Genomic DNA, 57671 nt, shown 5'->3' with positions numbered 1-57671 from the left:
ATTTATATATATTTTAGATAAAATCAATCTAATTCAGTTCTAATTTATACATTCTATTGTCTGTTCTTCACTGAATTCATATGTTCATCTTATCTTTAAATCTGACTTCAGGTCAATGGCGCCTTCAAACCGCTTATTACGTGAATTCCCTTCTGCCTTTCTTCCGTTTTCTGCTGCCGGGGCTCTTAGTTTCCATAAAAAAACTGCACCCAATCATTTGATTTGCAGTCAACGATTCGGGTACAGTACTTTGAGTAATATCGATTTCTTAAAAAATGTCTGTTTTTTATTACTTTACCTTAAAAAGTTCTTTTTCTTTTATCATATCGAGGAAAAATGACAGCAATTTATAATCTTCTGTCAGCTCAGGATGAAAGGAGGTTACCAAGATATTTCCTTGTTTTGCTGCTACAATCTGTCCCTCGTATTCTGCCAGAATTTCTACCTCATCAGAAGCATGTTCAACAAGAGGAGCCCTGATAAAAACAGCAGGAACGCTTTCTTTAATACCTTTCAGACTCAGCATAGTTTCAAAGCTTTCCTTCTGTCTTCCGAATGCATTCCTTTTTACTGTAATATCAATCAGGCTTAAATGTCCCTCTTCACTGTCCGATAAATTTTTGGCAAGCAGCACCATGCCGGCACATGTGCCAAAAATCGGTTTTTCGGAATCCGCAAACTTTCTGATTGGTTCCATAAATCCATATCTGTCCATTAATTTACGAACTGTCGTACTTTCCCCGCCAGGCAAAATTAAACCATCGATTTCATTGAGCTGTTCGGCATGCTTGATTTCAATAGGAGATGCCCCCAGCTTCTTAATTTGTTTCATATGCTCTGTTACAGCACCTTGAAGACTTAAAACTCCGATTTTCAGCATGTTTACCAGCCTCTTTCCTGCATGCGTTCTGAGGCATCAATTTTAGCAATATCGATTCCTTTCATCGCAGATCCCAGCTCCTTGGACAAACGTCCGATTAAATCATAATCTGTGTAATATGTTGTGGCCTGAACAATGGCAGATGCAAATTTTTCAGGATTATCTGATTTGAAAATACCTGAACCTACGAATACTCCGTCTGCTCCTAATTCCATCATGAGCGCAGCGTCTGCCGGTGTCGCGATGCCTCCAGCAGCAAAATTAACAACAGGCAATTTTCCTTCTCTTTTAATCTCTTTTAAGATTTCATAAGGAGCGCCAAGATTCTTTGCTTCAGTCATTAATTCATCATCACTCATAACAGAGACTTTGCGGATTTGAGACTGGACTTTGCGCATGTGGCGAACAGCTTCAACAACATTGCCAGTTCCAGGCTCCCCTTTTGTACGAAGCATTGATGCACCTTCTCCAATTCTCCGTGCCGCTTCTCCTAAATCTCTGCAGCCGCATACGAATGGGACTGTAAATTCACTTTTTAAAAGATGAAATTCTTCATCAGCAGGAGTCAGCACTTCACTTTCGTCTAAATAATCTACACCCATGGCTTCAAGCACTCTTGCTTCAACAATATGCCCAATCCTGGCCTTTGCCATTACTGGTATTGTTACGGCATTCATTACCTCTTCTACAATTCTGGGATCAGCCATTCTGGCTACTCCGCCAGCTGCTCTGATATCAGACGGCACCCTTTCCAACGCCATGACAGCAACAGCACCGGATGCCTCTGCTATCCTTGCTTGTTCTGCATTGATGACATCCATAATAACGCCGCCTTTTTGCATTTGAGCCATACCTCTTTTGACTGTTTCAGTTCCTAATAATTTACTCATTTCCTTACCCCTCCATTTGCAATTTTTTGATTTATTCAATAATATAAATTAAGTGACTGGTTTAAAAGTGCCAGTTTTTAAAAATATAATGAGGTCAGTTGAAAGGATGAACTAAAATTGGATATGCTTGCTTGCCATCTGGATCGTTCAGCTGCTATTCCCTTATATGAGCAGCTATATATACATATAAAAAAAGAAATACAGGAAGCAAAACTTGAGACCGGAGCAAAACTTCCCTCCAAAAGAAAGCTTGCGGAGTTTTTGGATATTAGCATGAATACAGTAGAGACAGCTTATGCCCAGTTATGCGCAGAAGGCTACATCGATGTCCTGCCGCGAAAAGGCTATTATGTACTTGAACAAGAAGATTTGGAATACTCTCCTTCAGAAAAGGTTAACGCAGGCTCCATCGAAACCGACCAGGAAGAATTTCTCTTCCAGTTCCATCCAGGTCATATAGATTCTGAAAGCTTCCCTTTTGAAAAATGGAGAAAGCATGTAAAAAATGCGATTAACAAGGAACAGTCCTCCCTTTTGTTACTTGGCAGCAATCAGGGAGAATTGGAACTGCGTCAGGAGATCGCTCATTATCTTTATCACTCACGCGGCGTTCATTGTCAGCCAGACCAGATCATCATCGGCGCTGGAATTGAAATACTTCTTCAGCAGCTGGTGTTACTGTTTAGTGAAGCTATTGCTTATGGAGTGGAAGATCCCGGCTACCATCTAATGCTGCGAATCTTGAAAAGTTATCGGAATATCGTCCACCCGCTTGAAGTTGACGAAGAAGGGGTGGATGTGGAAGAGATTCAGGGAAAAAGTATCGATGTCGTTTATGTAACTCCTTCACACCATTTTCCTTATGGGACAGTTCTTTCAGTCAATCGCAGACAAAAATTGCTGAATTGGGCTTATTCAGCAGAAAATAGATATATCATTGAAGATGATTATGACAGTGAATTTCGTTACAGCGGAAAAACCATTCCTTCCTTACAAAGCATGGATCACGGGGGAAAAGTTATTTATTTAGGTTCATTCTCAAAGTCACTGATGCCATCTATTCGGATTAGCTATATGATTCTTCCTCAGCCTTTAATGCAGTCTTATCAGGAGAAACTTTCTTTCTATCATTCTACGGTTTCTCGCATCGATCAAGTCGCTTTAACGAATTTTATGAGACAGGGAGACTTTGAAAAACACTTAAACAGAATGAAAAAAGTGTACAGAAGAAAAATGGACCTAGTAATGGATGTATTGAAACCTTATAAAGATAAAATTGGGGTGATTGGAGGACAGTCCGGCCTTCATATCGTCCTCAATCTGCTGAATGGCATGAAGGAAGAAGAACTGGTGAATAAGGCTGCCGCTTCCCGTATAAAGGTTTATCCGATTTCTGTCTATACCATTGAGAAAAACAGAAATCATTCACCTCAAATCGTATTAGGAGTAGCCGGAATTCCTGAAAAGGAACTAAAAGAGGGGCTTTTATTGTTATTGAAAGCATGGGAGATAGAAACCGTCAGCAATAGAGCTGCAGACAAATAGCCGGGAAATCTGCAGCCAGTATTCTTTATCCATTATTTGATTAAATATTCATTCATAATCGAATCAGGCACCATGCTTCCGCCTGTGGACCAAATAATATGGGCAGCATTATTAAGTTTTGTGCTTAGCTGATTTTCTTCCAGATACTTCTGCCCCTCCTCGCTGTTCAGTAAAACAGCCGGTCCAAAGGCAGCAGCTGCACTGGATGGCTCAACTTTATGATTCTCGTAATAAAAAAGCGCCTGCAGCAATTTGAAAAGTCTTTCGTCTTTTATTGTATAACAGCCGCTCAGGTGTCTTTCCATATATTCTGATACAAGCTTTGAAGGCCTGCCAACCGCCAAACCGTCAGCCATTGTTTTATTATCTAAACCGATATCCTGAACGGAAATTTTTTCTTTCAAGCCTGTCATTAAGCCAAGCAGCATACACGGTGAATGGGTCGGTTCAGCAAAAAAGCAATGTACATTCTTGCCAAACAACAGCTTAAGTCCAAAGGTGATACCGCCCGGTCCACCGCCTACCCCGCATGGCAAATAAACAAACAAAGGATGTTCTTCATCCACTATTATACCTTTCTGCTGCAGCTGCTCTTTCAGATAGCCAGCAGCTGCAGCATAGCCGTAAAATAAATCAAATGATTGCTCATCGTCTATAAAATGACACATGGGATCTAAAAGAGCCTGGCTTCTCCCGGATTCAACTGCTATACCGTAATCCTGTTCATATTCCTTAACATTGGCACCAATAGACCGGAGTTTTTCTTTCTTCCACTCCATAGCTTCTTTTGACATATGGACCGTCACATCAAAACCTAATTCTTTCCCGATCATTCCAATACTAAGGCCAAGATTTCCGGTTGATCCGACAGCTATTGAATACTGAGAGAAAAATGATTTCGATTCATCACTTGCGAAAATAGAATAATCGTCATTTTCAGAGATGAGGCCATTTTTTAAAGCTAGAGACTCTGCATGTTTCAGAACCTCATAGATTCCGCCCCTCGCCTTTATAGATCCGGAAATGGCAAGCAAGTGGTCACATTTCAAAAAAAGAGAGCCCATTTCTTCCATTCGTTCGCCTTGAAGAAATTTTTTATATTTAGGGATATCCATTAATGGAGAATCAATCCGGCCGTCCCTTTCTTTTGTTTCCGGATACACTTTTTTCAAATAAGGGACAAATCTCCGCCATCTTGCTTCTGCTTCTTTGACTTTTTCGGAAGTTTCCCTTAAGTTCGGTTCATAACTGGGATTGCGCCAAAAAGTTTCTTCCATCCGAACCAGTTCCGCAAAAGGCATTGAATCCTTCACCAAATCACTAATTTGTTCAGAGATTTCCTGCTTCATCACAACAGCTCCCTTATTCGCATAATTGCCCTTCTACCCAGCCTCTCACACTGTTAATAAACCATATTTTCTCTATATATGGTAAGTCAGATTTCAATATTTTTCGTTCCTCAATTGATTTGGTTATTAGAAGTTCTTTTCTAAATGTCCCGGCAAGCAGGCCGGATTCAACAGGGGGCGTATAAAGTTTACCATTCAGCTTAACTACTAAATTTCCATTTGTGAATTCCGTAAGCTCTTCATGCTGGTTCCAAAGCAAGACTTCATCATATCCTGGATGAGCCTTTCTAAGTTGTTCATATACTTTCCGATTGGTTGTTTTATGGTAGAGAAAAGGATTTTCCTGATCAATAGCTTCTTCTGCTAACTTAATCGTATACTTTCGGCCGTCCAATAGTAACGGGCTATCAGAGATAGTGAGAGATCCGCAGCGTGCTAAAGTAAGCCGGACTTTCGCTATGCCTTTTCCATAATGATCTGCATATTCTTTTAGAGCTGTTTTTATTTCTTGGCCATCATATGGAAAATCAAAGTAATCAGCCGATTCTTGCAGCCTGATTAAATGATGTTCAAACCATTCGTATTTGCCATTTTCCAGTTTAAAGGATTCAAGCAGCTGAAAATCCGGATGCGATTCTCCGAGCAGTTTCGCTTTTAAGAAGGCCTCATCATATTCACCTTTCAGCTCGGAATCCCATGTCACACCCCCGCCAGTACCGTATTCCATTTCTCCTGCAGCCGTATCTATTGTGACTGTCCTGATTGGAACATTAAATATTGCTTCATTATCTGGTGTTATAAAACCAATCGCTCCGCAGTAAACGCCCCTTGGCGACCTTTCGGTACGGGATATAATTTCAGATGTGCTGATCTTGGGAGCGCCCGTAATGGAGCCGCATGGGAACAGAGCCTTGAAAATATCAATCAGACTTGTGCCGTTGCCAACTTTTGCCTGAATGGTCGAGGTCATTTGCCATACAGTTGGATATTTTTCAATCTCGAATAATTGATCTACTGCAATCGATCCATTTTGGGCTGCTAAATTCAAATCATTTCGAAGCAAGTCGACAATCATCACGTTTTCAGCCTGATTTTTTGCAGATTGCTGCAGCCATTTGTTAAAGTTTTCGTCTTCTTTAACGGTTTTTCCTCTTTTTACGGTTCCTTTCATAGGTTTTGTAATAAGTTTGTCCCCTTTTAAACGAAAGAAAAGCTCCGGTGAAGCAGACAGAATCTTCATTTTTCCTATGTCAAGATAAGCTGAATAACCAGCTTGCTGGGATCGCTTTAATTGTTTATAAAAAGCAAAAGCATCACCTGAAAATTCTGATCTGAGTCTGAACGTATAATTTACTTGATATGTATTTCCTAATTTAATTTCATCTTTGATCATTTCAAAAGCTTGTTTGTATTCATTTGCTTTCGTATCCGGCAGCCAATCCCCTATTCGGTAAGGTCTGTCCTCTGCTGAACAAATGGTTGCAGAACGAGAATGGAAAACGGCAAACCATAATAGCGGTCCGGTATATCCTTCCTTAACTTTTAATGATGAATTAAAAGCCGGAGACGCCTCATATGCTATAAAACCCGCTGCATAAAATCCTTTGTTTATTTCTTCCTGAACTTCTCGGAAGGCAGGCAAAACATCCTTTATTTCAAAAGCTTGAATAATTTTCAGCGGATTTGTAAATACATTCTGTTTCATCTTCCCTTCTGAATCAAGGAAATCGAATACTAAGGTGATATGTGAATGGATAGCAGTTCTCTCCTTTTGTTAACATAATTTTATTATCATTAACTTACTGGCTTCTTCCCGATTTTTCTTTTTCCTTATCTTAATCTTTTTTAACAGGACAGTCATGCGTTTTTTATTTTGCATTTTGGGAAAAGTATTTACATCTGTGGTACCTGTCTTAAGCAAAACATGCAGTCAATCATGAATGGAGGTCACACCGATGTCAATGAAGATGCTGCTGGAACAATTAAAAAGAGACGAACTTGTTCTATGGGCCGGATCAGGATTTTCCTTATATTCAGGAATGCCGGAAGTCCATGCAATAAAAAAAGCACTTCTGCAAGAATGCAGTCCGGAAGTACAAAATGAGATGAAGACAATTACACAGCTGCCTGATTTTTGTGATAAATTTATTCAAATGAACTCTCGGGATGTTCTTTTGCATATCCTCTCCAGCATGATTAATAAGCCTCCCTGTTCACTGAAATATCATCAACTATTAACTAAAATTCCTCAAATCCGAACCATTATCAGTACAAATTATGATTTATTATTTGAAAAAGCCTATGGGGATCAAATACTTTCGCTTATCGGACATGACTTTATTGATCAAGAAACCAAACGGGTTAAATTATTTAAAATACATGGCGATATCCGCTTCCCTGAGAGCATAATAATCACCAAATCAGACTACCAAACCTTTCTTTCTAAGGTGTACGAACCCGTCTGGAAAGAGTTAGAGAAAATTGTTATGAAAAAATCCATTTTATTTGTTGGCTATAGTTTTTCTGATCTTAATATTCAATTTTTATTGAAGAAGATGAATAGCAAACTCGGAAAAGTTCTGAAGCAATCCTACCTCGTCAGTCCGCAATTACCGGCTCAAAGAATTAAAGTCCTGCAGCAAAAAAACATTCATTTTTTGCAGATGAAGGCTGAAGACCTGATTCAACAACTATATCGAGAATGCGGAGTAAAATAAGGATAAGTTTTTCTTCCCTCTTCTTTTCTCTAGAAGGGAAATTGTTCATATTTCAGACACAGAAATTAATGTTTCATTATTGCAGTGAGAAATTCAGCGCTTTATACTTGTAGTGTTAGATTTTGTTTTAAATCGTTAGAATTTGTTTGATTTCATTAGAAATTAAGACAGGCCGGTGATAAAGTGTTAGCAAGCGAAAGACAAAAGCAAATCAAGAAACTCATTTTGGAAAGAAAGACTTTAAGGATTTCTGAGTTAAGTGAAATATTTAAGGTGTCGGAAATGACAATACACAGGAATATAAAACCTTTGGTGGAATCCGGTTTTATAGAAAAATCATTTGGGGGAATCAGTCTTTCTAATCAAGAAATGAAAGGTTCCATAAATGAATGTGTTGTCTGTCACAGAAGCATCAATCAACGATTATATTGCAGACTGATCTTAAGCAACAATAGAGTAGAAACAGCTTGCTGTACCCATTGCGGTTTAATACGCAGTCAAATGCTGGGCGATGAGGTCCTCGAAATATTATGCTGTGATTTTTTCACAAACACAGCCATGAGCGCTATGAACGCTTGGTTTGTCATGGATACAGCCGTTGACCTTAACTGCTGTCAGCCGCAGCTTCTTCCTTTCAATCAAAAGGAACATGCGGAAGGGTTTGTCAGAGGTTTTGGGGGAAGTACGGTAACCTATACTGAAGCATTAGAAAAAATAACAGGACAAACCAGAATAAAGAAAGGCTGCTGTCAACATGAATAGAAAAAAACTGCTAGCTATTTTCATAATATCTCTCTTTTTTTTCATTCTGACAGTTCCTCAAGAAACATTTGCACACGCAATACTTGAAAAGGCAGCGCCTGCTTCTGATTCACAATTGGAAGCTTCACCTGAGGAGGTTGTTCTTTATTTTAATGAAAGACTGGAAAAAGAACTATACTCGATTAAGGTCTTAAACGAAGATGGAGACATCGTAAGCCAGAACAAAACAATCATGAGCAAAGACCAAAAATACATAAAGCAAACTCTTCCATCTCTTCCAGAAGGAAATTATGCCGTAACCTACAGTATCCTGTCTGCCGATGGTCATCCAGTTAAAGGTTCCTATGTTTTTTCTATTGGAGAAGGAGCTGCGGGAAATCATGAGAGCTTACTTCATTTATCCCAGAAAGATACCCATTCCGCATTCTTTAATATAGTCAATAATGCTGTAAGAATTCTGTATTTTATGTGTCTTCTTTTGACATCTGGATGGATGATATGGGGAAGTGTAAACAAGGCAGTCCAGGGAGAATTGGAAATTGACTTTCGACGGAAATCCCGCTATATGCAAATTTGCTTATTGATCATAACTGCTTGTATGGGGATATTACAATTCACAGAATTGCTAAACAGCTGGAATCCCCATGATATCTGGTCCGTTTTAACCGACACTGCAATCGGCATATCTTGGCTTCTTTCCATGCTTTTATTATGTCTTGGCTTTTTGATTTTATTTCGCTTTAAATGGATAGACTGCTTATGGGCCTTCCTTGTTCTTGCCGTGACAAGCATCAACGGTCATGCAATGGCAGTTGAGCCGGCCATCTTTACTATTTTATTGGATATCATTCATTTACTCGCAGCAGCTATTTGGGCAGGCGGACTGTTTTATATCGTCTTATACTGGAAAAAGCAAAGAGAACATGCCAAGCGGTTCCTCCCTATTTTTTCACAAGCTGCACTAATCAGTATTCTTATATTAACGGTTACTGGTATTGTTTATACATTAATTTTACTGCCGCGGATTAGCTATATATTCCATACACAATGGGGAATTATGCTCTTCATCAAAACTCTCGTTGTTCTATTTGTCATAATCACTGGCAGCATTTTACGATTTACCATACAAAAGAAGAAGGAAAGTTCTTTAAGCAGATTGTTAAAAATTGATTTCAGTCTGATGATTATCATTTTAGCGATTGTCGGGGTTTTCACACACTTAAATCCCCTCCCGCAAAATGAACCGCTGCACTGGAATACGAAAGACAATTCAATCGAATTCACTGCTTCCATTTTACCAAAAGAGCCGGGTGACAATCATTTCATGGTCACAGCTCATTCACAAAAAGAGGATGTTGAGATTAAAAGGATTGAACTGTTCCTCATTAATAATGACCAGCCAGATCTTGCTCCAATTCAAGTACCTTTCTCTGAAGTGAAGCAATCCGCTCAGGTCAAATATATGATGGACGGCAAATACCTTCCTTTTCCCGGAAGTTGGACAGCTGAGGTTCGAATATTAGATTCAGAAGATAATGAACAAGTTTACCAAACAGATTTTACAGTTTACTAAAGGCTCTTTATATAGAAGCAGGGAAAACTGCGTTTTAGGAAAAAAGCCTATTAATAAATTACAAAGCAGATGGGAGATTCCAATCATGAAAAAATTACTAACAGCCGCTGTCACAATGTTCGGAGCAATAACTCTTTTCGCTGGCGCAGCCAGCGCTCACGTAACTGTGCAGCCGCAAGAAACCGAACAAGGAAAATATGAAGTATTCACAGTCAGGGTTCCATCCGAAAATGAAAAATTGCCAACAACTAAGGTTGAAGTGAAATTTCCTTATGAAGTCAACATAACACGTTTTGAGCCTAAGGCCGGCTGGACGTACGAAGTTAAAAAAGATGAGACTGATAAGATTACAAGCGTTACATGGACAGCAGAAGACGAAGGCTTATCCCCTACTGAATTCGGCCAGTTTAACATGCAGGGAAAGGTTGACGATGAGGCAAAGGAAATTGTTTGGAAAGCATATCAAACGTATAAGGATGGCAGTGTGGTTGAATGGGTAGGAGCACCGGATGCTGAAACACCTGCTTCTGTCACAACTGTAAATCCGGCTTCTGGAAACTCCCATCATGGACATGAAAACACCTCAGCTGATACTGCTTCAGATCAAGTGAATGTGAAAGAAGAAAAAAATGCTTCCAATCCTATTTCCCTTTATCTTTCCATCGCAGCTCTGCTTGCAGGATTAGTATCCTTAGTAATCTCACTCAGAAGAAAAAGAAGCTAAGCCGCTGCAGAACTAAGAAGGTATACAAAAGCCGAATTTCTAATAGAAATTCGGCTTTTGCTGCACTATTATGATTTCATGTCAGTGATTTCCGACACAATTTCATAGGAACGCAATCTTGATTTATGATCGTAAATTGCAGAATTAATGATCACTTCATCTGCATCTGTTTGATCAATAAACGTCTGCAGCTGTTCTTTCACTTCTTCTGGATTGCCGATGATAGAAGATTTTAATTGCTTCATCACAAGAGATTTTTCATATTCTGTCCAAATTCCTTCCATACTGTTAACAGGCGGCGCCAGCATTCCAGGTGTATTGCGTATAAGATTCAAAAATTGCTGCTGATGAGAGGTCGCAATTTTTCGGGCTTCTTCTGTCGTATCCGCCGCAAAAATATTAATTCCCACCATTACATGAGGCTTATCCAATATTTCAGAGGGCTTGAAATAATTGCGGTACCTGGCAAGAGCAGCATCTGTGTTTTCCGGAGAAAAATGACTGGCAAAAGAAAATGGCAATCCTAATTCCGCAGACAGCGCGGCGCTGAATCCGCTGGAACCCAGCAGCCAAATCGGTATCTCCTGTCCTTCTCCAGGAATGGCCCTTACACTGTTATGCTTCGAATCCGGATTAAAATAATTTCTCAGCAGCTGCAGCTGTTCCGGGAAATCCTGCCCATTATTCCTTGGGTCTCTCCGCAGAGCCATTGCAGTGAACTGGTCACTTCCCGGCGCCCGTCCCAGGCCAAGATCAATTCTTCCGGGATACATGGCATCAAGGGACCCAAACTGCTCCGCAATTACTAATGGAGCGTGGTTGGGAAGCATAATTCCTCCGGAACCTACCCTGATTTTTTCAGTTCCTGCTGCCACATATCCTATTACTACAGACGTTGCAGAACTGGCAATTCCCGGCATACTGTGATGTTCTGCCACCCAAAAACGGTGTTAGCCCCAGTTTTCAACATGCTGGGCTAAATCGAGCGTGTTCTTAAACGCTTGGGAAGCGTCCCCTCCATCAATTATATATGCCAAATCAAGAACGGAGAATTTTATATCTGAAAGCTTTTTATTTGAATTTACTCCCATAATACCACTTCTTTCTATTTCAATTTAATTGGATTATCCAAGTCTTAATTCTCATGTAAATGATAGTGAAAAAGTAAAAAAAATGCACTTAATCTGCTCGGATTATAAAATCTCTTCGGCAATCAGCCGAAACGACTGTAAACGATCTTCAGGCCGGTGAGCAATTGTGTTCAGCATGATTTCCTCTGTACGAAATTCTTCCTGAATTTTCATTAATCCCTCTTTAACCTGTTTAGGCGATCCTATAAGCATTTTATTTTCATTTCGGTCCGCATTTTTTTCAGACAGATAATTCTTTGCTTCAGTAATGGACGGAATCGTCTCCCCTGCTCCTTCTGAAGTCTGTAACTGCCAAGCTTTGATACTTGAGGAGATTTCAAGCGCTTCTCTTTCAGTTGGCGCACAAAGTACGGTAACCGTTACTAGTGATTTTGATTTTTGCCTATATCCTGATTGATGTCCTTGATAAAAGGTCTCCATGCAGTCCTTTCCATTCTTCTCACTCATAAAATGGCCAAAGGCATAAGACAGTCCTAACTTTGCCGCAAGCCGGGCACTTTTATCACTTGTACCAAGCAGCCAAACTTCTGGAGAAATGTCTGGAATTGGCGATGCTTTCACATTTTTGAATATGTGATTTTCCGGAAAGTCTCCATGCAGAAAGCCCAAAAGCTCTTTAATCAACTCTGGCAATTTATAAACTTGCTGAAGGTAATGGTCAGAAAGTGCTTGCGTAGCTTCGGCTGATCCTCCTGGCGCCCTCCCAATCCCAATGTCTACCCTGCCTGGAAACAGTGTGGCAAGAGTGTTATAGGCTTCAGCCACATGGTAAGGTTTATAATGCGGCAGCAATACAGCGCCGGAACCTATTCTGATCTTTTTCGTCACAGCGCCAATATATCCTAATAATACATCAGGAACTGAGCTCGCCAGACCATTCAGACTGTGATGCTCCGTTATCCAGAAGCGTTGGTAACCAAGTTTCTCGGCCTCTTTTGCAAGCTGGACGGTACTCATAAGAGCATCCCTTGCTGACTGACCGCTTGAAATGGGCGCTTGGTCTAAAATACTAAGTTTCAATTTAATCCCCCATTTCGTTTTGCTATTATAAACAGTATTGTTTTTTAAGGATTGATCTATACAACACTTCCATATTACCTAAATAGGTTCGTCATTGTCTCTTATTTAGCTTAACTGTATCTATTCTATGATTTTGCTGTGTTAGCGGATGAAGGAAATTTTATATATTCTAGCGAGGTTATTTATAAAATACAAAAGCAGCCTTATCAAGGCTGCTTTTGGTTGTTGTTTTGAAGTTGCATAAATAAGTATTCTGAAATCGTTTCAGAATGAAGCCTTGCCGTGATATATGGCGGTTTCGCCCACTGATTTGCTGCCAATGGCTGCCCCAGCCATAATACTTTCCTATCTAAAATCAGAAAAGGAAAAGAAATATTGGACAGATAAAACTGATCTCCTGCCCAGCCGTCAGGCTTTTTACCAGAAACAAGCGTAACAGTCACTCCTGCCTTACGAGTTTCTAGTGCTGTCATCCATGTCTTTGGCAATGTAGCCAATTCAGGCATTCCGATGATGATTTCTTTCTCTGCTTTGCTTATATCCGCAAATACGTACTCTTCCTTCCTGGCATGAAACCAGCGAAGGCGCGGATGCTGATGGGTAATCCAGCTCCCAATATCTTTCGTTTCTGCATAATGTTTAGAACTTTCCTGAAAATCGAAAAGCTGTCTAAGCGTTTTACTTTTGTAAATATGTTTTTTTATAAACGTCCCGTCTGCGACATGAATGAATTTCCCTTTCGTCCTTGTGACTGCCACATTGATTAATCTTTCACTGTCTTTCCCCGTTAATAGCATACCGGCCCTGATTTGCGGGAAACTGTCAACAGAATCGAAGATCATTATTTCCCTTTCGCTTCCCTGGAATCGATGCACTGTTGCAGCCATAATACTTCCTGCCTCTTTTTCCTCCGGGCTTAAATCATTGAGGAGGGCATCCATCAAGTTTGCCTGTGCACGATATGGAGTCACGTAACCAATTGACCGGGCTCCTCCTGTATATGCTTCATGTATAAGCTGAAAAGATAACAGCAAGTGCCAAAGGTTTTGGCGGGAAAGTGTACTGTTTTCTGTCATGCAATATTGCCCTGCATTACGAGTATCTACTAAAATGGAAGCCCATTCAGGAAATGGATGCTGGGCAATAATATTTTTTCGGCTCTCCTTAACTGACGGATGGTCCCCCACCAGATCCTGATAGATAAAATGATTTGTGAAAGCTGAAATTTCTGGATGCATCCTTCTTTGCTCTTTCAAGATCATTAAGTGAGGATGCTTTTCTTCTCTTTCAGGATTGCGGGCCACACCGGCAGAATGAAAAATATCTTCTTTTAACCATTGCTTAACAAGAGAGTCTCGGGAAGAGGCTATAGGCGGCAGCTGTTTAAAATCGCCGCATACGATGATTCTTTTGCCCATAATGGCCGCAAATGCTACTTGCGGAATATACGCCATGCTCGCTTCATCCAGAATGACAAGGTCAAAATCTCTTCCATAAACAGCAGCATCACTTGCTGCTTTTGCCAAAGTAGTCCCGACCAGCTTAGCCTCTTTCAAAAACTGGAGTTCTCTTCCTCTTATCTTTTCGTTCAATTTTGCAATTTTTTTCTCAATCTCAATCAATTTTTCCATATCTCTATTGCTAAAAGAGTCTTCGAGATCGCCTTTCAAAGCCCATTTTTCGTTAGCCAGCAATTCTTTCTCTCTTATTAATCCTGTATCTTCTTTGGATAATAAACTGTCTACCAAAATTTCCGAATGATTTTTTAAAGTGTTGCCTGTCTGGGTTCCGTAACGCAGAAACTCTCCTTCTTTAAACATTTGTTTTCGTTTAATGAATGCGGTCAGTTCTCCCATCAATACATCGACAGCCTGGTTACTGTGTGAAAGAATCAGCACCGTTTTGCCTTTTAAATAATGATTAGCAGCTGTTCTCGCTAAAGTATGGGTTTTTCCCGTGCCTGGAGGCCCCCACACAAACGTTACAGGATTATTCTTTGAACGCAAATAAAGCTCCTGCAATGAGGTTTCGTCTTTCTTTTCTTGATAATTCGAGGGCATTGATGGATCCATCAACCTTTTAATTCTTATTCTCTTCTGTTTGCTTCTAGCCGCTTCATCTAAACGGCTGCTTAATTGTTCGAGCAATTCCCATGGATCATAAAATAAAAAGACATCAGATATTTCATCACCAATATAAGAATCAGCAGCAATAATGATACTTTTTTTCTCAGATGAAAGAATTCTTCCTTCAAATTTCTTTCTGCCATATTCTAAACGAACCGAAGAACCAATAGGAATCATAACAGATCCCGCTGTCGTGAAATAATATTGATACTGTTCCCCTGATGAGACGAGAATCCCATCGGTGAGCAAATATTTAGTACTTCCATATTTTTTCAAATGCCCGATCTCTATATGGAGGGCTTTTATCCAATCTTTAATAAATGAAACAGTCGTATTCATCAAATCTTCCTTTTGCTTTCTTCATCGGGTAGATGGGATTACACAAAAAGAAGGCTCAATCATCTCGATTGAGCCCAATCTTTTTGAAGCCTATACTATACCACCAAATCGTTTTTTTGACTAATGGAAACAGGTGACAGTTTAATTGTCCATTAAGGATTCAAACTCATCGACTAAGCTGCTGAAAATAGTCATGGCATTTTTAATCGGCTCTGGCTTCGTTAAGTCCACTCCAGTTTTCTTCAGTAATTCCAGCGGATATTCTGAACTTCCGCTTTTTAGGAAGGTCAAATAATTTTCCAGTGCCTGTTGGTCACCCGTAAGGATTTGATCTGCTATTACAATGGCTGAAGCATAGCCTGTCGCATATTTATAAACATAAAACGGTCGATAAAAATGAGGGATTCTGGCCCAGCCATATTTTACTTCTTCTCCGAAAAGAATTTCGTCCCCATTATATGTTCTAAAAATCGTTTCATATATTTGATTAAACACTTCTGCGTTCAGCGGCTGATCACTTTCGGCCCGTTCATGCACCTTTTTTTCAAATTCTGAAAACATGACTTGGGTAAAAAAAGTGCCTTTAAAGCCGTCAATAAAATGGTTTAATAAATGCTTTTTCTTTTCTTCGTTTTCTGTAACCTTAAGTAAATGCCGAATCAATAAGATTTCATTTACTGTTGAAGCAACCTCTGCCACAAAGATGGAATAACCGGCGCTGATTTGAGGCTGATATTTGGAACTGAAGTAAGAATGCATGCCATGTCCCGATTCATGTGCCAGGGTAAATACACTGTCTGAATCATCCCGATGATTAAGCAATATGAATGGATGTACCCCATAGAGCCCTATATTGTAGGCACCAGAACGTTTACCGGGCGTTTCTCTTACATCAAGGTATCTGTTTTTCTTAAAATCAGCCAATACAGAAATGTATTCTTCCCCAAGAGGATGAAGGGCCTCCAGCATGAGAGCATAGCCCTCTTCAAAAGAGATTTCTTCTTTAGCCCCTTCCACTAAAGGAACACTTAAATCGTACGGATGCAATTCCTCCAGCCTCATCACTTTTTTTCGAATAGACATATATTTATGCAAAGGAGCTATGTTCTCTTTTGTTGACATAATTAAATTATTGTAAACTTCTAAAGGCACTTGATCAGAGAACAATGATTTTTCAAGCGCTGAAGGGTAACGGCGCAGTTTAGATAAATTAACATTATTACGAATGGCAGCTGATAAAGTGGAGGCAATGGTATTTTTCTGCTGCATATACGGCATATAATAGGCTTCATATGCTTCTTTTCTTTTTTTCCTGTCGCTGTCTTCCATCAATTTTGCATACAAGCCTCTCGTCAGCTCTACTTTTTCTCCATCTTCCCCTGTAATTTCCCCAAACTTAATATCCGCATTATTAATCATTCCAAAGGTCTTCTGAGGAGAAGAGAACGCTTCGCCAATTTGAGCCAGAACAGCTTCCTGTTCTTTTGACAATACATGTTTTTTGAATCGGTAGGAATCAAAAAGATCCTCTTCAAAATATTTCAGGCCTTCAACTTCTTCAATATAATTTTTCAGTGTTTTCTCTTCAAGGCTCAGCAGAAAAGGCATAAAAAATGACGTAGCATTGCTGATTTTTCTTCCTAATTGGCCTGCTCGGTCCTGCAATGCCTGTGATTCGGCCACCCGTGTATCTAAATCTGACTGAAGCATCGTATACACATAAAGCTTATTATATATGTATCCAGTCTCTTCACTAAGTGTCAGGTAAGCATATAGGCTTTCAGCTGAATGAATTCGATCCTCGTATTTCTTTAATCTTCCAGTCATTTCTTCAATTTTCTTAAAATCTTGTTCCCATTCCTCGATACTGTTGTATATATCTTTTAGATTCCACTTTTCTTCTTCTTTCACTTCGTCCCTGCTTTTATATGTCTGCATGTGGAAAACTCCTCCTTTTTTAACCATTTACTTGTATTATAAGCTACTTTTAAATAAAGCTGCACATGATGTGTATTTTACTTCTCCATTTACATTATTCGCTTTTATGTAAAAGATATAATCTCAACAATAATTAAATGTCCAAAATCTTATGGTATAATTTTGAAATTAGATAAGGAGTGATGATAGTGTTTTCGTTCAAGGTAGATGAAGAAATAACAATCGATTTATTGCAACAGTACAACAGGGAAGAATTATACGAACTAATTGATACAAATCGTGAACATCTTAGAAAATGGCTATTATGGGTGGATAAAAGAAAATCAGCAAAAGATTTTGAACCCATTATCCCTATATGGATAAGAAATTATGCAGATAACAATGGTTTTGATGCAGGAATTAGATTGAATGGAAAATTAGTTGGAATGGTGGGACTGCATTATATTGATTGGAAACATCGTTCAACGAGCATTGGGTATTTTCTTTCTGAAGAGGCTCAGGGGCAAGGTATTATTACAAGATCTTTATCTGCCTTATTAAGCTACCTTTTTGGAACATGGAACATCAATAGAGTGGAAATTCGATGCGCAATAAATAATCATAAGAGTATAGCTATTCCCGAAAGATTGGGTTTTGTAAAAGAAGGAATCCAACGTGAAGGACAATGGTTATATGATCATTACGAAGACTTGGTTACGTATAGCTTACTAGTAAAGGATTGGAATAACAGCTAAAAAAGCTCGTCAGTTAACGAGCTTTTTTAATGTAATTATATTTACGATCCTGTATCTGAGATATGTGCTCTTTTATAATACTTTATTAAACCCTAACTTTTTCAGATACTTTAGTAACCCAATTAAAAGGATCTTCTTGTTTTCCCGTTTGGATCGCTGTCAATGTATCATAAAGTTTCCTGGACAAGGGTCCTGTTTCACCGTTTTGGATAACCATCTTTTCATCATTCCAAAGAAACTCACCAATCGGAGAAATTACAGCAGCCGTGCCAGTCCCGAAAGCTTCTTCCAATTTACCGGATTTATAAGCATTATACACTTCTTCCATCGAAATCTTTCGTTCTGTTACCTGATAACCCCAATGGTTAAGAAGCTCAATAATCGATGTTCTGGTAATCCCAGACAGGATACTGCCATTTAGTTCAGGTGTGATTACTTCACCATCAATTTTAAAGAAGACGTTCATGCTTCCCACTTCTTCAACATACTTCTTTTCAACACCATCAAGCCATAATACTTGCGAATAGCCCATTTTCTCTGAAACTTCCTGTGCCTTTAAGCTTGAAGCATAATTCCCGCCTGTTTTTGCTTCCCCTGTACCTCCGTGAACTGCCCTTGTAAATTGAGTTTCAACAGCAATTTTAACAGGATGAATTCCCTCTTTATAGTATGAACCGACAGGTGACATAATAATGATAAACTGATAATGGCCTGCAGGGGCTACCCCTAGATAGGGCTCAGTTGCAATAATAAAAGGGCGAATATATAAAGAAGTCCCTTCCAGCTTTGGCACCCATTCTTTGTCCACTTGAATCAGCTTCTTTAAAGCTGTAAGAGCAAAATCAACATCCACATGAGGAATGCAAAGCCTGTCATTCGACTTATTTAAACGTTCAAAGTTTTTTTCAGGCCTGAACAGAATAATTTCATCATCCTCGGTTAAATAAGCTTTTAATCCTTCGAAAACCGATTGTCCATAATGAAAAATCATGGCCGATGGCTCAAGCTTGAGCGGCTGATAAGGAACGATTCTTGGATCATGCCATCCTTGCCCCTGGGTGTAATCCATGATAAACATATGATCGGTAAACGTTTTACCAAATTCCAGCTTATCTTCTTTTGGTTTTTCTTTCAATGTTGTACTTAGCGTGATTTCCATTTCTTGTTCCTTCATTTTCAAAGACCCCTTGTTGATAAAATTTAATAAAACTAAATAATTTCTACTGCCTTACGTCATTTTACTCCCAAAACGGAGGCAAGTTCAAGTGTTAATTACTAAATTTTCTGATTTTTTATCTTATTCTGGATTATGGTTCGTTCTTCTTCTCTCTTTATAAATCTCACTGACGATTATAGATGGCTGTCCATGTCAATGGTCGCAATATTTCCAATTTCTTAACTTTATGTACAGTTAAAGAAAAATAAACGCTTATCTTTTTTCAATGAAACAAAAAATTTATACATCCAACATCATAATTAAGATCTTTTAGGAAACATTAAAAGAAAATAATAAATTTTAGAGTTTAAACCAAAGGACGAAAAAGGAAATAATAGGATTAGACTGACCTATTCATTTGAGACAGTAATAAAACACCTTCTTAGGCTGCCATATCACCAAACTCTATTGGTGTGTGGTAGCCTAATTTTTCTTGGATACGCTCTTCGTTATAATAACTCATAAATTGATCCACACGTTCCTTTACTTCTTCTAGCGACAAAGAATGGAATTTAACAAACTGAAATTCTTCTGATTTAAGGTTGGAGTGGAAAGACTCAATCACTGCGTTGTCCCAACAGTTTCCCCTGCGTGACATACTACCAACTAAATTCTTTTCTTTAATCCGATTCTGATAAGCATAAGAAGAATAGACACTTCCTTGATCTGAATGGATGATGACTCCTTTAGGGTTTCCTCGCTTTTCTAGTGCTTCATTCAAGGTATCAATCACCAAAGGAATTTGTTGATGAGTATAAAGTTTATAGGCAACAATTTGATTATTAAACAAGTCCATGATCGTTGATAAATATAAAGTGTCTGGCCCATATTGAATGTAGGTAATATCTGTTACCCACTTATGGTTAGGTTTGCTTGCGTGAAACTCTCGCTGTAATAAGTTTGGCGCGACAACGACAGATTCTCCTTGAGATTTCCACCTTCTCTTTTGTTTTACTTTACATTGAAGGTGATATTTCTGCATGATTCGTTGAACAGTATTACGGTTCAATTTGATATGATAGTCACGTTTTAAAAGCTCCTTGATTTTTCGATGACCATATCGGTATTTAGTTTTTTCGCAAAGGTAAATAATCGCTTCTTCTTCCTTAGACAACTCAACTGGTTGCGCATTTGCCCAGCGATAATAGGTGGATCTAGGAACATTTAAAGCTGATAAAATAGCTGATACTGTATATTTCTTTCGTAAATTCTGAACTAATTGGAGAACGATTTCTTTTTCAACTCCTTTTCGATCTCCAAATACTTTTTTAAGATTTCATTTTCCTGTTTTAAATGATTCAATTGACGTTCTTTTTTCTCTTCAGGACTCGAACTGTCTGGTCCATGACCATAGGAATATTGTTTTCCTATTGGTTGATTAAATCGATGAACCTGATTATCTCGATACCATTTCATCCACGTTTTGATTTGAGATACATTTTTAATCTCATACTTCTCCATGATTTCACGGTTCGAAAACTGACCACTCATTTTATCTTTCACAACTGCCCACTTAACTTCATTTGAATATACATTTTTGCCCATGCAAAAACACCTCCGAATTAGTACTTTGTTTAAGTGTACCATTTCGAAGGTGTTTTATAGTGTCTCATTAATTTAGGTTAGTCTAGATAAAGCCCCTTGGCTTTAAAGCTTTTTCTAAAAAAAATTATTTTGTTATAGCAAAATTCGACAACTAATGGCATAATACTTAATGTTGTTGTCGATTGATAGCAGTGACAGGCTGATTAGCCTTACTGTACAGGGGGTATTGGTAATAACGACGATTCGAAACAAATAGGGGGAAGTAACATGGCTTTTAACAATCCACAACAAATGGCAACTATTGCCGTAAATAATGGTGTCAAGAAGGCGACGATGCCATTAATAAGCGTTCTGTTCCTAGGATTTCTCGGAGGCGCTTTTATCGCATTAGGATATCTTTTTAATATTCGTGTAGTGGCAGGTCTGCCGCATGAATGGGGCAGCTTGAACAATTTAATTGGCGGACTGGTATTTCCATTAGGACTTATCCTTGTTATTGTAGCTGGAGCTGAATTGCTCACTGGAAACATGATGGCCGTTACAATGGGTGTTTTTGCAAAAAAAGTTAGATTTATGCAGTTACTTAAAAACTGGGTACTTATCACTGTTACGAATTTTATTGGAGCCGTCTTTGTCGCCTATTTCTTTGGACATGTATTAGGCTTAACTGAAACAGATGTGTTCTTAGATAAAACGGTCGCTGCCGCTCAATCTAAAGTACAGGCAGATTTCTTGGCCACCTTTATTTCTGCAGTTGGTTGTAACTGGTTAGTAGCATTAGGTGTTTGGATTTCTTACAGTGCAGAAGATGCAGCCGGAAAAATTATCAGCCTTTTCTTGCCGATTGCTGCGTTTGTAACAATCGGTTTCCAGCACGTTGTTGCTAATATGTTCATTATTCCTGCTGCTATTTTCGCAGGCGGAGCTACATGGGCTGAGTATTTCACGAATTTTGTACCGGTATTCTTAGGTAATACTGTTGGAGGAGCTGTTCTGGTAGCAGGATTATACTTCGGAGCTTACATTCAGCCGGACAAAGCATTGAAAGTGAACAGTGTAAAAAAGAAAAACTAATCTGAACTTAACAGCTGAGAGTGTATCCCTTTTCCGGGATACACTCTCTTTATTTTCGAAATAACTTTACTGCCCTTCTCAGCACTTTTTTTATCATCAATCCCATACTGAATGTAATCTTTTTTTTCTCATTTATTTCTTTTGGTTCAGAAACCGGTACCTTTATATGGATTTCTTCTTTGTTAATAGCTTCTTCTCCGGTTAAGATTAAACCATATTCCGAATTATAATCTTTATTTAAAACCATCTTATACGGAAGATTATATTGATTAGCTGCCTTTATATATTTGCCTAAATATTGATACGGAATATTTCCATTTAGCAGCATTTTACACCTTGGATACTCTTTTTTCGCTGCCAGTATTTCCTGCAGCAGCAGCCCTTTAAATATCTCACTTTGATGCACGGCCGCGATAACCCTTTCCCTTAATGTACCTAAATAAAGTCTTCTCTCTTTTGGATTAATTTCTTTTTTTCCGTAAATACCCTGTTCAAGATAATCTTCTACTTTATTTGCCATATGTTCGCCTTACCTCCCTAGAATTTACTTTATGCCCAGAAGAAGCAGGCTGTGTTTTTATTGATTGAAGTTATGGCATATTCTCCAATTTTAATGGAAAGAATGAAGAAGATTCGATTCTAACCAATGTTTATGATGATACGCTTCCCATATATGTTATAATTTACCTGTAAATAACTGTACTGATTTCGAGGGTAGGAGGATGAAATATGTACGATGAATTGTTAAGTACGATTATCAAAGTTATTTTTGTTGCCGGCAGCCTCGGAATGTTTGCTATTCTTGGTTTTATTAAAGGAAGACACTTTTAAGAGGTTGGACGCAGAAACAAGCAGGGGACAGATCATTCCCCCTGCTTGATCGGCAAAATATGTATGCGCTACCTATTTTTCAACTTATATATGAAATGAATAAAATCACCAATCATTCGTGTTATCAAGTAATTGATCGATATCTATTGGGTACAGATAAGGAATCGATTCTTCGGCTATTTCTTCCGTGGATTGCAAAAGCTGATCAATATCTATTTGACTCATTTCAAGAACCTCCCCTAGTTTTTAATACTTTATTACCCCTATTTTCGTAGTGTTAAACCTTTCGGTAATAAAGTTTTTTATTTTGGGGGTTTGTGAGTCCATTTAATATTCCCGAAAAGATTGTCATCAATATGAAATGTAAATCCTATTCCATCGTACGAAGCTGCTTTACCAGCTTATAAAAAGTCCCGCTGCTTATCATGACTTCAGGCATATTGCGAAATATCGAGTTCTTTCCTATATGATAATTTTCTTTTTCCGGAGAATACAGAATAATTTTCTTTTGTAACGAAAGTGCGTATCCTATTTCATGAAGGCTGCCTTTTCCGGCAGTTAAATAGATTAAAATAAACGCTGCTTTCTCAATGGCCTTTTCTGATTGTTCTTCTGAATCAGATACACTGTTATCTATATAAAAAACTTCATTCAGGCAGTTAAAGCCCTTAGACTTTAATTTTCTAATCAATGATTTAGCTTGCTTTTTATTTTTTTCATCGGAAGCTAAATAATAATCCATCTAAGCCCCTCCTTCTAAGACTTGTTACCTAATCCTTTCCTTAAATATACATATTCGTTATAAAGAACGCAATATCCTTTTAAAAATATTTTTCAAATGAATTAAACAATTTATTAATTGAAAATCTCCTTATTTCTGACAGTAAATATTGGATTTTTCTATAGTTTAAATTGTTAATAAGAAAGTTCATCTTAACGAAAAAATCATTTTAACTTTTTCATTATTACGAGGCTCATATAAAGTGGAAGCTGTTAAATTATACGATATATTTGAAAAGAAAGGAATTTCTATTACTTTTGACTCACCTTCATTATCTCCCTCTTTACCTTAACTATGTAAAACTAAAACGAATTGCAGGCCAAGATGGTCATTACAATGAACTTCCCTAATTCCCCCCAGTCTTCCTTCAAAAAAAAACACACTGGTAAGACGTTTACAGTCTTTTCCAGAGTGTTTTATTAAAACATATTCTTATGGATTCTTCACTTCCAGTCTTCTTGCGACCAAAGACAAACTATAGTTAATAATGAAATATATAATCGCTACTAACAACAGAATAGGGATTAAATATTTTTCACTTTGTCCATAAATAATCTGTCCATGGTGTGTCAGTTCTGGAAGAGAAATAACAACTGCCAGTGATGTATCTTTTAACAAAGAAATGAATTGGCTGACAATCGGGGGAACCATTCTTCTGATTCCTTGGGGAATAATAATATACCGAAGAGCTTGGATATAGGATAAGCCCGAAGACCTCGCTGCCTCCATCTGTCCTTTATCAATTGACTTCAAACCGCTTCGTATAATTTCAGACAGCATAGCCGATTCAAAAATTGTTAAGGCAATTATTGCAGCTGGTATCGGTTCAAGTTTGATTTGGACCTCCGGCAACGCGAAATATGTAAAGAAAATGATTAACAGGAGCGGCAGATTCCTGATCGTCTCTACTAAGACTGCTAAAATCTGTGAGAGCACAGGAACTTTTGCATACCTTATAGTCCCTACAATCCCTCCGATAATGAAACTGAGGATAATAGCGAAAAAAGCAACTTTCAGCGTTACCCAGAGGCCATCCAACAGAAATAGAAGATGATCCGGCTGGTAAGCATTAATAAAATCCATGTCCATACCCCCTTAATTACTCTTAGCCAGGCGTTTTTCTAAATACCCTACGCCAAGACTTAAAGGAATGGTAATTATTAAATAAAATGCCGCCACAAAAATGTACACATCAAAAACAACAAATGTTCTGGAAGAAATCAAGTCGCCTTGATACATCAGATCTAATCCAGCAACTACAGATAAGATCGCTGAGTTTTTCACTAAATTAATAAATTGATTTCCCAGCGGCGGAATAACTATTTTAACAGCCTGCGGCAGAATGATCATCCTCATCGCCTGCCCATAAGAAAGTCCAGATGAACGCGCGGCTTCCATCTGACCTTTTGGTACAGATAAAATCCCTGCTCTTACAGCTTCTGCGATAAAAGAAGAGGTATAAACAGTAAGCGCCAGTGTTCCAGCTGTCAGTCCATTCAGCTTTAGTCCAATAAAGAAAAAGAAAGTAATGATCAATAAAGGAATATTCCGAATGAATTCAACATAGGCAGTGCCTAACCAATTCAATGGTTTGAAGGGGGCTATTCTCATGACGGCAATCAACACCCCTATTAATAAACTGCCGGCAAGTGCAATCAAACTGGCTGTCAATGTGTTTTTGAATCCTTCAAGATACATATCAAGATTATTTGTCACTATGGTGAAATCAAGCACGACATCCACTCCTCTGAATAATTAGGATGAGCTCAATGCCCATCCTAATCCAGTAAAACTGTTTATTAACGCTGTTTGATCCACTTATCTTTAATTTCATCATACTTTCCTGAATCTTTTAATGCCTTTAAGGCTTTGTTTAATTCATCGACAAAATCTTGGTTCCCTTTCTTCACTGCAATTCCGTAAGGTTCTTCTGTAAAAGTTCCACCGACAAGCTCATAATCTGGGTTTTCATCTGCCATTCCATAAAGAATGGCATCGTCTGTTGTTAATGCTTCTCCCTGTCCGGTCTTCAATGCATTGAACGCTTCAGAATAGTTCTCAAACTCAAGCACCTGTGCTTCCGGTGCCTTTTCCCTAATGTTTATAGCCGAAGTAGAACCTTTTACTGCCAACACCTTAACGCCTTTTAGATCTTCAATGCTTTTTACTTTGCTTCCTTTTTTCACTAATAGAGATTGTCCGGCGTCAAAATATACATCCGTGAAATCTACTTCCTTTTTCCGTTCATCTGTAATCGTCATTGTGGCAACGATTGCATCGATATCTCCGTTATTCAGCAGAGGCATTCTTGTTTTCGATGTCACTTCTTTGAATTCTGCCTTGTTTTCATCACCAAGAATTTCTTTTGCTAGTGCTTTAGCGATATCAATGTCAAAACCCTCAACTTCTCCTGTACTTGGATTTTTCAGGCCGAAAAGTCGAGTGTCATTTTTAACTCCAAAAACAATTTTGTCATTTTTCTTAATTTCTTCAAGCTTTCCTCCGTTTTCGCCGCTTTCTTCATTACTAGCTTCGTCACTGCCTCCGCCGCAAGCAGCCAGGACAAACACGGCGATGATGGATAATAACAACAATTGAAACCATTTTCTTTTTTTCATACATTTTCCCCCTATGTGATTAATGATTTAAAATACGGCTGAGAAATAAGCGTGCACGTTCTTCACGCGGATTAGCATAAAACTCAGCCGGTGCTGCCTCCTCTAAAATTCTTCCTTCATCCATGAAAACAATACGGTCTGCTACTTCTCTTGCAAATCCCATCTCATGAGTAACAACGACCATGGTCATTCCCTCTTCCGCTAATGTTTTCATGACATCCAGCACCTCGCCAATCATTTCAGGATCGAGGGCCGAAGTAGGCTCATCAAACAGCATGACTTCAGGGTTCATCGCCAATCCCCTCGCAATGGCCACCCGCTGCTGCTGCCCGCCAGATAACTGAGAGGGATAGGAGTTCGCTTTATCAGCAATACCTACTTTTTTTAAATATTTTTCAGCGATGCCTTTTGCTTCCTCCTTGCTTTGTCCCAAAACTTTCATGGGAGCAAGCATAATATTTTCAAGCACTGTTTTGTGAGGGTACAAATGGAAGTGCTGAAAAACCATCCCAATATTTCTGCGCAATTTATTAATATTCGTTTTCTTGTCGGCCACCGAGAGACCATTAACCTTTAATGTGCCGGCAGTGATAGTCTCCAGCCCATTAATACATCTCAGCATTGTGCTCTTCCCGGATCCGGAAGGACCGATTACAACAACAACTTCTCCTTTATTAATGGTAAGACTGATATCTTTCAATACATGAAAGCTGCCATAGTACTTATTAACCTGATCAAAGACAATCATAATTCCCCTCCTACTTCAGCATATACATTCCGTCCAATTCCGTATTTTCAGAATAGACAGATTATAACCAATTATTTATTAAAAATAAATATTCTGATTATTTTATATAAAAAAAAGATCCTCCATACATCTGAGCAATAAAAAAATACATCTGTAAATCTTGTTATATAGCAATACTAAAAAACTATTTTCATTATAACAGATGAAATCCCGTTTGGGGATAACTAAATTAATAAATACATGACATATTTCCTATCAAACTTAAAAAGCTTTTATTTTGCTGCAGCAAAATAAAAGCAGCAGTCTGCAGGCTGCTGCTTATTTGAGAGCGTCCTCGAACGGTGCAAAATATTTTCCTTTTGGAGCCAGCATATCGGTCTCGGATTCCCTTTTTTCTCCCTTCACTTCATAAAATCCAGCAGGGAAATAATCAAAGAATCCGCTTTCTATATGAAGTTGAAGAAAGTATTCATATAAATCATCCATCAGCGTCTGGTGCTGTTCTCTATCAATAATTTCTCCATTGTCGTCAATAGCAAAATTCTCATTAATAGCATCTTGAAGTTCTTCATGATGGGAAGCTGCAATATATAAATCTACATCCCCGCATTCCATGCAAAGAAGCGTTCCATCCTCTTTCGCTTCATTGTAAGAAGTTTGAACAAATTCTTGTAAGATCGAATCAATCACTTGTATATTCTTAATCTCAATTTTAGTTTGAAACACCTTATTCCCTCCCACCTTCTTAAGAAATACATATACCATAATGTTTACTAAAAAAGCAAAAATACAGCATCTTACTATACTATTATATCTCTTGCTGAAAAAACCCTTTATTCCCCAAAAAAATATTGATTGAACGCTAGCTCATTTTTCACCATTTCTCCACTTTTTTAAAACGCTTACAATATAATCTGCGATGTTCCCACATTGCACTATAAGACTATAATACAAAGAAAAAAACAATCGGAAGTGTCACTAAACTCAGTACTGTGCTAACAAAAGTAGCGCTTGAAACAAATTCGGGCTCAGTATTATACTGAAGGGCATACATCGTTGTATTAGCAGCTGAAGGCATAGCTGCAACGGTTACCATTATTTTAGCAGCCATTGAACTAACCGGAAAAAGAATAGTTAGAGCATAAGCAATAATCGGAGACAGCACAAGTTTAAGGATAAGCGCTATTGAAATTTTCATTCTTGGGATTTTCTTGAAAGATACGGAAGCTAATTGCATGCCCAAAATGATCATAATCGTTGGGATAGCAGCACTTCCGATTAAATCTACTACCTCATTAACCGATCTGCCTATATCAATCTGAAAATAATGAAGAAAAACTCCTGCTATTGCCGCATAGACAATAGGCATTCTCCTGACTGCTCTCATTGCAGAATGAATACCATCTCCATCAGGGCTTCCCTTTGCCGCATAATAAATACCAACAGTACACATAACAAGCTGCTGCCCTACCATCAGAACAATGGCGTAATCAAGTCCCGCAGCACCAAAAAGCAATAACACAACCGGCGTTCCATAGTTCCCGTTATTCATAAAAGCCGAAGCTAATATAAGAGCACATGTTTCTCTCGTCGAGTATTTTTTTACAAAGGAGATACAATAGACCATCAAAATAATGGCCAGGCACAAAACAAAAGTGAAAATCATCAGGTAGAAATAATCCTGATTAAAGGTCGTGTTGTAAAATGTCCGGAAAGCAAGGAATGGAGACATTAAATAAACTGCCATTGAAGATATCCCTTTTGGATCCACCTTTAACTTTTTCTGACCAATATACCCTAAAACAAAGACACCGAAAACAGGAAGCAAAATTGTCAAAAACTCCATTTTCTCACCTTCACTAATCTTGTGATATGTATTTATATATAATCACTACATTACCAGTTAATCAGAATATTGTAAAAATAGTTTTTTATGTCATATTAAATAACATGAAATTTCACAACTTTATCATTTTATCATTGACTATGTAATTTTTTTTAGTATCATTACGATAAGTAAATGAACATCAAGGAGGGAGAAAATGGATATTAGGTTTATGAAAAGGGCCATAGAGCTTGCTTATCATAATGTCATGTCAAAAGGGGGCGGACCTTTCGGAGCAGTAGTCGTTAAGGAGGGAAAAATTATTGCTGAGGGCTGCAATCACGTCACCACTATGATGGATCCAACTGCCCATGCAGAAGTTCAGGCGATAAGGAACGCCTGTAAAGAACTAGGCTCCTTCCAATTAACGGACTGCGATATCTATACAAGCTGTGAACCATGCCCCATGTGTATTGGTGCCATCTATTGGGCCAGACCCAGAGCCGTTTATTATGCCTCCACTAAAGAAGAAGCAGCACAAATCGGATTCGATGATCACTTCATCTATACTGAACTTGCAATCCCCATGGAAAATCGGGCATTGCCAATGATGAAAATACAGCCTCCTGACCACAGCCTTCCATTCACTGCATGGGAAAAGCTTGTTGAAAAGGCAGAGTATTAGAAAATTTCAAAGGAGGCAAAATTATGGATCAACAATTGCTGAAGAACAGAATTGATTCAGCAGCCGGCCGGATTCCGGCAGATTGTGTCATAAAAAACGGAAAAGTTGTTGATGTTTTTAACGGAGAGATATTTGAAGCAGATATCGCCATTCATGAAGGCTATTTTGTCGGCATCGGATCATATGAGGGCAAAGAAATTATTGATGCTGAAGGTAAATATATCTCACCTTCTTTTATAGATGGGCATGTCCATATTGAATCCTCCATGGTACTTCCCCATGAATATGCAAAGATATTGCTGCAGCACGGTGTTACCTGTGCAATTGCCGACCCACATGAAATTGCTAATGTCACCGGAACTGCCGGAATTGAATTTATGTTCAAACAGTCAGAAAACCTTCCTTTTGATTTTTACTTCATGCTGCCTTCCTCTGTCCCTGCAACCCGTTTTGAAAGCTCGGGAGCTGAAATTGACAGTGTTGATTTATTGCCGCTTTATAAAAATCCCCGCGTGCTCGGGCTGGCCGAGGTCATGAACAGCCATTCCGTTCTTCATGCTGAAGAAGATATGGTACAAAAGCTCTTACATGCGCAGAAGCAACAGAAAAAGATTGACGGACATGGTGCAGGTCTTGATGCGACCGGAATAAATGTATACCGCGCGGCCGGCATTTCCACTGACCACGAGTGCACTGCAGAAGCAGAAGCTAGAGAAAGGCTTAGAAAAGGAATGTATCTGATGATTCGGGAAGGTACAGTTGCTAAAGATTTAAGAAACTTAATCTCTGTTGTTACTGAAAGGAATTCCAGACGATGTCTGTTTGTAACAGATGACCGGCATTTAGATGACATTATCAGCCAAGGAAGTATCGACCATAATGTCAGGCTTGCCATCAGCTGCGGCATTTCTCCAGTTACCGCTATCCAAATGGCTTCTTTAAATGTAGCTGAATGTTTTGGATTAGGAGAACGCGGTGCCATATCCCCCGGCTATAAAGCCGATTTCCTCATACTTGATCATTTAGAAGATATCAAAATTCACTCTGTCTACAAAGATGGAAAATTGGTTAATGCCGTAAATGAAGCATCTGATTCCTTCAGAACTCCGACCGTTCCGGAAGCATTAACAAATACCGTACATTATCCCGACATCGAACATACAGATTTTCAGATAAAAATGAAAAGCCATACAGCTAATATTATAGAAATCATTCCTAACAGCCTTATTACCAAACATGCAGTGGAAGAAATTGATGTCAATGCAAATGGGGAATTCACTGTTTCCATTGTAAAGGACCAACTAAAATTAGCCGTTATTAACCGACATCATCGGCATAAGCAAATTGGTCTTGGCATTATAAAAGGTCTCCAAATGACTGATGGAGCCATCGCTACAACAGTAGCTCATGATTCTCATAATTTAATTATTGCCGGTACGAATGATGATGATATGATTCTCGCTTCCAAGGAAATAAAAAAAATGCAAGGCGGCTTGGCTGTCGTTTGCGGAGGCCGGGTTTTATCTTCCCTTCCCCTTCCCATTGCCGGATTAATGTGCTCACTGAGTTATCAAGAAACAGAAACTGCATTACATCAACTAAATCAAGCTTTAAAGTCGTTACAATCAAGCAGCCACTTCAATGCTTTCCTTACTCTTTCTTTTCTCTCTCTGCCTGTGATACCTGAGATAAAATTGACAGATCAAGGTTTATTCCTCGTATCTGCCTTTCAGCATATTCCTATAGACGCTTCTTTCCCTGCTGAACAGGCTGAATTAGTTCTGTAAGAGCCTCATCAAGAATACCCGAATGGGATCATCCTATTCGGGTCTGTTGTATTAATCATTAATCTCTGCTTCCAATAAGTCAGAAGATGTAATAATACCGTTTGGTTTTTCCTGAGCTTTTCCGCTTTTTGTAATGATTACAGCATCCAGCTTTTTATTCGGACTGGAGTTTTCATCAAAGAGATTCTCTATTTCCAGTACACTGTCATTTTGAGAAGCAAATACGATGTCATGCTGAATTGCCGGGTCATACAGTTCCTTCACTTTTGCCTTTCCAATTGCCATTTTTTCGTCAGAAAAGTGATCTGCCAGCCACTTAACAATTTCTGAAGAAGTCAAAAGCCAAAGGTATTCATCTTCCCTGTTATAGATGGGAAAACGGGAATGATGATGTTCTTTTACCGCTTCAAGCACTTTGGATAAGGAGTCATCTTCATAAAAGAAATGCACCGGTTTGCTCGCAATGGAAAGTGCTGATTGTGGTTTTTCCAGCTCATCCGCAATTTTTTCGATTTTTTCTACAATTTCCGGATGAGGAACTGCTATGTAATATCCCTCTTTTATCTTTTCATGAACCATTGCATTCCGAAGTTTTGCAAATTGACAAAGATCTGGCTCATAATACCGAATCATAGCATGTGTTTTCCCTTTAAATACAAGGTCAGTAAATTTGTCGCTCTGAGCGTTTTTTACAGTCTGTTTGAGCGCTTGATGAATTCTATTAAATGCCGCCTCATATCTTTCTTCATAATTCGTTGGATTTTTAACTGCCATTTTTATCTCTCCCATTGTTTTTTCTTCATTTATTCCCACCTTTTAAAATTTCTAATCTAAAAACAATTTTTGCTATCTACTTTTTAAATCAAGAAATTTTACTCTATATAGTTTGCCCGCTCCTCCCTGTAAACGTTATGATAGTTTTATGAACCATGTTCCTGAATTCATTGCATTTTTTCTGTCAAAGGTTAAATGTCTTGAAAACAGGGAAACTAATTGAAGAAGCAATAACTGAAATATAGGAGGAGAAAGAGAATGGAAAAACAAAATACATACATCGGTTATATCGGCACATATACAAAAGGGGAAAGCAAAGGAATTTATCAATTCGCACTCGACACTGTAAATGAGACAATCAGCACTCCTGAACTTGCGGCAGAGCTAACAGATCCAACATATTTGGCTATTAGCGGCGATCAAAAACATCTTTATTCTGTTTTAAAAGATTCAGGAAAAGGCGGTGTCGCTTCCTTTTTAATTGAAGAAAAATCAGGTGAGCTGAAACTTATGAACAAACAGTTAACCGAAAATGGGTCTTCCTGCCATATAAGTGTGGACGAAAATAAACAGTGGATAGTGACAGCAAACTATGGAGACGGAATCGTAGAATCTTATTCTGTCAATAAAGACGGCAGTGTTGGGAATGTTATTTCTGCGATACAGCATGAAGGTGCCGGCCCTTATCTTGAGAGGCAGGAGAGGGCACATGCGCATTTTGCCGGATATACACCTGCCGGCTCACTAATCGCCACTGTGGATTTAGGTACGGATGAAATCATTACGTATAAGATAGAAGAAGGAAAACTTACTGAAGCAAGCAGACTGCATGTAACACCCGGATCAGGTCCAAGACATTTAGTTTTCCATCCTAACGGTAAATATGCTTACGTTAAAAACGAAATCAGCCCAGAAGTGATCGTTTTGGAATTCAATGCAGAAAAAGGAAGCTTCCGGGAAATACAGACGGTCTTTTCGATTCCAAGCAATTACTCACGCAACAACCAAGGCAGTGCCATTCATATTTCTTCAGACGGAAATTTTGTCTATGCGGCTGACCGCGGCCATGACAGCATTTCGGTCTTCAAAACCAATCCGGAGAACGGAACATTAGAGCTTGTGGAGACGGTAAGCACCGCAGGTCATTGGCCTCGTGATTTCAGTTTGGATCCAACTGAGAAATTCCTTATCGCTTCGAATGAAGAGTCAGGAAATCTCAGCCTATTTAGAAGAGATGTGAAGACCGGTAAGCTTACCTTATTACAATCAGACGTTAAAGTCCCCTACCCTGTCTGTGTAAAGTTCTTAAAATAGGTTAGTACATCTTATAATTTGTTTTGCTTTTCATTTCACTATATGAAAAAGGGTCTTCAAGCTATGCTTGAAGACCCTTTTTCATAATTCTATTTATCTTAAGAAATCACATTGTACTGATATCGATTACGAAACGGTATTTCACATCTGAAGCTAGTACTCGTTCATAGGCTTCGTCAATCTGGTCCGCGGAAATCACTTCAATTTGAGGAACAATCTGATGTTCAGCACAGAACTCCAGCATTTCCTGTGTCTGACGAATCCCTCCAATCATTGACCCGGCGAATGAACGGCGATGGCCAATGAGTGACATGACGTTAAGTGACAGCGGTTCTCCAGGAGCTCCCACGTTAACCATTGTGCCATCAAGAGTAAGGAGTGAAAAATAAGCATCCAAGTTAATTTTTGCACTGACCGTATTAATAATTAAATCAAAGGTGCCGGCAAGTGTCTCAAATGTTTTGGGATCACTCGTTGCATAATAGTGATCAGCACCAAATTTCAAACCATCTTCCTTTTTCTTCAGACTTTGCGACAGCACCGTAACTTCAGCTCCCATAGCATGAGCTATTTTGACTGCCATATGCCCCAGACCGCCCATTCCAATAATAGCTACTTTCTTTCCTGGCCCAGCTTCCCAATGGTTTAACGGCGAATAAGTTGTTATGCCTGCACAAAGTAATGGTGCGGCAGCATCAAGCTCAATACTGTCAGGAATTCCAACTACAAAATTCTCTGTTACTACAATATGAGTAGAATAGCCTCCTTGAGTAGGCTCACCGTACTTATCAACTCCGGCATATGTAGGGACATTGCCTTTAAGACAGTACTGTTCTTCCCCTTTTCGGCAATTCTCACATTCGCCGCAGGAGTCAACCATACAGCCGACACCTGCCCTGTCACCGACTTTAAACTTCGTAACTTCAGAACCTATCTCTGTGACAATCCCGGCTATCTCATGTCCAGGCACAAGAGGATAGTTGACGGCTCCCCATTCCCCATGAGCCGTATGAATATCAGAATGGCATATGCCGGCATATTTAATTTCAATTAAAACATCGTGAGTATCGAGGCTGCGCCGTTTAATTTCTGCCTTCCTAAACGATTTTCCCGGACCGTCTACAGCTCTTGCTTTAGCAGTTATCATAGTAAAAGACCTCCTATAAACGATTAAAATTTAAGAGAAAAGATTTCTATTAAGCATAAAAGTTCCTCATTTATTTTCATAAAACTTTTCTCTTCTGTATCAAGTTTAATCCTTATAGTTAACTCTAGGTCAAGCAATTAGAGCTATTCTTTTGCAGAACTGTCTCACTATTATATTTTTACATTTTTACTGTTAAGATACTTTGACATTCGGCCATTTCCGTGATAGGATCGCTTCACATCTTTTACATAACTCTAAGTCTATATATGACAAGAAAAGGAGAAAAGTATGACTACATATTCTATCAGTGAAGCGGCTAAAAAATTGAAGCTTACTGTATATACGCTCCGTTACTATGATAAGGAAGGACTTATGCCTTTTGTAAAACGGACGCCCAGCGGAATAAGAATATTTAAAGAATCTGATATTAGTGCTTTAAAAGTAATCGAATGTTTGAAAGCCACCGGAATGCCAATCAAAGAAATTAAACATTTCATTGATTGGTGTTCCGACGGAGATTCAACACTAAAGCAAAGATACGAGATGTTCATGGAGCGTAAAGCAACTGTTGAAACACAAATGGAAGAACTCAAACAAACAATGAAAATCATTGAACATAAATGCTTATACTATAAAACAGCCTTGGATGCCGGTACGGAAGATATTCATAAAAACAAAAAGTTAGAGATTTCTTCTCCTAATTAAGAAAATCCGTCTGTAATACATTACGAAATACAGACGGATTTCTGATTTGAACGATTCTGACACATATACTCACTTATTCAAAAACCGGAAAGGTATGCTCCCTCTGTTTAAGTGAATACAGACCGCTTCATACGATATTATAGATACCTATAATATTCTAAAATATCACAGGCATATTCAGGATAATCAATGAAAGGATTCCGATTTCCCTGCAATTCATAAATCGCCATATTCCTATGCTGTTCATACAGTGAAACAGGAAAACTCTGATGCCAATCTATTAAAGTGTTTAAATTTAGAAGCTTAGGATCGATAGAATCTTCGTATCTAAGAAGAAAATATAAGCTGGCTCTCGCCACAATTCCTTTTCCGTATTCAGGTTCAAACCGTCCTTTCTCTGACTTACCGCATCCATCTTTAATCCCGGATACCTGTTTTTCAGGCAGATAATCTTCAAAATCAAAATAAGGAAAATTCCCCCTGCTGCTGTTACAGCCCGGTTCACATGCAAACAAATGATGCAAGTCCCCCCGCATGGGATTTCTTTTCTCAAACCAGGACTGCGGAACGACATGTTCACAATTTAATAGTTTATTCTCCGCAAGAATAGTATGATCACCGCTCCGTTCACTTTCGCTTAAAATGGCAAGGTCTCTTACAATGACTTCAGCAGGTTCCATCCCAATTCCCGAATAAAGGCTTTTTAATTCACCGTTTTCCTGAAGGTCAACCCATGGATAGACATATTTATGAGGAGAATAAGGCAGAAAATGCTGATGAGTTTTTTGAACCAGTGTCTGCAGATCCGGAAGCACTAATTCATTCCCATAATAGGAATGTTTAGTTACCTTCTCTTTGTCCGGTTCATAATACGGCCTGTTTCTAGATATCTGCAGTAACTCTATAGATTTTTCCTTCTGTTCTGCTAAAGACAGCTGCCCTTTCATTTCCATTTTTTCTCCTCCTTATGTTAAATCAATCTTTTTGGATCAATTCTATAAAATGATTAAGAATTCGTGCTGTCATTCCCCATATTGTTCTGTTTTCATAGTAGTAAAAATACTCTTCCATCTTTCTTGGCGACCAATCATAGTCTTCCCCGCCCACTATTAGTTCAAATGGAAAATCCTCGGGAGGCTCTATTCTGAACTCGACATAATGAATATCTGGTTCCTGTTCTAAAAAGAAGGATAAAGGAACTGTAAACAAAGAATCCACTTCATTTTCATTAATGGAGTGATCATCCGGCTCACGAATGATGGCGGCAAATGGATAGACCATCATCCCAAAAGGAGAAATCATATAATCCAGCGGATAAATTTCATAAATGTCTTCCCGCTTCAATCCCAATTCTTCCATTGTTTCACGGATTCCAGCAGCCATTTCATCCGTATCTTGGCTGTCAACCTTTCCCCCTGGGAAGCAAGTATCCCCCGGCTGCCTTCTGAGGTTCAGAGAACGCACCTCAAATAAAACATGCAATCCATCTTCCTTTTCAATCAAAGGAACGATTATGGCGTATTTCACAAACTTATCACTGCCTAAAATAACAGGTCTGTGTTTCTTTAATTTTTGTTTAATTGTCAAAAGTTCCATACTGCGCACCTCATAAAAACATCTTTTCCTCTATTATATAGTAGAAAAACTTATTAAAAATCAATCATGCTCGCAAATTTTACAAAAAAAGTTTAAAAGAGCAAAGGATGATTCCTTTGCTCCAAATAAGATACTTTATAATGTCATAATCGCCTTCTTCACTGTCTGTACGATAAACGTAAAATCATCATCTGTTATCGATAATGGCGGTGATAAAGTCAATACATTATTGAAACCGGCTACTGTATCCCCGTTTTTCCCAATAATTAATCCTTCATCCTTGCATTGGCTGATCACTTGATTAACTTTTTCCAGTGAAAGCGGATGTTTGGTCTTTTTATCTTCTACCAGTTCTATTCCAATAAGCAGACCTTTCCCCCGTAAATTCCCTACATGTGGATGAGTTTCTATTTCCTTAAGCTCCTCCAGCATTCGGCGACCCATTTCCTTAGAGCGCTGCACCAGCCCTTCTTTTTCATAAATTTCAATGTTCTTTAATGCAAGTGCGCATGATGCCGGATTCCCTCCAAATGTATTCACATGTCTAAAACGGTCATATGGCTCTGTACCAGTGTATGTTTCATAAATCTCCCTTTTAACAGCTGTAGCAGAAAGCGGCAAATAAGCACTGGTAATTCCCTTCGCCATTGTGATAATATCTGGCTGAACTCCGTAATGTTGAAAGCCGAATTTCTCTCCTGTCCTGCCAAACCCGCATATCACTTCATCACAAATGAGCAATGCTCCATGTTTATCACATACAGCTTTTACTTTTTTCATATATTCTTCCGGAGGCATCAGTATACCGCCTCCGGTTATAAGAGGCTCCATAATCACAGCTGCGATGGTTTCACTTAATTCCCATGTCATCGTTTCATCTATTTGTGAAGCTGCCTTTTCTCCGTCTGGATCATCAGGATTTCGATATTGGTCCGGCGGCGGTACATGAATAAAACCCGGAGACAGCGGCTCATATTTAAATTTTCTTTGTGCCTGTCCGGTAGCCGAAAGAGCCCCCATCGTATTTCCATGATATCCTCTGTATCTGGAAATAATTTTATATCTTCCATGCTCCCCTTTTTGCTGATAATACTGCCTTGCGATTTTAAATGCCGTTTCATTCGCTTCAGAACCGCTGTTTGAAAAGAAAATCACATAATCTCCGCCCAGCCATTCATTCAATTTTTCCGCCAACTTAATGGCCGGTATATGGCTGTTTGTTAAAGGAGAATATGGCAATGTTTTCAACTGCTGATAAGCAGCTTCCGCTAGCTCTTCCCTTCCATAGCCTACATTCACACACCATAAACCGGACATTCCATCTAAATAGCGGTTTCCGTCAATATCTGTGATCCAGGCTCCTTCTGCTTTTTCAACGACCATGGTTCCCGAATTAGGAGCATACCCTTTCATATTATGCCAAATATATTTTTCATCCAAACTTTGCAAATCCTGCTCCTGCTTTTCAATTTGCATATTTCAACCCCCTGTGTTTTTTTCGCATATATTCATATCTTAATATCTTGCAGTCAGCATTTTCTTCCGTGTATAAAATTCTACTCCATCTTTTCCATTTGCGTGGAGATCTCCATAAAAGGAGCTTTTATAGCCTGAAAATGGGAAGAAAGCCATCGGCGCCGGTACTCCTAAATTCACCCCAAGCATTCCTGCATCTATTTCTTCCCGGAAAATGCGAACAGCTTTTGCGCTGTCGGTATAGAGACAGGCGCCATTGGCAAATTCTGATTTATTTGTAACAGCAATCGCTTCTTCCAGTGTCTGAACTCTGATAACTGAAAGTACAGGGGCAAAAATCTCATCCTTCCAGATCTTCATTTCCTCGTTGACATGATCAAACAGTGTCGGACCAATGAAGTATCCTTTTTCCTGATTTCCTTCTCTCCTGCCGTCCCGTACAAGGGCTGCGCCTTCTTTTTCTCCTATCTCAATATATGATTCGGTTCTCTGTTTATGAGAATCTCTAATCACGGGTCCGAGAAAAACCTCTTCATCCATCCCGTTCCCTATTTTGATTTCATCTGCAGCTTTTTTCAGCCGGCTGACCAATTCATCTGCAATATCTCCTACTGCTACTACAACAGAAGCTGCCATGCATCTTTCTCCGGCAGAACCAAAAGCAGCACTCGTTATGTTGGTCACAGCAGAATCAAGCTCTGCATCAGGCATAACAATAGAATGATTTTTTGCGCCAGAAAGGGCCTGAACTCTCTTTTTGTTAGCTGCAGCAGTTTTATATACATACTCCGCTACCGGCTGTGATCCCACAAATGATACAGCTTTTATCTGTTCATGTTCCAATATGCCATTCACAACATCATGGGCTCCGTGTACAATATTTACAACACCGTCAGGCACACCGGCTTCTTTTAAAAGCTCGACAAGACGATTCGCAAGCAATGGCGTTCTTTCAGATGGCTTAAGGATAAATGTATTCCCGCATGCGATGGCCAGCGGAAACATCCAGCATGGCACCATCATAGGGAAATTAAAAGGTGTAATACCAGCGACAACTCCCAAAGGGTAGCGGTACATGCCTGATTCAATGCCAGCTGAAATGTCAGGCAGCTGCGACCCCATCATCAAGGTCGGTGCACCTGAGGCAAATTCAACACATTCAATCCCTCTCTGAACTTCACCATATGCTTCGGAATAGCTCTTTCCGTTTTCTAACGTTACAAGCTTGGCCAATTCATCCCAATTTTCTATAAGCAGCTGCTGATAACGAAACAAGTATCTTGCCCGCTTAGGAACGGAAACCTTTTTCCAGTTTTTAAACGCTGAGTCAGCCGCTTGGACCGCTCGATCAACGTCTTCCTTCGTTGAAAGGGGAACATAAGCCAATATCTCACCTGTAGCTGGATTAGGAACTTCTTCATACCTTCCTCCCTGAGAATCAGCCCACTTTCCATTTATATAATTTTTTAGTGTTTGGACTTCATTGACAACCGTCATACTCATCCTCCATTCCATGTTTCATATTTTCATTATAGGTCCGCTATTTTTCTAATACATTAGACGAACTGTACAGGAGTAAGAGAATTAAACGTACAGTATGTAAGATGAAAGAGGCTTGGACAAAGCAAAAAACCTTCAATTCAGCGAAGAAATTAGACTAACCTAAATTAATGAGACACTATAAAACACCTTCGAAATGGTACACTTAAACAAAGTACTAATTCGGAGGTGTTTTTGCATGGGCAAAAATGTATATTCAAATGAAGTTAAGTGGGCAGTTGTGAAAGATAAAATGAGTGGTCAGTTTTCGAACCGTGAAATCATGGAGAAGTATGAGATTAAAAATGTATCTCAAATCAAAACGTGGATGAAATGGTATCGAGATAATCAGGTTCATCGATTTAATCAACCAATAGGAAAACAATATTCCTATGGTCATGGACCAGACAGTTCGAGTCCTGAAGAGAAAAAAGAACGTCAATTGAATCATTTAAAACAGGAAAATGAAATCTTAAAAAAGTATTTGGAGATCGAAAAGGAGTTGAAAAAGAAATCGTTCTCCAATTAGTTCAGAATTTACGAAAGAAATATACAGTATCAGCTATTTTATCAGCTTTAAATGTTCCTAGATCCACCTATTATCGCTGGGCAAATGCGCAACCAGTTGAGTTGTCTAAGGAAGAAGAAGCGATTATTTACCTTTGCGAAAAAACTAAATACCGATATGGTCATCGAAAAATCAAGGAGCTTTTAAAACGTGACTATCATATCAAATTGAACCGTAATACTGTTCAACGAATCATGCAGAAATATCACCTTCAATGTAAAGTAAAACAAAAGAGAAGGTGGAAATCTCAAGGAGAATCTGTCGTTGTCGCGCCAAACTTATTACAGCGAGAGTTTCACGCAAGCAAACCTAACCATAAGTGGGTAACAGATATTACCTACATTCAATATGGGCCAGACACTTTATATTTATCAACGATCATGGACTTGTTTAATAATCAAATTGTTGCCTATAAACTTTATACTCATCAACAAATTCCTTTGGTGATTGATACCTTGAATGAAGCACTAGAAAAGCGAGGAAACCCTAAAGGAGTCATCATCCATTCAGATCAAGGAAGTGTCTATTCTTCTTATGCTTATCAGAATCGGATTAAAGAAAAGAATTTAGTTGGTAGTATGTCACGCAGGGGAAACTGTTGGGACAACGCAGTGATTGAGTCTTTCCACTCCAACCTTAAATCAGAAGAATTTCAGTTTGTTAAATTCCATTCTTTGTCGCTAGAAGAAGTAAAGGAACGTGTGGATCAATTTATGAGTTATTATAACGAAGAGCGTATCCAAGAAAAATTAGGCTACCACACACCAATAGAGTTTGGTGATATGGCAGCCTAAGAAGGTGTTTTATTACTGTCTCAAATGAATAGGTCAGTCTAAATTGAAGGCTTTTTGCTTATGCTGCATGGATTTTCGTTTCAGGAACCCTCGGGGACAGCGGCCCTAAGCTTATTTCTCATTTGTCGTCCTCACTCTATCCACTTATAAAGGGATTCTAATAATAAATTCTAAGAATTTTTGTTTCAGTACCATTTCTTCTTCAAGATAACGGTGAATTAAAATTCTTGTTTTAACTTTACTTCTAGCAGCCGAAGAAAGTGATCAAGCTGTTCCAGTCCCGGTTTGTACTGAAAAACTGAAGTTCCTTCCTCATGTTGAATTTTAATAATTTCACTGTCCGCTGATTTTTTGTCCATTACAAATGAATATGCATTCTCATAAGGGATGTCCATATTATTTGGTTCATCGAGCATCGATGTAAAAAAAACCATCCTTTTTTGGGTAGCAGCCAAAATACCATGAAAAGGCTCTTCCCGGTTTCCTCTTTCATAAAAATCACATAAAATGGACGATTCGACTACTTCTCCCTGGTCTAATTTATCTGCAATCGCTTTAATTCCTTTGTCTGGTGTTTTCATAAATACCCTCCTAGAAGTTTTACTGTTCAGTTTCCCTGTCTGGAGTCTATTTAATCAAACTTTGTCACAGCAACTCAGAAAAAGCAGCAATACAGAGCAGTATATTTTCATACCGAGCTGCTTCCCTTGCTAATTATTAATTATGGAATACATTTTTATGTCCCGATGCACACCCTTAACCAGCATGGCCTTACGCATCGTTCCTTCAAAAGTCATTCCGATTTTTTGCATGACCTTTTCTGAGGCAGCATTCTCATTAAAACAGCGGGCCTGAATCCTGACTAAACTAAGTTCATCAAATCCAAAGGCAATTAATTCTTTAGCTGCTTCAGTCATAATCCCCTTTCCCCAGTAATCTCTTGATAGTACATATCCAATTTCCGCTGTCTTATGGGCTGGCTTCCACATAACAAAATCTATTGTGCCAATAAGTTCTCCTGTTTCCTTCCATTCAATGCCCCAGCAAGGCAGATTCCCGTTTTTATAAGTATCCAAAATATATTTAATATAACTTACTGTTTCACTTTTCGTATAATGTGCTTCCCAGCTTACATATTTCGATACTTTCGGATCGGAGGCATAAGCAAATATGTCATCTGCATCACTAATTTTCACTTCTCTTAAAAGCAGTCTTTCCGTTTCCCGTCTTGATAATTTTCCATTCGTCCATCCGCTCAAACTAAGACACCTCAAGTTTTTTACCTTATTCTACCATAATTTTGAGTTTGCTGCCGATTCGTAATGGCCAATCACGCTCAAAAAAAGCGCTTACAATGAAAATTCCGCAAATAGCCTTGTATCTTTTTTTCAGGGAAGCCAATCACCTGAAACATTTTGTTATTATTACATTTTTCTAAAGGATCAGATTAACTATATTGCAAGGGAAAAGCGCTTTAAAGGCCTTCCTTATTTCTGGTACTCCTTTGATTTATCCCAAGGATAAAAGGGAGGCATATCTGAAGTGACTTTCATCTGGAATTTCGGCTGTCTCTTTTCTAAGTATGAAAGAATTCCTTCTTTCACATCTGTCTGCTTCCCTGTCCAATGTATCATTTTAGACTCAATTTTATGTGATTCTATTGGATGATCCGCACCTATCATCGTCCACATCAAATGTCTGGAAAGTGCCACAGAAACAGCTGAAGTATGATCAGCAATCTCATGAGCAAGCTGAAAAGCTTTTGCCAGCAGTTCTTCAGGATTTGTAACATAGTTCACCAATCCGTTTGCCAACGCTTCTTGCGGGGCGACCATTTTACCGGTATAGATCCATTCAGCTGCTTTTCCCATCCCTACCAATCTCGGAAGAAACCATCCGCTGCAAGCTTCCATCGTAATGCCTCTCCTTGCAAAATTGAAACCTATTTCCGCTTCAGATGAAATAAGCCGAATGTCCATAGGAAGCGTCATTGTTGCTCCTACTCCAACCGCCGTTCCATTTATAGCAGCAATGATTGGTTTTTTCAATTCATATATCCGCAGAGAGAGAATACCTCCAGCATCCCTAAACTCTACAAGCGGGGTATCATCTGAAAATGTTTCGGTTCCCCGCTCAAGATCTGCCCCTGAACAAAAGCCTTTTCCTGCACCTGTGATAATAACAGCTCTAACTTCATCATTGTCATCAGCTTCATCAAGCACTTTTAGCAAATCATTAAACATTTCTTGATTAAAAGCATTCAGTCGTTTCTGACGGTCTAATGTCACAAGCATGATCCTTTCTCTTATTTCAACATGTAAAGTCCGGAACATATTATTACTCCTTCCACAACTGGATTCATGCAGCTGGCTGACAGTACTGTTAATCCTGAAAAAACCATCAATATCCTTTTACTTACATTTTAATCCTTTATAATCCTTTTTCCTAGTATAAAGTTAGAATATTTAGTAAACTTTTATGAAGTACCCAAAATGAAAGAAACAGCCAGCTCCTTATAGAAGCTGGCTGTTTGAGTTACATTTGATATAAATGGCAGGAAACGTAATGCCCAGGTTTATATTCCTGCCATTCTGGTTCTGATTTTGAACATATTTCCATTACTTTAGGACATCTTGTTCTGAACACGCAGCCGCTGGGCGGATTGATCGGACTTGGCACATCCCCCTTTAATACAATTCTTTCCCGCTTAATGGCAGGGTCAGGTATCGGTACTGCAGATAATAAAGCCTGTGTATATGGATGCAGGGGTTCTTGAATCAATGTATCACTTTCTGTAAACTCCATCATTTTTCCTAAATACATCACCAGAATTCGGTCAGAGATATACTTAACCATTGATAGATCATGTGCAATGAATAAATAGGTCAGCCCCATTTCTCTCTGCAAGTCCTTTAACAAATTTACTACCTGAGCCTGTATGGATACATCAAGTGCAGAAATTGGCTCATCACACACAATGAATTTTGGATTTAAAGCTAAGGCTCGTGCTATTCCTATACGCTGACGCTGCCCCCCTGAGAATTCATGAGGGAAGCGGCTGATATGCTCCGGATGCAGGCCAACTAATTTTAGTAATTCTTCTACTCTCTTTTTTCTTTCTTTTCCATTTGAAATTCCGTGTATAATAAGCGGTTCGCCAATAAGCTCTTCCACCTTCATTCTTGGGTTAAGTGATGCATAAGGATCCTGAAAGATCATTTGGATATCACGCCGCACTTTATGCATTTCACGTTCTTTATAGTGAAAAATATTTTTCCCCTGAAATAGAACCTCTCCTTCTGTCGGTTCATAGAGCCTTGTTATTGTTCGTCCTGCCGTTGATTTTCCGCAGCCGCTTTCCCCTACAAGTCCAACTGTTTCTCCTTCTAAGATTTCAAGATTCAGCCCATCTACTGCTTTAAGTTTTTGGGAACCGACCGAAAAATATTTCCGCAAATTCTTTATCTCTACAAGAGGAGTCTTAGCAGCTTTATTCGGATCCTCAGAAAGTATTTTTTTAATCGCAACCATTTATTCTCCTCCTTCAAACATTCGTCGGTTCTTTATCTCTTGCTTTCTTTGCCATCGGATGATGATGCCAGCATGCCGCTTTCTGCCCAGGTCTTACTTCTTCTAAAACTGGATCATGATCCTTGCATACTTTCATCGCAAATTCACAGCGGGGGTAAAACGGGCATCCCTTCGGAGGAGCTAGTAAATCCGGAGGAGATCCTACTATCGGAACTAGCGGCATGTTCCTTTCCATATCGAGTCTTGGCACAGTTTTTAAAAGACCTTGAGTATATGGATGCTGCGGATGCGAGAATATTTCCTCAACAGTCCCGCTTTCTACAATCTCACCAGCATACATGACAATCACACGGTCACATGTTTCTGCCACAACCCCCAAATCATGTGTAATCATGATGATTGATGTATTCAGCTTTTTCTGTATATCTTTCATTAACTCCAATATTTGTGCCTGAATCGTTACATCCAGGGCAGTCGTTGGTTCATCTGCAATAAGGAGTCTAGGCTGGCAGGCTAAGGCCATAGCGATCATCGCCCGCTGACGCATCCCGCCGGAAAATTCATGCGGATATTGCTGCATCCTTCTTTCTGGCTGAGGGATTCCCACCAATGTCAAAATTTCAAGGGCTTTATCAAAAGCTTCCCTGCGTGCAATCTTGTTATGTTTAAGAATGCCTTCCATGATTTGTACTCCAACTTTTGCAGTAGGGTTGAGAGAGGTCATTGGATCCTGAAAAATCATACTGATTTCATTGCCGCGTATGCGTTCCATTTCCTTTTCATCTGCTCGCAAAAGATTCTTCCCGCTAAAGTTTATTATTCCTTTTACATATTCTGCAGGGGGGGTTTCCAGCAATCTCATAATGGACTTTGCTGTCACACTTTTCCCGCAGCCCGACTCTCCTACTATGGCAACAGCTTCTCCGCTGTTCACTTCAAAATCCACACCGCGGACAGCCTTAACCGTCCCAGCATAAGTATGGAAAGAAATATGTAAATTTTTCACTTCCAGCAATTTCTCCATACGTATTCCCCCTGATTCAATTTAATTATTTTCGAAGTTTCGGATCCAGTGCATCCTGCAGCCCGTCGCCAACGACATTAAATGCAAACATCGTAAGGGATATCAAAATCGCCGGCACTAAAAGCTGATAAAAATTTCCAACGAGAATGCTGCTAAGAGCATCGCTTGCCAAGGTTCCCCAGCTTGCCTGCGGCGCTGGAACCCCAAGCCCCAGAAAACTTAATGTAGCCTCCGCAAAAATAGCATTTGGTATCGTCAGAGTCATATTGACCATGATTGGTCCCATCGTATTAGGTATCAAATGTTTCTTCAATGTCCACCCTGTTCCTGCTCCAGCAATTTTGGCCGCATGAATATATTCATTTTGCTTTAACTGCATAACCTGCCCCCGTACAAGCCTGGCCATAGGAATCCATCCAGTCAAAGTCATTGCAATAATGATCGGGATGATTCCCGAATCCAAAACGACCATAATAAGAATGACAGTTAACAGATAAGGGATTGAATAGATTACTTCGGCAAAACGCATCATTCCGTTGTCGAGCCTGCCGCCTTTTATACCGGCCACCCCGCCATAAACTACACCAAACAGAAAATCAATTAACGCCGCCATCAAACCAATAAACAAAGAAATCCTGGCACCATACCATGCTCTTGTAAAGAGGTCCCTTCCTGCTGTGTCTGTCCCAAACCAATGCTCACTGTTCGGTGGAAGATTTTTTTGTGTAAAATCCTGCTCATAGTATGAATAACCGCTCAGATAAGGACCAAAGATCGCCAGCAAAACTAAAATAACAATTAAAACAAAGCCGGTCATGGCTAATTTATTCTCTTTAAAACGCCGCCATACATCGCTCCAATAAGAGACGGTAGGCCTTGCGATCTTTTCTGCTTCCTTAAAATTATCTTCAGCAGGCAAAAACATATCATCGGTCAGTTGAACTTTTTCTGCCATTATTTACTCTCCCCCGTCACTTTTATCCTCGGATCAATCCATGTATAAGCAACGTCCACAAGGAAAACTAAAAATATCAAAATGACGCTGTATACAATGGTAGAACCCAGGATCACTGGATAATCGCGGTTAAATATTCCCTTTACAAACATTTCTCCCATGCCGGGAATGCCAAAAATATTTTCAATGATAAAGCTTCCTGTTATGATATTGGCTGTCAGGATTCCCAGAATCGTGATTACCGGCAATAAAGCATTGCGAATCGCATGCTTGACAATAATCCCGCTTTTCCTTAACCCTTTAGCTTTTGCTGTCAAAATATAATCCTGACTCATAACTTCCAGCATGCTTGTCCTCATCAGCCGGGCTATAAAAGCTAACGGCATCATAGATAATGCAACGGAAGGCAGAACAGTATGCTTCCAGGTTTTCCAGGAAGCTACTGGAAAAAGCTTAAACTCTACAGCCAGGTAATTAATAAAAAGTGTCGCCAGAATAAAACTCGGTACAGAGATTCCAATGATCGCAATAATCATGGATAAATAGTCCTGCCATTTATTACGGTTCAAAGAGGCAACAACACCCAGTATTAGACCGAAAAAAATCGCGATAATCAAAGCCTGGGTCCCTAAATGGATGGAGACTGGAAGCCCATTCGCAATATAATCGTTCACTGTAATAGAAGAAGATTTTAAAGACGGACCAAAATCAAAATGCAGGGCAGATATCAGATAATCAAAATATTGCTGTATAAGCGGTTTATCCAGTCCAAAATGCCTTTGCAGGTTTTCGTAAACTGCAGGAGGCATAGTTCCTTCTCTTGCAAAGGGATTTCCCGGAACAGCATGCATAATGATAAAAGTTATCGTAATAACCGCCCAAACTGTGATAATCGCCCATTTCAGGCGATTGAGAGTATACCTTAACATCGCGCTCACCCCAATCAGCAATTTCCCCAACGGGAGGGAAGAATAATTGATTAAATTTTCCAAATTTTGTATTAATTTAAAAATGGGGTATGCCCATAAGGACATACCACCAATCTGGATTAATTTTTTATTTATTCCTCGATATCGGCATATTGGAACACAGGGTATTCATTAATTGGTGCATATACACCTGTTACTTTCTTTTTAACCATATAAGGCTTTGTATAGAAATAAATCGGCATGACAGGCATTTCATCCATTAAGATTTTTTCCGCCTCATGCATGGCAGACATCCGTTTTTCAGTATCCATTGTAGTTTGAGCCTCTTTAACTAATTTATCGTAGTCTTTGTTGGACCAGTTTGGATCATTATATGCTCCGCCAGTTTCCCAAAGCATGAAAGTCATTGGATCAACATAATCCCCTACCCATCCTGCACGGGAAATGTCATAATCCCCTGCTTTTTCACGGTCCAGTTTCACTTGCATTTCAACGTTCTCAAGTGTGACTTCAATGCCAAGGTTCTTTCTCCACATTTCTTGAACAGCTTCCGCTATCAGCTTGTGGGAATCAAGTGTGTTATATAAGATTGACATTTTCGGGAACTTATCCATTCCTTCTTCTTTTAATCCCTCATCCAATAGCTTCTTAGCCTCATCCACATTTTCAGAGAATAAATCACCTGTATTTTCCTGGAAGTCTCCGGATACATCCAGAATACCAGGAGGCACAATACCATAAGCGGGCTTTTGTCCGCCTTGTGCTACGTTATCAGTGATTGCTTTTCGGTCAATTGCCATAGACAATGCCTTCCTTACCTTCGAGTTATTAAACGGCTTCTTTTCTGTATTAAAGTTATAATAATAAACTGCCAGTTCAGGCCCATTATTGAATTCCGGATCATCCGCATTGACTAACTGCCCCTGTACATCGGCAGGAAGCGGATACGCGAGATCCAGCTCATCATTTTGATACATCTGCCAAGCAGTATTTTCATTCTCCTGGATTGTAAAGTTGACTACATCCAGATTGATTTTATCTTTATCGTAATAATTGTCGTTTTTCTCAAGTTTAATGCTTTCTTTATGTTTCCACTCTGTCAGTTTAAATGCTCCATTGGAAACAAAAGAATCAGCTTCCGTATACCAATCTTTATTATCTTCCTGTACTTTCTGATTAATTGGATAGTACGTATAGAATGATGTTAAATCCAAAAAATAAGGGGTTGCCTGCTCGAGTGTCACTTCCAAAGTCAGGTCATCCGCTGCTTTTACTCCAACGTCCTCTGCTTTCCCTTTACCTGAGTTGTAAGCTTCCCCGCCCTTCAAATAATAAAGTTGATAGGCATAGTCAGAAGCTGTATCAGGGTTCAGGACGTGTTTCCAGGCATATTCAAAATCGCTCGCCTTAATCGGATCTCCGTTGGACCATTTCAGTCCTTCTTTCAAAGTGAATGTCCATACCAGTCCATCGTCACTCGTTGTCCACTCTTTTGCGACACCGGGAAGAATCTTACCGTCCTCATCCTTTTTCGTTAACCCTTCAAAGATATGATGCAAAATCCAAGAATCGTGAGTACCCTGAGCTTTCCCCGGGTGCAGAGAACCCGGCTCACTGCTGTTATTCAGATTAAGAACTTTTTCTTCACTGCCTCCGTCACTTGTTTCATTTGATGCTTCTTCACCTGTTGTACAGGCAGCAAGCACCAAGACCAAAGAGATCAACAAACAAAATACTGAAAATTTAGACTTTGACAAATACTATTCCCCCTACTGTCTTTTTTGTTGGCGTCCTGCCAGGTCTCATTTTACGAACTGCCCAGAAAACTATATTCCGAAAGAGGGAACTGCGAGATTTTAAAGAAAATTCGGTAAATTTATAAACGACCAATCCGGAAATCGGTTGCATAGATATACCCTCTTCTTTCGGATTATAATTCAGGATCCCGTCCACTCGACCACCTTCCTATTTACTCCCGCAAAAGGGTATTTATAGATATTCGACTCTATATTTACAATTCCTTCAAATTTTTACAATAATGTTTTAAAAAAAATGAGTATTTATATTCAGTTTCTTTTTTTACGCCAACTTATTTATCTCCCTATAGTCAGAGAAGGAATGCCATATAGGAAAACAGCTTCTTAGCAAACTTATTAAAAAGCCGCATCTGCCATCCATTCTTCTCTAGTTAACGAAAAGACATAAACATCACGGGAACTGCCTCTATGAAATATATAATTTCTGAGCATCCCTTCTTTTTCAAATCCCATTTTTCTTAACAGCAGGCAGGACCGCTCATTCTGAGGGTATGCTACAGCACCGATTCTCATCATTCCAGCCTGATTAAATGCATACTCGATTACAGAACGTACAGCTTCAGACGCCAGTCCCCTTTTCCAAAAATCAGGATGGAGCTCATAGCCAATCTCCGCCCTTTTATGACGATAATTTAGCTGATTAAGGCCCACGGTGCCAATAAAGCTTCTATTTTCCTTCATCACTAACCCCCAGCGTATGCTTTGTTTATTCAAAAAACCATTCTGGAACTGATTGACAGCCAGCTTTGCATCTTTGTAACTTAACAATGGGCCTGACCCGTAATATTCAACTACCTCCTTTTTTGTCAAGATATCAAAAAGAGCTTTCTCATGAGAGTGATTAATTTCCTGTAAGTATAAACGCTCAGTTTCTAATAGTGGAAAAATCAAGTATCTCAGTCCCTTCTATTATGTTATCAATCTGCCAAATTTTGTTTCTGTTCAGTTTTGCCAATTTATATCATAATAGACACTACATCCAGTAATTATCAAGGAGGGAATAAAAATGAAAAAAATCATGATCTCCACAATTATGGCGTGTATGCTCTTTCCGGTTTCAGCATTCGGAGAAGAAAGCTATAAAGTTATAAAAGGCGATACACTCTGGAACTTATCCTCTAAATATAATGTCTCCCTTTCAGACTTATTAAAAGCAAACCCTGATATCGTGAATCCTAATTCGATTAAAGCGGGCCAATCCATCAATATCCCATCTGGTGCTAATACTAAAGAAACAGCCACAAAGACAATGGAAACACAAGTGATTGAACTGGTGAATAGTGAGAGAAAAAAAGCAGGTTTGCCAGCATTAAAAATGGATTCTTCTCTTTCTAAAACCGCAACCATTAAATCCCAGGATATGAGAGACAGCCAATATTTCAGCCATACGAGCCCTGTTTATGGGTCTCCGTTCGATTTAATGAAGACATACGGAATTGCTTATAAATATGCCGGGGAGAATATCGCTGCCGGTCAAACCAGTCCTAATTCAGTCATAAAGTCTTGGATGAACAGTCCGGGACATAAAGCAAACATTTTGAGTAAAAATTATACGCGTATCGGAGTTGGATATGTTAAAGGCGGCACTTACAGCCACTACTGGACCCAGCATTTCAGCGGCAATTAAATGTATATGAAAAAACGGCAGTCTGCCTGGCAGACTGCCGTTTTTTGTTTCAAACTGGGGATACATTCATATGGAAGTATTCGTTCAGTGCTTGTTGCAGGGTACCTTTCGTGTCTGCTTTATCGAACGCCAGTCCCAATTGAATCATCTCCATTACAACCTCTGGACGTGTGCCTGTTATCACCGATTTGCACCCCATCATTTGTGTTCCATCAATTATTTTCAATAAATGAGCGATTACTTCACTCTCGACTTCGGCTATTCCAGAAAGATCTATAACTAAAGTGTTTATTCTCAATCTGTTTATTTCATTCAGCACTTTTTCCTCAATTAGATTCATTCTTTTTAAATCCAGCGTTCCAATTAATGGTAATATACAGATGGTTGAAGAAATCGGGATGATCGGAACTGAAAGATTATCCACCAATATCCGTTGGTCTTCAATTAGCTTATCTTTATATTCCGAATAGCTAAGGAAGAAACCATTAAGAAATTGATCCACATGATCATTGAATTGGTGCTCCACTTCGAAAAAAACAGTCGGGCTAAATAATCCAGGATTTTGATCGTTAAAAAAACGAATATACTTCCATAATGTCCTTCGGATTCCTTGCACCCATTCCAGCTTGAAGGCAAGAGTCAGCGAGTGTGCAGCCCATGCAATCCCTTCTGCTTTAGCGAAGGCCATCAGTTCACCCTTTCTTTCTTCCACAACATACATGACCAGCCTATGTGCATTGGTTAAAAGGTCTATATTGCCAACTCTTAAAATCTCCTCTATTTTATCCCTGACTGTCACGGTCTCTTCTAATAAATCCTTTTCAAAATCTTCTCGCCGATCCTCGAAAAATGATTTTAAATCTAGCTTTCCGTGAAAATTAGAATCCATCTCTTCCGCTCTCCTTTCTGCTTCATACTAATTTCTTCATTTCAGCAAAGAAGTATTCCATAAATATTTTACTAACTTTTTAAAAATCTTAAAAGTTTTGCGGAGTATATGGAATGAATCAAATTACCTGAAAAACCGTTCTTGCAAGCGGACCTTCTTAGAGAAACTCCATTTAAAAGATACAGCAGATGTTCAAAGCTAATTTCACAGAATATTATATCCAATAAATCAATAAAATGATATTAAAAGATAAAAGGAGGCATCCTATGGAGACCCAGCAATTAAGCAGCCGCTTTAAGGATTTTGCGGACCGCCATTATAAAGGGGAAAGTCCTTTATATGAGTTCCTGTCCCAGAAAATAGCGGAAGATAATCAAATTTTGGAACTGTGCAAAGTCATCAAACCGTGGAAGCCTGCGCCGGATATGCTATTGGGAGCCGTTCATTATTTATTATTGAAGGGATCTCCGCATCGCCTGAAATATTACTATCCCTCCACTTCGCAAACTCCATTGCCAATTAGACAATCATTCCCGGCATTCCAGGAATTTTGTGTAATTTATAAAGAAGTGATTGAACATTTACTTAAAACGAGAGCAGTACAGACAAATGAGATCGGGCGCTGTGCCTATTTGTATCCAAGTCTTTGTTATATTTCAGAGATTGCCAGAAAGCCGCTTGCCTTAATAGAAATTGGAACAGGTTCAGGAATACAGCTCTTATGTGATCAATTTTCGTATTCTTATCAAACAGAAGAAACCTATGGAAATACAAATTCTCCCCTGCATATATCCTCTGAAATCAGAGGAAACACATTTCCTAAGAATCTTTGGAAAATGCCTACCGTTGCGGAAAGAATCGGTATTGACCAATCTATATGCAATCTGGAAAATACAGAACAAAAAACATGGTTCGAGGCCTTTATCTGGCCTGAACAAAAGAAAAGAAGACAGATGCTTGCTCAGGCGGCTTCCATTTTACATGATGAGGAAGTTACGCTGATACAGGGTGACGGTATAGAATTGCTGCCTGATATCGCCAGAACCATTCCATCAAACCATACGATTTGCATTTTCCATACCCATGTCGCCAACCACTTGCCGCTCAGCATGAAACAGAAACTTCTCAAGCAAGTACATAATTTAGGGATGGAAAGAAATATTTTTCACCTTTTTAATAATATAAGAGATCAAAAATTACAGCTCGATTATTATGTAAACGGAATTCTTTCACATCAAACCATTGCTGAAACGGATCCTCACGGCCTATGGTTTACCTGGGAGTTATAATTATTGTCCCAAATCAATCTCCTTTGTTTTCTCTAATAATTTGCTACAATAAGAGAAAATAGGAGGCTGATTATTTGAATAGAACAGGAATCATGCTGGATGTGGAAACAACCGGTTTAAGTCCGGCGTCAGATGAAATTATTGAATTAGCGATGATGCTTTTTCAATATAACGAAGAGACAGGAGAAATCCTAGAAATTCTCAAAAAGGAGTCATTTTTAAGAGAACCGATCAAGCACAGTGCCAGGAATAATTACAGCACCTCTTTTCGTGTTCATGGAATTCCGTTTGAAAGTGTGCAGGGGAAAGAATTTCATGATAAGGAGATCACTAAATATCTGGCATACGCTGACTCCGTTTTTGCCCATAATGCCTCCTTTGACAGAAGTTTTTTATATCAAATGTATCCGCTGGTGAATGAGCATTCATGGTTTTGCACGATGAGGAGTGTCCCATGGAAAAAATATGGTTACCCCAACAGCCGTTTATTAACTATCCTTCAGGGACACGGAATCGCTCAGCATCAAACGCACAGAGCCATGGATGATATTAATTATTTAATGGAATTGATGAAACAGACGAACCCAAACGGTCAATTTTATTTGAAAGAAGTTATTTCAAAAAAACCAATGAGGAAATATATCGGTGCAGGACAGGCTGATATTGTCTGAAAAAACCGGCTCATTTTGCCTGAGCCGGTTTTCTTCATGTAATCCTTATTTATTCAAAACAGCGAAATAGAAAGAATAGGTCTTTTTATCTACAAACTTTATTTTTTTACAATTTTATCTTCCACATACGTATGAAATATAATATGTCCCTATTGCAGAATCTCCTTGTAAACAGCGAGAATTCACTAAATTTCAAGCTTAAATCCATACATTTTTGGAAAATGGGCGTGAAACATACACAGGGGTTAATTAAATATTTGATTTAAAAGTTTCTACAAATCAAAGGAATATATGGTAAAATAGATACTATCATATGGGTAAAAAGGAGCGGACGAGATGGCTGAATTAAATGTTGGCTCTGTAATAAGGGAATTAAGAAGCAAACATGGCATGTCCATAGATGACCTGGCTGAGAATGTCTGCCAACCAGAAGATCTCTGGGATTATGAACGTAATATTAAGTCACCTACCGTTAATGAATTGGAGCAGATCGCTGACAAATTAAATGTAGATGTTATTTATTTTTTCACTTTAGCTAACAAGCCCATTTTCAATTATATTGAAACCATTCAGGCATTAATAAAAAAACATAAAAGAACCCGTAATTATAAAGCTATTCAAGGAATCGTTAATAATGAGCTGCCTACTGCCATGGATAAATCAAAATCTTTTTTCCAATTTATAAAATGGCATCAGGGTATCTGTCAATTTTATATTCAGGATGATAAAGACTCTTCTCTAGAAACTTTGTATGAAGCCCTTCATCTAACTTCTAAAGATGGTATAATAGTGAATCTTATTGAGATAGAAATCCTTACAAGTATTGGTGGTATATACTTAGAAATACAGGCTTACGAAAAAGCATTATACATATTCAGAAGTATACTTCAGCATCTTGAAGAACAAGATCATTTAAAAGAAGGAACTATTTATATTCGTATTTTACATACTTTAGCACAAACGCTTACAGAAATGGAAGAATACGAAGAGTCACTAGAGCTATGCTTAAAAGCTATTGAAATTTGCATTTCCAATGAATTCCTCTTTTTATTTGGAGAATTATTTTTCTTGACGGGAGAAAATTATGTTAGGCTAGGCAATTTAGAGCTTGGCATAGAATACATGGACAAATCGAAAATGATATTTGAACTTCAGAATGATGCTGTTTTTGTTAACCTTGTTAGTGAAGAAAAAGAGAGAGTAATTCAATCTATAAATAAATCAAGGAGGTGAAAATATATGAGAAAATGGATTCTAGGCACTCTTACCATTCTTACAATAATTACTTTTTCATTTACTTTCAAACTAGACAATGCTGAAGCTAAATTACCCGTACAACATGGAATTAAGAGTTCAAGTGATGGGGAAATTTTTATTGCTAAATTACCTGTTCAACATTAATCACATTATATAAATAGTACCAACAAAAACTACCTCCTGCTGTTAGTAAAATCTACTAGTTAGGAGGTAGTTTCAACTTCATATTAAACGCTTACAAAAAATCCAACGATTAACATTCTAGATCTTTAAGCCTTTTAGCTTTTCTGCTTTTGTATTCAACTGTTCAAGTGCATCATAATACTCCGTCTCCAGTTGCTTAATTATCCCCGCTGCAGTATCTATTCCCTGAATGGATCCTACTCCATGTCCTGCTGACCAGATATCACGCCAGGCTTTAGAGTCATTTGTTTTTGACATATCATCAAAATTAATATCTTCTTTTTTGATCAATTGTTCTGGATCCATTCCCGCCTTGACGATGCTTGGTTTAAGCATATTACAGTTTACCCCGGAAAAAGCATCGGTCAATATGATGTCCTCATGAGTGGAATCTATGAGCATCTGTCTATAATCTTCTTGTGCCAGACTCTCTTCAGCTACAATAAAACGCGTTCCCATATAAGCCAAATCTGCTCCTGCGGCCTGGGCAGCCAAAATTCCGCTCCCTGTGGTAATTCCTCCTGCCAACAGAATGATTCCATCAAAAAATGTTCTTACACTTTCAACAAAAGCAAAACTATTAATCTCCCCAGCATGGCCTCCCGCTCCGCTCGCTACTAGGATTAACCCGTCAACTCCTGCTTCCGCAGCTTTTTTGGCAAAAGCAACCGTGCTGACATCAGAGAATACAAGACCGCCATAGTTATGTACTTCATCCACTATTTTTTTAGGGGACCCTAATGAAGTTAAGAGAATCGGCGGCTGATGCTTTTTAACAAGTTCAAGCTCCTGTTCAAGCCTGCTGTAAGAGCTGTGAACGACCATATTCATAGCCCAGGGAGCGATGTTGCTGCTTGGACTCTTATCCCGAGCAGCGATAAGGGATTGATTAATATCCCCCATCCACTGATCAAGCAGTTCAATAGGCCTTGCATTTGGGGCAGGGAAAGAACCGACAACTCCGTTAAGACAGCATTGTTTCACCAATTCAGGACCTGATATTAAAAACATGGGCGCCGAAATGGCAGGCAGGACTAATTGGTCCCACCATCGTTCAGGAATACTCTTCTTCATGAAATGCCCTCCTTTGTATTGCATTATTATAACTCTATAATAATGATACGAATAAAAACTGGAAATTTCAATGAATTATTCCAATAAATAGATGTCACTTTGCAGCTCTTTTTACAAAACCCATTTGTAGAGTGCTTTCGCTACTCCGCTTTCCTGGTTCGTTGATGTGATCCAGTCTGCAGCATTTTTGACAGTTTCTTGTGCGTTGCCCATCGCTACACCAACACCTGCTTCTGTTATCATGGCTATATCATTAAGGCTGTCTCCCATGGCCATCGTTTGATTTAAATGAATCCCTGCTAATTCACACACTTTCTGCAGTGCTTTTGCCTTATTTATTCCAAGTGCATTTACTTCAATATTTGTCGGACTTGAATTGCTAACCTCGAATGTTCCCTTCTTTCTAAGTTCTTCAAGAATTAATTCACGCACCTTTTGATCTTCCGTATCAAATCCAAACTTAAGCCATTCCAATTGTCCGATTTCATCCGGCATACTGCCCCTGTATATATTGTCACAGCTAATCGCCCAAAAATAGGTCTTGTGCTGCTGACTTAATTGCCAGAGCCATTGAATAGAATCTGTATCTACAATATTCCGTTCAATCAAACTCCCCGACGGATCGTAAATCTCACTACCATTAACAGTAATTAAATAAGAGTCCAATTCCAGCGCCTTTGCATGGTCGCTGCAGCGTGAATAGGATCTTCCTGTACTTAATACAACATCTACCCCTTTTTGTTTTGCCAGCCGAATTGCTTTTTTATTTTCATCTGATATTTCCCCTTTTTCATTTAACAGAGTTCCATCCATATCCAATGCGACCATCTTTATGTCTTTTCCCATATTCTAACCGCCCTTCTATTATTGACATTGCATGCTTTCTATTGTAAAAATTTCTTTCAGTTAGGTCAAACCTTCCTCATTTTCCAGGGTTAAATAAAAAAACTGACTTTTTCAAGTCAGCGTGTAAGGCTGGTATTAGACCGGGGTGTTTTCCCAATCGATGTACAGGTCGGTTCTTCGGTCTCTCCAAGTCGTGACTGATCCTTTTTTACGAACTTTAAAAAGAAGCTCAAGATCTAAATCGGCCGTAATGATCATATCCGTATTCAGCTCACCTTCTGCCATGATCCCTTTAGGAGGAAATGGGATATCATTAGGGGTAATGACAGCAGCCTGCCCAAAATTGGCCCGCATGAAGTCTACAGTCGGAAGTGAACCGATCGTTCCTGTTGTGACAACATATACTTGATTTTCAATTGCTCGAGCATGTGCTGTATATCTTACCCGATGAAAACCATGGCGATCATCCGTACAGGAAGGACAGAAAATAACATCAGCGCCCTTAGCTTTTGCCATTCTTACGATTTCAGGAAATTCAATATCATAACAAGTCAAGATGGCAATCCGGCCTTTTTTCGTATCGAACACATGCAGATCTTCACCAGGTGACATCTTCCATTCATAAAGTTCTGTAGGAGTCATATGCAGTTTCGCCTGCTCGCCCACTCTTCCGTCCGGATAGAAAAGATGCGCTACATTATATAATTTCGATTCCTTCTGTATAACATGGGTTCCAGCAATAATATGCATCCCTGAATTCACAGCAAGATTTCTGAACAAATAGATATATGAGTCAGTAAAACCAGGG

53 protein-coding genes and 1 pseudogene (1 of these 54 only partly in view) are annotated in these 57671 nt (G+C 38.9%); 17 read left to right on the top strand and 37 right to left on the bottom strand.

The window, feature by feature from the left end; translation table 11 throughout:
• Window positions 1–289: 289 nt before the first annotated feature.
• Window positions 290–880: a pyridoxal 5'-phosphate synthase glutaminase subunit PdxT gene (pdxT, locus tag BQ4305_RS11690; protein WP_110927945.1), complete on the bottom strand. Its 591-nt coding sequence runs from the start codon at window positions 878–880 to the stop codon at window positions 290–292.
• Window positions 881–882: 2 nt separating this feature from the next.
• Window positions 883–1770, bottom strand: a complete 888-nt coding sequence (pdxS, locus tag BQ4305_RS11685) for a pyridoxal 5'-phosphate synthase lyase subunit PdxS (protein ID WP_110927944.1) — start codon at window positions 1768–1770, stop codon at window positions 883–885.
• 117 nt (window positions 1771–1887) lie between these two features.
• Between pdxS and pdxR the strand changes: the two genes are divergently transcribed.
• Window positions 1888–3315 (top strand): MocR-like pyridoxine biosynthesis transcription factor PdxR, encoded by a 1428-nt coding sequence (gene pdxR / locus BQ4305_RS11680; RefSeq protein WP_110927943.1) that lies wholly within the window; start codon window positions 1888–1890, stop codon window positions 3313–3315.
• A gap of 32 nt (window positions 3316–3347) precedes the next feature.
• Here the strand turns inward: pdxR and BQ4305_RS11675 are convergent, their stop codons facing one another.
• The gene (locus tag BQ4305_RS11675; RefSeq protein ID WP_110927942.1) at window positions 3348–4664 is read right to left on the bottom strand and encodes a D-serine ammonia-lyase; all 1317 of its coding nucleotides are present in this window, start codon (window positions 4662–4664) and stop codon (window positions 3348–3350) included.
• 13 nt (window positions 4665–4677) lie between these two features.
• A complete protein-coding gene (gene pabB, locus BQ4305_RS11670; protein ID WP_110927941.1) occupies window positions 4678–6369 on the bottom strand; it encodes an aminodeoxychorismate synthase component I in 1692 nt (563 codons plus the stop codon).
• A gap of 250 nt (window positions 6370–6619) precedes the next feature.
• Here pabB and BQ4305_RS11665 point away from each other — a divergent pair, with 250 nt between their 5' ends.
• The 4 genes from BQ4305_RS11665 to BQ4305_RS11650 all read left to right on the top strand — a co-directional run bounded on the left by BQ4305_RS11665 (window position 6620) and on the right by BQ4305_RS11650 (window position 10440).
• On the top strand, window positions 6620–7381 hold the full coding sequence (locus BQ4305_RS11665; RefSeq protein ID WP_199880658.1) for an SIR2 family NAD-dependent protein deacylase: 762 nt from the start codon (window positions 6620–6622) through the stop codon (window positions 7379–7381).
• 183 nt (window positions 7382–7564) lie between these two features.
• Window positions 7565–8143 carry a DeoR family transcriptional regulator gene (locus tag BQ4305_RS11660; protein ID WP_110927939.1) on the top strand — a complete coding sequence of 193 codons (579 nt, stop codon included), beginning with the start codon at window positions 7565–7567 and terminating at the stop codon, window positions 8141–8143.
• A complete protein-coding gene (locus BQ4305_RS11655; RefSeq protein WP_110927938.1) occupies window positions 8136–9716 on the top strand; it encodes a copper resistance CopC/CopD family protein in 1581 nt (526 codons plus the stop codon). Before BQ4305_RS11660 ends, BQ4305_RS11655 begins: the two co-directional genes overlap by 8 nt.
• A gap of 85 nt (window positions 9717–9801) precedes the next feature.
• Window positions 9802–10440 carry a YcnI family copper-binding membrane protein gene (locus BQ4305_RS11650; protein WP_110927937.1) on the top strand — a complete coding sequence of 213 codons (639 nt, stop codon included), beginning with the start codon at window positions 9802–9804 and terminating at the stop codon, window positions 10438–10440.
• A 68-nt stretch (window positions 10441–10508) separates the two neighbouring features.
• Here BQ4305_RS11650 and BQ4305_RS11645 read toward each other — a convergent pair.
• The 4 genes and pseudogenes from BQ4305_RS11645 to pepF form a co-directional block, all read right to left on the bottom strand.
• A pseudogene (locus tag BQ4305_RS11645) lies at window positions 10509–11531 on the bottom strand (LLM class flavin-dependent oxidoreductase).
• A 102-nt stretch (window positions 11532–11633) separates the two neighbouring features.
• Window positions 11634–12611 (bottom strand): LLM class flavin-dependent oxidoreductase, encoded by a 978-nt coding sequence (locus tag BQ4305_RS11640; RefSeq protein ID WP_110927936.1) that lies wholly within the window; start codon window positions 12609–12611, stop codon window positions 11634–11636.
• A gap of 206 nt (window positions 12612–12817) precedes the next feature.
• Window positions 12818–15076, bottom strand: a complete 2259-nt coding sequence (locus BQ4305_RS11635) for an AAA domain-containing protein (RefSeq protein WP_110927935.1) — start codon at window positions 15074–15076, stop codon at window positions 12818–12820.
• A 141-nt stretch (window positions 15077–15217) separates the two neighbouring features.
• A complete protein-coding gene (gene pepF, locus BQ4305_RS11630; protein ID WP_110927934.1) occupies window positions 15218–17014 on the bottom strand; it encodes an oligoendopeptidase F in 1797 nt (598 codons plus the stop codon).
• Window positions 17015–17202: 188 nt separating this feature from the next.
• Here pepF and BQ4305_RS11625 point away from each other — a divergent pair, with 188 nt between their 5' ends.
• A complete protein-coding gene (locus BQ4305_RS11625) occupies window positions 17203–17748 on the top strand; it encodes a GNAT family N-acetyltransferase (RefSeq protein ID WP_110927933.1) in 546 nt (181 codons plus the stop codon).
• Between the two features lie 85 nt (window positions 17749–17833).
• On the opposite strand, the gene BQ4305_RS11620 is transcribed toward BQ4305_RS11625, so the two are convergent.
• Both BQ4305_RS11620 and BQ4305_RS11615 read right to left on the bottom strand, forming a co-directional pair.
• On the bottom strand, window positions 17834–18922 hold the full coding sequence (locus BQ4305_RS11620) for a branched-chain amino acid aminotransferase (RefSeq protein WP_110927932.1): 1089 nt from the start codon (window positions 18920–18922) through the stop codon (window positions 17834–17836).
• Between the two features lie 424 nt (window positions 18923–19346).
• Window positions 19347–20509, bottom strand: a protein-coding gene (locus BQ4305_RS11615) for an IS3 family transposase (protein WP_110926156.1) whose coding sequence is annotated in 2 segments (ribosomal slippage) — window positions 19347–20233 and window positions 20233–20509 — 1164 coding nt in all. Because the reading frame shifts where the segments join, the coding sequence is not laid out codon by codon here.
• Between the two features lie 267 nt (window positions 20510–20776).
• Between BQ4305_RS11615 and BQ4305_RS11610 the strand changes: the two genes are divergently transcribed.
• Window positions 20777–21583 carry a formate/nitrite transporter family protein gene (locus BQ4305_RS11610; RefSeq protein WP_110927931.1) on the top strand — a complete coding sequence of 269 codons (807 nt, stop codon included), beginning with the start codon at window positions 20777–20779 and terminating at the stop codon, window positions 21581–21583.
• Between the two features lie 49 nt (window positions 21584–21632).
• Here BQ4305_RS11610 and BQ4305_RS11605 read toward each other — a convergent pair whose 3' ends face one another.
• The 8 genes from BQ4305_RS11605 to BQ4305_RS11570 form a co-directional block, all read right to left on the bottom strand.
• Window positions 21633–22103 carry a YueI family protein gene (locus tag BQ4305_RS11605; protein ID WP_110927930.1) on the bottom strand — a complete coding sequence of 157 codons (471 nt, stop codon included), beginning with the start codon at window positions 22101–22103 and terminating at the stop codon, window positions 21633–21635.
• 681 nt (window positions 22104–22784) lie between these two features.
• Window positions 22785–23156, bottom strand: a complete 372-nt coding sequence (locus BQ4305_RS11600) for a TIR domain-containing protein (RefSeq protein WP_110927929.1) — start codon at window positions 23154–23156, stop codon at window positions 22785–22787.
• Between the two features lie 471 nt (window positions 23157–23627).
• Window positions 23628–24278 carry an amino acid ABC transporter permease gene (locus tag BQ4305_RS11595; protein WP_110927928.1) on the bottom strand — a complete coding sequence of 217 codons (651 nt, stop codon included), beginning with the start codon at window positions 24276–24278 and terminating at the stop codon, window positions 23628–23630.
• A 12-nt stretch (window positions 24279–24290) separates the two neighbouring features.
• Window positions 24291–24893 carry an amino acid ABC transporter permease gene (locus BQ4305_RS11590; RefSeq protein WP_199880671.1) on the bottom strand — a complete coding sequence of 201 codons (603 nt, stop codon included), beginning with the start codon at window positions 24891–24893 and terminating at the stop codon, window positions 24291–24293.
• Between the two features lie 101 nt (window positions 24894–24994).
• The gene (locus tag BQ4305_RS11585) at window positions 24995–25813 is read right to left on the bottom strand and encodes a transporter substrate-binding domain-containing protein (protein WP_110927926.1); all 819 of its coding nucleotides are present in this window, start codon (window positions 25811–25813) and stop codon (window positions 24995–24997) included.
• Between the two features lie 19 nt (window positions 25814–25832).
• On the bottom strand, window positions 25833–26561 hold the full coding sequence (locus BQ4305_RS11580) for an amino acid ABC transporter ATP-binding protein (RefSeq protein WP_110927925.1): 729 nt from the start codon (window positions 26559–26561) through the stop codon (window positions 25833–25835).
• Between the two features lie 318 nt (window positions 26562–26879).
• A complete protein-coding gene (locus BQ4305_RS11575; protein ID WP_234396935.1) occupies window positions 26880–27287 on the bottom strand; it encodes a hypothetical protein in 408 nt (135 codons plus the stop codon).
• Between the two features lie 217 nt (window positions 27288–27504).
• Window positions 27505–28407 carry an AEC family transporter gene (locus BQ4305_RS11570; RefSeq protein ID WP_110927923.1) on the bottom strand — a complete coding sequence of 301 codons (903 nt, stop codon included), beginning with the start codon at window positions 28405–28407 and terminating at the stop codon, window positions 27505–27507.
• A gap of 196 nt (window positions 28408–28603) precedes the next feature.
• Between BQ4305_RS11570 and BQ4305_RS11565 the strand changes: the two genes are divergently transcribed.
• Together BQ4305_RS11565 and ade are read left to right on the top strand one after the other, a co-directional pair.
• Window positions 28604–29071 (top strand): nucleoside deaminase, encoded by a 468-nt coding sequence (locus BQ4305_RS11565; RefSeq protein WP_110927922.1) that lies wholly within the window; start codon window positions 28604–28606, stop codon window positions 29069–29071.
• Window positions 29072–29094: 23 nt separating this feature from the next.
• The gene (gene ade / locus BQ4305_RS11560; RefSeq protein WP_110927921.1) at window positions 29095–30858 is read left to right on the top strand and encodes an adenine deaminase; all 1764 of its coding nucleotides are present in this window, start codon (window positions 29095–29097) and stop codon (window positions 30856–30858) included.
• A 51-nt stretch (window positions 30859–30909) separates the two neighbouring features.
• Here the strand turns inward: ade and BQ4305_RS11555 are convergent, their stop codons facing one another.
• Window positions 30910–31632 carry a CBS domain-containing protein gene (locus BQ4305_RS11555; protein WP_110927920.1) on the bottom strand — a complete coding sequence of 241 codons (723 nt, stop codon included), beginning with the start codon at window positions 31630–31632 and terminating at the stop codon, window positions 30910–30912.
• Window positions 31633–31890: 258 nt separating this feature from the next.
• On the opposite strand from BQ4305_RS11555, the gene BQ4305_RS11550 reads away from it, so the two are divergent.
• Window positions 31891–32946 (top strand): lactonase family protein, encoded by a 1056-nt coding sequence (locus tag BQ4305_RS11550; RefSeq protein WP_110927919.1) that lies wholly within the window; start codon window positions 31891–31893, stop codon window positions 32944–32946.
• A 106-nt stretch (window positions 32947–33052) separates the two neighbouring features.
• Here BQ4305_RS11550 and BQ4305_RS11545 read toward each other — a convergent pair whose 3' ends face one another.
• A complete protein-coding gene (locus tag BQ4305_RS11545; protein ID WP_110927918.1) occupies window positions 33053–34093 on the bottom strand; it encodes an NAD(P)-dependent alcohol dehydrogenase in 1041 nt (346 codons plus the stop codon).
• 288 nt (window positions 34094–34381) lie between these two features.
• Between BQ4305_RS11545 and BQ4305_RS11540 the strand changes: the two genes are divergently transcribed.
• Window positions 34382–34798, top strand: coding sequence for a MerR family transcriptional regulator (locus tag BQ4305_RS11540; RefSeq protein WP_110927917.1), 417 nt, complete (start codon window positions 34382–34384; stop codon window positions 34796–34798).
• A 137-nt stretch (window positions 34799–34935) separates the two neighbouring features.
• Here BQ4305_RS11540 and BQ4305_RS11535 read toward each other — a convergent pair whose 3' ends face one another.
• The 4 genes from BQ4305_RS11535 to BQ4305_RS11520 form a co-directional block, all read right to left on the bottom strand.
• Window positions 34936–35745 (bottom strand): endonuclease I family protein, encoded by an 810-nt coding sequence (locus BQ4305_RS11535; protein WP_110928026.1) that lies wholly within the window; start codon window positions 35743–35745, stop codon window positions 34936–34938.
• A 28-nt stretch (window positions 35746–35773) separates the two neighbouring features.
• A complete protein-coding gene (locus tag BQ4305_RS11530; RefSeq protein WP_110927916.1) occupies window positions 35774–36394 on the bottom strand; it encodes an NUDIX hydrolase in 621 nt (206 codons plus the stop codon).
• 135 nt (window positions 36395–36529) lie between these two features.
• Entirely contained in the window at window positions 36530–37870 is a 1341-nt protein-coding gene (locus tag BQ4305_RS11525; RefSeq protein WP_110927915.1) for an aspartate aminotransferase family protein, read from the bottom strand.
• 39 nt (window positions 37871–37909) lie between these two features.
• Window positions 37910–39367 carry a CoA-acylating methylmalonate-semialdehyde dehydrogenase gene (locus BQ4305_RS11520; protein WP_110927914.1) on the bottom strand — a complete coding sequence of 486 codons (1458 nt, stop codon included), beginning with the start codon at window positions 39365–39367 and terminating at the stop codon, window positions 37910–37912.
• A gap of 241 nt (window positions 39368–39608) precedes the next feature.
• On the opposite strand from BQ4305_RS11520, the gene BQ4305_RS11515 reads away from it, so the two are divergent.
• Window positions 39609–40771 (top strand): IS3 family transposase gene (locus BQ4305_RS11515; protein ID WP_110926156.1). Its coding sequence is split into 2 segments (ribosomal slippage): window positions 39609–39885 and window positions 39885–40771, totalling 1164 coding nucleotides; the frame shifts between segments, so codons are not numbered across the junction.
• A 218-nt stretch (window positions 40772–40989) separates the two neighbouring features.
• On the opposite strand, the gene BQ4305_RS11510 is transcribed toward BQ4305_RS11515, so the two are convergent.
• The 9 genes from BQ4305_RS11510 to BQ4305_RS11465 all read right to left on the bottom strand — a co-directional run bounded on the left by BQ4305_RS11510 (window position 40990) and on the right by BQ4305_RS11465 (window position 49918).
• A complete protein-coding gene (locus BQ4305_RS11510) occupies window positions 40990–41352 on the bottom strand; it encodes a PH domain-containing protein (protein WP_110927913.1) in 363 nt (120 codons plus the stop codon).
• 129 nt (window positions 41353–41481) lie between these two features.
• The gene (locus BQ4305_RS11505) at window positions 41482–42030 is read right to left on the bottom strand and encodes a GNAT family N-acetyltransferase (protein WP_110927912.1); all 549 of its coding nucleotides are present in this window, start codon (window positions 42028–42030) and stop codon (window positions 41482–41484) included.
• Window positions 42031–42258: 228 nt separating this feature from the next.
• A complete protein-coding gene (locus tag BQ4305_RS11500) occupies window positions 42259–43104 on the bottom strand; it encodes an enoyl-CoA hydratase-related protein (RefSeq protein WP_110927911.1) in 846 nt (281 codons plus the stop codon).
• 202 nt (window positions 43105–43306) lie between these two features.
• Window positions 43307–44302, bottom strand: a complete 996-nt coding sequence (locus BQ4305_RS11495; protein WP_110927910.1) for an ABC transporter ATP-binding protein — start codon at window positions 44300–44302, stop codon at window positions 43307–43309.
• A 13-nt stretch (window positions 44303–44315) separates the two neighbouring features.
• Complete coding sequence (locus tag BQ4305_RS11490) at window positions 44316–45326, bottom strand: ABC transporter ATP-binding protein (RefSeq protein ID WP_110927909.1); 1011 nt, start codon at window positions 45324–45326, stop codon at window positions 44316–44318.
• Window positions 45327–45351: 25 nt separating this feature from the next.
• Window positions 45352–46281, bottom strand: a complete 930-nt coding sequence (locus tag BQ4305_RS11485) for an ABC transporter permease (RefSeq protein ID WP_110927908.1) — start codon at window positions 46279–46281, stop codon at window positions 45352–45354.
• Window positions 46281–47210, bottom strand: a complete 930-nt coding sequence (locus BQ4305_RS11480) for an ABC transporter permease (RefSeq protein ID WP_110928025.1) — start codon at window positions 47208–47210, stop codon at window positions 46281–46283. Before BQ4305_RS11480 ends, BQ4305_RS11485 begins: the two co-directional genes overlap by 1 nt.
• A gap of 131 nt (window positions 47211–47341) precedes the next feature.
• On the bottom strand, window positions 47342–48967 hold the full coding sequence (locus tag BQ4305_RS11475) for a peptide ABC transporter substrate-binding protein (protein WP_110927907.1): 1626 nt from the start codon (window positions 48965–48967) through the stop codon (window positions 47342–47344).
• Between the two features lie 396 nt (window positions 48968–49363).
• Entirely contained in the window at window positions 49364–49918 is a 555-nt protein-coding gene (locus BQ4305_RS11465) for a GNAT family N-acetyltransferase (RefSeq protein WP_199880657.1), read from the bottom strand.
• A 115-nt stretch (window positions 49919–50033) separates the two neighbouring features.
• Between BQ4305_RS11465 and BQ4305_RS11460 the strand changes: the two genes are divergently transcribed.
• Window positions 50034–50654 (top strand): CAP domain-containing protein, encoded by a 621-nt coding sequence (locus BQ4305_RS11460; protein WP_110927904.1) that lies wholly within the window; start codon window positions 50034–50036, stop codon window positions 50652–50654.
• 49 nt (window positions 50655–50703) lie between these two features.
• Here BQ4305_RS11460 and BQ4305_RS11455 read toward each other — a convergent pair whose 3' ends face one another.
• Window positions 50704–51543: an STAS domain-containing protein gene (locus tag BQ4305_RS11455; RefSeq protein ID WP_110927903.1), complete on the bottom strand. Its 840-nt coding sequence runs from the start codon at window positions 51541–51543 to the stop codon at window positions 50704–50706.
• 266 nt (window positions 51544–51809) lie between these two features.
• On the opposite strand from BQ4305_RS11455, the gene BQ4305_RS11450 reads away from it, so the two are divergent.
• The 4 genes from BQ4305_RS11450 (at window position 51810) to BQ4305_RS21485 (ending at window position 54904) form a co-directional block, all read left to right on the top strand.
• Complete coding sequence (locus tag BQ4305_RS11450; RefSeq protein WP_110927902.1) at window positions 51810–52832, top strand: DUF2332 domain-containing protein; 1023 nt, start codon at window positions 51810–51812, stop codon at window positions 52830–52832.
• 74 nt (window positions 52833–52906) lie between these two features.
• Window positions 52907–53503, top strand: coding sequence for an exonuclease domain-containing protein (locus BQ4305_RS11445; RefSeq protein WP_234396934.1), 597 nt, complete (start codon window positions 52907–52909; stop codon window positions 53501–53503).
• Between the two features lie 336 nt (window positions 53504–53839).
• Window positions 53840–54736 carry a helix-turn-helix domain-containing protein gene (locus tag BQ4305_RS11440; RefSeq protein WP_110927901.1) on the top strand — a complete coding sequence of 299 codons (897 nt, stop codon included), beginning with the start codon at window positions 53840–53842 and terminating at the stop codon, window positions 54734–54736.
• A 6-nt stretch (window positions 54737–54742) separates the two neighbouring features.
• The gene (locus tag BQ4305_RS21485) at window positions 54743–54904 is read left to right on the top strand and encodes a hypothetical protein (protein ID WP_199880656.1); all 162 of its coding nucleotides are present in this window, start codon (window positions 54743–54745) and stop codon (window positions 54902–54904) included.
• A gap of 117 nt (window positions 54905–55021) precedes the next feature.
• On the opposite strand, the gene BQ4305_RS11435 is transcribed toward BQ4305_RS21485, so the two are convergent.
• The 3 genes from BQ4305_RS11435 to BQ4305_RS11425 all read right to left on the bottom strand — a co-directional run.
• Window positions 55022–56017: an NAD(P)H-dependent flavin oxidoreductase gene (locus tag BQ4305_RS11435; RefSeq protein WP_110927900.1), complete on the bottom strand. Its 996-nt coding sequence runs from the start codon at window positions 56015–56017 to the stop codon at window positions 55022–55024.
• Between the two features lie 111 nt (window positions 56018–56128).
• Window positions 56129–56863: a Cof-type HAD-IIB family hydrolase gene (locus BQ4305_RS11430; RefSeq protein ID WP_110927899.1), complete on the bottom strand. Its 735-nt coding sequence runs from the start codon at window positions 56861–56863 to the stop codon at window positions 56129–56131.
• 135 nt (window positions 56864–56998) lie between these two features.
• Window positions 56999–57671 carry the 3' portion of a carbon-nitrogen hydrolase family protein gene (locus tag BQ4305_RS11425; RefSeq protein WP_110927898.1) on the bottom strand. 197 nt of this gene lie beyond the right edge of the window, so 673 of the gene's 870 nt are visible here — the last part of the coding sequence; its start codon lies off the right edge, out of view — the gene reads right to left on this strand; it ends in the stop codon at window positions 56999–57001.

The sequence above is a fragment of the Bacillus massiliglaciei genome, assembly GCF_900098925.1.
GTDB classification, from domain to species: Bacteria; Bacillota; Bacilli; order Bacillales; family DSM-1321; genus Peribacillus; species Peribacillus massiliglaciei.
The sequence above is the reverse complement of the archived record's forward strand: the minus strand, read 5'-3'. Positions and strand labels throughout refer to the sequence as shown.

Excerpts from the sequence above, each read along its gene's own strand:
- BQ4305_RS11450 (WP_110927902.1), top strand. The coding sequence starts at position 51,810 with ATGGAGACCCAGCAATTAAGCAGCCGCTTTAAGGATTTTGCGGACCGC.
- BQ4305_RS11580 (WP_110927925.1), bottom strand. The coding sequence starts at position 26,561 with ATGATTGTCTTTGATCAGGTTAATAAGTACTATGGCAGCTTTCATGTA.
- BQ4305_RS11620 (WP_110927932.1), bottom strand. The coding sequence starts at position 18,922 with ATGAAGGAACAAGAAATGGAAATCACGCTAAGTACAACATTGAAAGAA.
- BQ4305_RS11570 (WP_110927923.1), bottom strand. The coding sequence starts at position 28,407 with ATGGAGTTTTTGACAATTTTGCTTCCTGTTTTCGGTGTCTTTGTTTTA.
- BQ4305_RS11490 (WP_110927909.1), bottom strand. The coding sequence starts at position 45,326 with ATGGAGAAATTGCTGGAAGTGAAAAATTTACATATTTCTTTCCATACT.
- BQ4305_RS11520 (WP_110927914.1), bottom strand. The coding sequence starts at position 39,367 with ATGACGGTTGTCAATGAAGTCCAAACACTAAAAAATTATATAAATGGA.
- ade (WP_110927921.1), top strand. The coding sequence starts at position 29,095 with ATGGATCAACAATTGCTGAAGAACAGAATTGATTCAGCAGCCGGCCGG.
- BQ4305_RS11480 (WP_110928025.1), bottom strand. The coding sequence starts at position 47,210 with ATGTTAAGGTATACTCTCAATCGCCTGAAATGGGCGATTATCACAGTT.
- BQ4305_RS11585 (WP_110927926.1), bottom strand. The coding sequence starts at position 25,813 with ATGAAAAAAAGAAAATGGTTTCAATTGTTGTTATTATCCATCATCGCC.
- pabB (WP_110927941.1), bottom strand. The coding sequence starts at position 6,369 with ATGAAACAGAATGTATTTACAAATCCGCTGAAAATTATTCAAGCTTTT.
- BQ4305_RS11540 (WP_110927917.1), top strand. The coding sequence starts at position 34,382 with ATGACTACATATTCTATCAGTGAAGCGGCTAAAAAATTGAAGCTTACT.
- BQ4305_RS11595 (WP_110927928.1), bottom strand. The coding sequence starts at position 24,278 with ATGGATTTTATTAATGCTTACCAGCCGGATCATCTTCTATTTCTGTTG.
- BQ4305_RS11635 (WP_110927935.1), bottom strand. The coding sequence starts at position 15,076 with ATGAATACGACTGTTTCATTTATTAAAGATTGGATAAAAGCCCTCCAT.
- BQ4305_RS11650 (WP_110927937.1), top strand. The coding sequence starts at position 9,802 with ATGAAAAAATTACTAACAGCCGCTGTCACAATGTTCGGAGCAATAACT.
- BQ4305_RS11550 (WP_110927919.1), top strand. The coding sequence starts at position 31,891 with ATGGAAAAACAAAATACATACATCGGTTATATCGGCACATATACAAAA.
- BQ4305_RS11530 (WP_110927916.1), bottom strand. The coding sequence starts at position 36,394 with ATGGAACTTTTGACAATTAAACAAAAATTAAAGAAACACAGACCTGTT.
- BQ4305_RS11510 (WP_110927913.1), bottom strand. The coding sequence starts at position 41,352 with ATGAAAACACCAGACAAAGGAATTAAAGCGATTGCAGATAAATTAGAC.
- BQ4305_RS11455 (WP_110927903.1), bottom strand. The coding sequence starts at position 51,543 with ATGGATTCTAATTTTCACGGAAAGCTAGATTTAAAATCATTTTTCGAG.
- BQ4305_RS11600 (WP_110927929.1), bottom strand. The coding sequence starts at position 23,156 with ATGGATTATTATTTAGCTTCCGATGAAAAAAATAAAAAGCAAGCTAAA.
- BQ4305_RS11495 (WP_110927910.1), bottom strand. The coding sequence starts at position 44,302 with ATGGTTGCGATTAAAAAAATACTTTCTGAGGATCCGAATAAAGCTGCT.
- BQ4305_RS11500 (WP_110927911.1), bottom strand. The coding sequence starts at position 43,104 with ATGTTCCGGACTTTACATGTTGAAATAAGAGAAAGGATCATGCTTGTG.
- BQ4305_RS11435 (WP_110927900.1), bottom strand. The coding sequence starts at position 56,017 with ATGAAGAAGAGTATTCCTGAACGATGGTGGGACCAATTAGTCCTGCCT.
- BQ4305_RS11440 (WP_110927901.1), top strand. The coding sequence starts at position 53,840 with ATGGCTGAATTAAATGTTGGCTCTGTAATAAGGGAATTAAGAAGCAAA.
- BQ4305_RS11430 (WP_110927899.1), bottom strand. The coding sequence starts at position 56,863 with ATGGGAAAAGACATAAAGATGGTCGCATTGGATATGGATGGAACTCTG.
- BQ4305_RS11555 (WP_110927920.1), bottom strand. The coding sequence starts at position 31,632 with ATGGCAGTTAAAAATCCAACGAATTATGAAGAAAGATATGAGGCGGCA.
- BQ4305_RS11525 (WP_110927915.1), bottom strand. The coding sequence starts at position 37,870 with ATGCAAATTGAAAAGCAGGAGCAGGATTTGCAAAGTTTGGATGAAAAA.
- BQ4305_RS11655 (WP_110927938.1), top strand. The coding sequence starts at position 8,136 with ATGAATAGAAAAAAACTGCTAGCTATTTTCATAATATCTCTCTTTTTT.
- BQ4305_RS11535 (WP_110928026.1), bottom strand. The coding sequence starts at position 35,745 with ATGAAAGGGCAGCTGTCTTTAGCAGAACAGAAGGAAAAATCTATAGAG.
- pdxT (WP_110927945.1), bottom strand. The coding sequence starts at position 880 with ATGCTGAAAATCGGAGTTTTAAGTCTTCAAGGTGCTGTAACAGAGCAT.
- pepF (WP_110927934.1), bottom strand. The coding sequence starts at position 17,014 with ATGCAGACATATAAAAGCAGGGACGAAGTGAAAGAAGAAGAAAAGTGG.
- BQ4305_RS11610 (WP_110927931.1), top strand. The coding sequence starts at position 20,777 with ATGGCTTTTAACAATCCACAACAAATGGCAACTATTGCCGTAAATAAT.
- BQ4305_RS11485 (WP_110927908.1), bottom strand. The coding sequence starts at position 46,281 with ATGGCAGAAAAAGTTCAACTGACCGATGATATGTTTTTGCCTGCTGAA.
- BQ4305_RS11545 (WP_110927918.1), bottom strand. The coding sequence starts at position 34,093 with ATGATAACTGCTAAAGCAAGAGCTGTAGACGGTCCGGGAAAATCGTTT.
- BQ4305_RS21485 (WP_199880656.1), top strand. The coding sequence starts at position 54,743 with ATGAGAAAATGGATTCTAGGCACTCTTACCATTCTTACAATAATTACT.
- BQ4305_RS11665 (WP_199880658.1), top strand. The coding sequence starts at position 6,620 with ATGTCAATGAAGATGCTGCTGGAACAATTAAAAAGAGACGAACTTGTT.
- BQ4305_RS11460 (WP_110927904.1), top strand. The coding sequence starts at position 50,034 with ATGAAAAAAATCATGATCTCCACAATTATGGCGTGTATGCTCTTTCCG.
- pdxS (WP_110927944.1), bottom strand. The coding sequence starts at position 1,770 with ATGAGTAAATTATTAGGAACTGAAACAGTCAAAAGAGGTATGGCTCAA.
- BQ4305_RS11590 (WP_199880671.1), bottom strand. The coding sequence starts at position 24,893 with ATGTATCTTGAAGGATTCAAAAACACATTGACAGCCAGTTTGATTGCA.
- BQ4305_RS11675 (WP_110927942.1), bottom strand. The coding sequence starts at position 4,664 with ATGAAGCAGGAAATCTCTGAACAAATTAGTGATTTGGTGAAGGATTCA.
- BQ4305_RS11565 (WP_110927922.1), top strand. The coding sequence starts at position 28,604 with ATGGATATTAGGTTTATGAAAAGGGCCATAGAGCTTGCTTATCATAAT.
- BQ4305_RS11605 (WP_110927930.1), bottom strand. The coding sequence starts at position 22,103 with ATGGCAAATAAAGTAGAAGATTATCTTGAACAGGGTATTTACGGAAAA.